The 57,671-nt window shown below is 30.3% G+C and carries 52 protein-coding genes and 1 pseudogene (1 of these 53 running past the window's edge); 20 read left to right on the forward strand and 33 right to left on the reverse strand.

The genetic code is table 11. From position 1 onward, the window contains the following. From L992_RS13825 to chvE, 7 genes are all read right to left on the reverse strand, one after another. On the reverse strand, positions 1-112 hold a 112-nt coding region (locus L992_RS13825), incomplete at its 3' end, for a transaldolase family protein (protein WP_304412949.1). 10 nt (positions 113-122) lie between these two features. Then, on the reverse strand, positions 123-1,583 hold the full coding sequence (araA, locus tag L992_RS08620) for an L-arabinose isomerase (protein ID WP_047395699.1): 1,461 nt from the start codon (positions 1,581-1,583) through the stop codon (positions 123-125). Positions 1,584-1,628: 45 nt separating this feature from the next. Next, positions 1,629-2,318 (reverse strand): L-ribulose-5-phosphate 4-epimerase AraD, encoded by a 690-nt coding sequence (gene araD / locus L992_RS08625; protein WP_047384127.1) that lies wholly within the window; start codon positions 2,316-2,318, stop codon positions 1,629-1,631. An 11-nt stretch (positions 2,319-2,329) separates the two neighbouring features. Beyond that, positions 2,330-3,982 (reverse strand): ribulokinase, encoded by a 1,653-nt coding sequence (locus L992_RS08630; protein ID WP_047384129.1) that lies wholly within the window; start codon positions 3,980-3,982, stop codon positions 2,330-2,332. A 12-nt stretch (positions 3,983-3,994) separates the two neighbouring features. Beyond that, positions 3,995-5,218, reverse strand: coding sequence for a multiple monosaccharide ABC transporter permease (mmsB, locus tag L992_RS08635; RefSeq protein WP_047384130.1), 1,224 nt, complete (start codon positions 5,216-5,218; stop codon positions 3,995-3,997). An 18-nt stretch (positions 5,219-5,236) separates the two neighbouring features. Further along, positions 5,237-6,760, reverse strand: coding sequence for a sugar ABC transporter ATP-binding protein (locus L992_RS08640; protein ID WP_047384132.1), 1,524 nt, complete (start codon positions 6,758-6,760; stop codon positions 5,237-5,239). Between the two features lie 33 nt (positions 6,761-6,793). Next, positions 6,794-7,879 (reverse strand): multiple monosaccharide ABC transporter substrate-binding protein, encoded by a 1,086-nt coding sequence (gene chvE / locus L992_RS08645; protein ID WP_081982805.1) that lies wholly within the window; start codon positions 7,877-7,879, stop codon positions 6,794-6,796. A 203-nt stretch (positions 7,880-8,082) separates the two neighbouring features. Between chvE and L992_RS08650 the strand changes: the two genes are divergently transcribed. Further along, positions 8,083-9,039, forward strand: coding sequence for a LacI family DNA-binding transcriptional regulator (locus L992_RS08650; RefSeq protein ID WP_047384134.1), 957 nt, complete (start codon positions 8,083-8,085; stop codon positions 9,037-9,039). 48 nt (positions 9,040-9,087) lie between these two features. Here L992_RS08650 and dhaM read toward each other — a convergent pair whose 3' ends face one another. The 7 genes from dhaM to L992_RS08685 all read right to left on the reverse strand — a co-directional run bounded on the left by dhaM (position 9,088) and on the right by L992_RS08685 (position 13,759). After that, complete coding sequence (gene dhaM, locus L992_RS08655; RefSeq protein WP_047384136.1) at positions 9,088-9,483, reverse strand: dihydroxyacetone kinase phosphoryl donor subunit DhaM; 396 nt, start codon at positions 9,481-9,483, stop codon at positions 9,088-9,090. Continuing rightward, positions 9,477-10,100: a dihydroxyacetone kinase subunit DhaL gene (dhaL, locus tag L992_RS08660; RefSeq protein ID WP_047395700.1), complete on the reverse strand. Its 624-nt coding sequence runs from the start codon at positions 10,098-10,100 to the stop codon at positions 9,477-9,479. Before dhaL ends, dhaM begins: the two co-directional genes overlap by 7 nt. 13 nt (positions 10,101-10,113) lie before the next feature. Then, the gene (gene dhaK / locus L992_RS08665; protein WP_047384139.1) at positions 10,114-11,106 is read right to left on the reverse strand and encodes a dihydroxyacetone kinase subunit DhaK; all 993 of its coding nucleotides are present in this window, start codon (positions 11,104-11,106) and stop codon (positions 10,114-10,116) included. Between the two features lie 122 nt (positions 11,107-11,228). Further along, positions 11,229-12,647 (reverse strand): carboxylesterase, encoded by a 1,419-nt coding sequence (locus tag L992_RS08670; RefSeq protein WP_047395703.1) that lies wholly within the window; start codon positions 12,645-12,647, stop codon positions 11,229-11,231. 111 nt (positions 12,648-12,758) lie between these two features. Then, positions 12,759-12,998 carry a TIGR03905 family TSCPD domain-containing protein gene (locus tag L992_RS08675; protein WP_047384682.1) on the reverse strand — a complete coding sequence of 80 codons (240 nt, stop codon included), beginning with the start codon at positions 12,996-12,998 and terminating at the stop codon, positions 12,759-12,761. Positions 12,999-13,041: 43 nt separating this feature from the next. Then, positions 13,042-13,458 carry an Rrf2 family transcriptional regulator gene (locus L992_RS08680; protein ID WP_047384684.1) on the reverse strand — a complete coding sequence of 139 codons (417 nt, stop codon included), beginning with the start codon at positions 13,456-13,458 and terminating at the stop codon, positions 13,042-13,044. Positions 13,459-13,552: 94 nt separating this feature from the next. Beyond that, complete coding sequence (locus L992_RS08685) at positions 13,553-13,759, reverse strand: hypothetical protein (RefSeq protein ID WP_047384687.1); 207 nt, start codon at positions 13,757-13,759, stop codon at positions 13,553-13,555. 177 nt (positions 13,760-13,936) lie between these two features. Here L992_RS08685 and L992_RS08690 point away from each other — a divergent pair, with 177 nt between their 5' ends. From L992_RS08690 to L992_RS08710, 5 genes are all read left to right on the forward strand, one after another. After that, the gene (locus tag L992_RS08690) at positions 13,937-14,629 is read left to right on the forward strand and encodes a hypothetical protein (protein ID WP_047384689.1); all 693 of its coding nucleotides are present in this window, start codon (positions 13,937-13,939) and stop codon (positions 14,627-14,629) included. Positions 14,630-14,681: 52 nt separating this feature from the next. After that, entirely contained in the window at positions 14,682-16,514 is a 1,833-nt protein-coding gene (locus tag L992_RS08695; protein ID WP_047384691.1) for a sigma factor-like helix-turn-helix DNA-binding protein, read from the forward strand. Between the two features lie 110 nt (positions 16,515-16,624). Continuing rightward, complete coding sequence (locus tag L992_RS08700) at positions 16,625-19,486, forward strand: UvrD-helicase domain-containing protein (RefSeq protein ID WP_047395706.1); 2,862 nt, start codon at positions 16,625-16,627, stop codon at positions 19,484-19,486. Beyond that, positions 19,483-21,414 (forward strand): [FeFe] hydrogenase, group A, encoded by a 1,932-nt coding sequence (locus L992_RS08705; protein ID WP_047384697.1) that lies wholly within the window; start codon positions 19,483-19,485, stop codon positions 21,412-21,414. The genes L992_RS08700 and L992_RS08705 overlap by 4 nt, the downstream gene beginning before the upstream one ends. A 76-nt stretch (positions 21,415-21,490) precedes the next feature. Then, entirely contained in the window at positions 21,491-22,936 is a 1,446-nt protein-coding gene (locus L992_RS08710) for a DUF4403 family protein (protein ID WP_047384699.1), read from the forward strand. A gap of 34 nt (positions 22,937-22,970) precedes the next feature. Here L992_RS08710 and L992_RS08715 read toward each other — a convergent pair whose 3' ends face one another. The 15 genes from L992_RS08715 to L992_RS13150 form a co-directional block, all read right to left on the reverse strand. Next, a complete protein-coding gene (locus tag L992_RS08715; protein WP_047384700.1) occupies positions 22,971-23,609 on the reverse strand; it encodes a cyclodeaminase/cyclohydrolase family protein in 639 nt (212 codons plus the stop codon). An 8-nt stretch (positions 23,610-23,617) separates the two neighbouring features. Continuing rightward, a complete protein-coding gene (hutI, locus tag L992_RS08720) occupies positions 23,618-24,865 on the reverse strand; it encodes an imidazolonepropionase (RefSeq protein WP_047384702.1) in 1,248 nt (415 codons plus the stop codon). 20 nt (positions 24,866-24,885) lie between these two features. Continuing rightward, positions 24,886-25,782, reverse strand: coding sequence for a glutamate formimidoyltransferase (gene ftcD, locus L992_RS08725; protein ID WP_047395709.1), 897 nt, complete (start codon positions 25,780-25,782; stop codon positions 24,886-24,888). A gap of 14 nt (positions 25,783-25,796) precedes the next feature. Beyond that, positions 25,797-27,317: a histidine ammonia-lyase gene (gene hutH / locus L992_RS08730; protein ID WP_369797077.1), complete on the reverse strand. Its 1,521-nt coding sequence runs from the start codon at positions 27,315-27,317 to the stop codon at positions 25,797-25,799. Positions 27,318-27,346: 29 nt separating this feature from the next. Continuing rightward, on the reverse strand, positions 27,347-28,645 hold the full coding sequence (locus L992_RS08735) for a Na+/H+ antiporter family protein (protein ID WP_047384708.1): 1,299 nt from the start codon (positions 28,643-28,645) through the stop codon (positions 27,347-27,349). A 137-nt stretch (positions 28,646-28,782) separates the two neighbouring features. Further along, the gene (gene hydF / locus L992_RS08740) at positions 28,783-29,970 is read right to left on the reverse strand and encodes a [FeFe] hydrogenase H-cluster maturation GTPase HydF (protein WP_047395713.1); all 1,188 of its coding nucleotides are present in this window, start codon (positions 29,968-29,970) and stop codon (positions 28,783-28,785) included. Positions 29,971-29,984: 14 nt separating this feature from the next. Next, a complete protein-coding gene (gene hydG, locus L992_RS08745) occupies positions 29,985-31,376 on the reverse strand; it encodes a [FeFe] hydrogenase H-cluster radical SAM maturase HydG (RefSeq protein ID WP_047384711.1) in 1,392 nt (463 codons plus the stop codon). Beyond that, entirely contained in the window at positions 31,361-32,407 is a 1,047-nt protein-coding gene (gene hydE, locus L992_RS08750) for a [FeFe] hydrogenase H-cluster radical SAM maturase HydE (protein ID WP_047395715.1), read from the reverse strand. Before hydE ends, hydG begins: the two co-directional genes overlap by 16 nt. Before the next feature lie 74 nt (positions 32,408-32,481). Further along, positions 32,482-33,465 carry an aspartate--ammonia ligase gene (gene asnA / locus L992_RS08755; protein WP_081982820.1) on the reverse strand — a complete coding sequence of 328 codons (984 nt, stop codon included), beginning with the start codon at positions 33,463-33,465 and terminating at the stop codon, positions 32,482-32,484. A gap of 348 nt (positions 33,466-33,813) precedes the next feature. Further along, positions 33,814-34,530, reverse strand: a complete 717-nt coding sequence (locus L992_RS08760) for an HAD family phosphatase (protein ID WP_047395722.1) — start codon at positions 34,528-34,530, stop codon at positions 33,814-33,816. 23 nt (positions 34,531-34,553) lie between these two features. Then, positions 34,554-35,366, reverse strand: coding sequence for a purine-nucleoside phosphorylase (locus L992_RS08765; RefSeq protein WP_047384717.1), 813 nt, complete (start codon positions 35,364-35,366; stop codon positions 34,554-34,556). A gap of 57 nt (positions 35,367-35,423) precedes the next feature. Then, positions 35,424-36,380 carry a nitronate monooxygenase gene (locus L992_RS08770; protein WP_047384718.1) on the reverse strand — a complete coding sequence of 319 codons (957 nt, stop codon included), beginning with the start codon at positions 36,378-36,380 and terminating at the stop codon, positions 35,424-35,426. A gap of 19 nt (positions 36,381-36,399) precedes the next feature. Then, positions 36,400-37,149 (reverse strand): phosphatase, encoded by a 750-nt coding sequence (locus tag L992_RS08775; RefSeq protein WP_047384719.1) that lies wholly within the window; start codon positions 37,147-37,149, stop codon positions 36,400-36,402. Positions 37,150-37,183: 34 nt separating this feature from the next. Next, positions 37,184-38,344, reverse strand: a complete 1,161-nt coding sequence (locus tag L992_RS08780) for a membrane protein (RefSeq protein ID WP_047395725.1) — start codon at positions 38,342-38,344, stop codon at positions 37,184-37,186. Between the two features lie 52 nt (positions 38,345-38,396). Then, a complete protein-coding gene (locus L992_RS13150; RefSeq protein WP_052193952.1) occupies positions 38,397-39,221 on the reverse strand; it encodes a MerR family transcriptional regulator in 825 nt (274 codons plus the stop codon). A 90-nt stretch (positions 39,222-39,311) separates the two neighbouring features. Between L992_RS13150 and L992_RS08790 the strand changes: the two genes are divergently transcribed. The 3 genes from L992_RS08790 (at position 39,312) to L992_RS08800 (ending at position 42,451) form a co-directional block, all read left to right on the forward strand. Continuing rightward, positions 39,312-40,628 carry an MATE family efflux transporter gene (locus L992_RS08790; protein ID WP_047384722.1) on the forward strand — a complete coding sequence of 439 codons (1,317 nt, stop codon included), beginning with the start codon at positions 39,312-39,314 and terminating at the stop codon, positions 40,626-40,628. A gap of 99 nt (positions 40,629-40,727) precedes the next feature. Further along, entirely contained in the window at positions 40,728-41,783 is a 1,056-nt protein-coding gene (alr, locus tag L992_RS08795; protein ID WP_047395728.1) for an alanine racemase, read from the forward strand. Positions 41,784-41,839: 56 nt separating this feature from the next. Further along, positions 41,840-42,451, forward strand: a complete 612-nt coding sequence (locus L992_RS08800; protein WP_047384725.1) for a nitroreductase family protein — start codon at positions 41,840-41,842, stop codon at positions 42,449-42,451. A 30-nt stretch (positions 42,452-42,481) separates the two neighbouring features. Here L992_RS08800 and L992_RS08805 read toward each other — a convergent pair whose 3' ends face one another. After that, the gene (locus L992_RS08805) at positions 42,482-43,057 is read right to left on the reverse strand and encodes a GNAT family N-acetyltransferase (RefSeq protein WP_081982810.1); all 576 of its coding nucleotides are present in this window, start codon (positions 43,055-43,057) and stop codon (positions 42,482-42,484) included. A 139-nt stretch (positions 43,058-43,196) separates the two neighbouring features. On the opposite strand from L992_RS08805, the gene pncA reads away from it, so the two are divergent. After that, entirely contained in the window at positions 43,197-43,814 is a 618-nt protein-coding gene (gene pncA / locus L992_RS08810) for a bifunctional nicotinamidase/pyrazinamidase (protein ID WP_047395730.1), read from the forward strand. A gap of 116 nt (positions 43,815-43,930) precedes the next feature. Continuing rightward, positions 43,931-45,043: an alanine racemase gene (locus tag L992_RS08815; RefSeq protein WP_047395733.1), complete on the forward strand. Its 1,113-nt coding sequence runs from the start codon at positions 43,931-43,933 to the stop codon at positions 45,041-45,043. Here L992_RS08815 and L992_RS08820 read toward each other — a convergent pair. The 3 genes from L992_RS08820 to lgt all read right to left on the reverse strand — a co-directional run bounded on the left by L992_RS08820 (position 45,040) and on the right by lgt (position 48,081). Further along, positions 45,040-46,653 carry a CTP synthase gene (locus L992_RS08820; RefSeq protein ID WP_047395736.1) on the reverse strand — a complete coding sequence of 538 codons (1,614 nt, stop codon included), beginning with the start codon at positions 46,651-46,653 and terminating at the stop codon, positions 45,040-45,042. The genes L992_RS08815 and L992_RS08820 overlap by 4 nt on opposite strands. Before the next feature lie 145 nt (positions 46,654-46,798). After that, positions 46,799-47,209, reverse strand: a complete 411-nt coding sequence (locus L992_RS08825) for an META domain-containing protein (RefSeq protein WP_052191850.1) — start codon at positions 47,207-47,209, stop codon at positions 46,799-46,801. Next, positions 47,206-48,081, reverse strand: coding sequence for a prolipoprotein diacylglyceryl transferase (gene lgt, locus L992_RS08830; protein ID WP_047384731.1), 876 nt, complete (start codon positions 48,079-48,081; stop codon positions 47,206-47,208). The genes L992_RS08825 and lgt overlap by 4 nt, the downstream gene beginning before the upstream one ends. A gap of 276 nt (positions 48,082-48,357) precedes the next feature. Between lgt and L992_RS08835 the strand changes: the two genes are divergently transcribed. From L992_RS08835 to L992_RS08870, 9 genes and pseudogenes are all read left to right on the forward strand, one after another. Next, positions 48,358-49,569: an FprA family A-type flavoprotein gene (locus L992_RS08835; RefSeq protein WP_047384733.1), complete on the forward strand. Its 1,212-nt coding sequence runs from the start codon at positions 48,358-48,360 to the stop codon at positions 49,567-49,569. A 67-nt stretch (positions 49,570-49,636) separates the two neighbouring features. Further along, positions 49,637-49,870 carry a YhdT family protein gene (locus tag L992_RS08840; RefSeq protein ID WP_047384734.1) on the forward strand — a complete coding sequence of 78 codons (234 nt, stop codon included), beginning with the start codon at positions 49,637-49,639 and terminating at the stop codon, positions 49,868-49,870. Positions 49,871-49,881: 11 nt separating this feature from the next. Then, complete coding sequence (gene panF / locus L992_RS08845) at positions 49,882-51,330, forward strand: sodium/pantothenate symporter (protein ID WP_047384735.1); 1,449 nt, start codon at positions 49,882-49,884, stop codon at positions 51,328-51,330. Between the two features lie 123 nt (positions 51,331-51,453). Further along, positions 51,454-52,416 carry an aromatic acid exporter family protein gene (locus L992_RS08850; RefSeq protein ID WP_047384736.1) on the forward strand — a complete coding sequence of 321 codons (963 nt, stop codon included), beginning with the start codon at positions 51,454-51,456 and terminating at the stop codon, positions 52,414-52,416. A 21-nt stretch (positions 52,417-52,437) separates the two neighbouring features. Next, positions 52,438-53,418, forward strand: a complete 981-nt coding sequence (gene moaA, locus L992_RS08855) for a GTP 3',8-cyclase MoaA (RefSeq protein ID WP_047384738.1) — start codon at positions 52,438-52,440, stop codon at positions 53,416-53,418. A gap of 1 nt (position 53,419) precedes the next feature. Beyond that, positions 53,420-53,827 (forward strand): annotated as a pseudogene (locus tag L992_RS13895) (MOSC domain-containing protein); the annotation flags it as partial. A 12-nt stretch (positions 53,828-53,839) separates the two neighbouring features. Further along, positions 53,840-54,460, forward strand: a complete 621-nt coding sequence (locus tag L992_RS13900) for a copper homeostasis protein CutC (RefSeq protein ID WP_047384750.1) — start codon at positions 53,840-53,842, stop codon at positions 54,458-54,460. Positions 54,461-54,596: 136 nt separating this feature from the next. Beyond that, on the forward strand, positions 54,597-56,294 hold the full coding sequence (locus L992_RS08865) for a flavocytochrome c (RefSeq protein WP_047395739.1): 1,698 nt from the start codon (positions 54,597-54,599) through the stop codon (positions 56,292-56,294). 234 nt (positions 56,295-56,528) lie between these two features. Further along, a protein-coding gene (locus L992_RS08870) for an AbgT family transporter (RefSeq protein ID WP_047395742.1) crosses the window boundary here: on the forward strand, positions 56,529-57,671 show its 5' portion. 465 nt of this gene lie beyond the right edge of the window; only the first 1,143 of its 1,608 coding nucleotides appear in the window; the start codon lies at positions 56,529-56,531; its stop codon lies off the right edge, out of view.

Consider the following 57,671-nt stretch of genomic DNA (forward strand, 5'->3'; position numbering starts at 1 on the left):
CTCTTCCTTCTTTTACTATTAAGCTCGGATTTGTAGTTACACCACAAATCACCCCCATATCATTAGCTTCTCTTATTTCATTTACATTCGCTGTATCTATAAATATCTTCATATTTTTTCTCCTATAAACTTTTTAATTTAAATAAAAGCTCATTTAACTCCAAATCTCTTTTAAAAGTATTTAAATTTAATGTTTTATCTATCAATACAAATTCAATGTCATAATAATCAGCAAAATCTCTAAGTGTTTCAACACTCACATCATAAGTCATGGCAGTATGGTGCGCTCCTCCAGCAATAATCCATGCTTCAGACGCAGCTTCTAAAGATGGTTCCGGTCGCCACATAACTCTCGCTACCGGTAAGTTTGGCATATCTCCTACAGGTTTTACCGCATTACAAACATTTGCTATAAGTCTATATCTTCCCTCTAATTCTATCAAACTTACTTGAATTGCTTTTCCTGTCTTCCCAGAAAATACAATTCTTGCAGGATCTTCTTTTCCACCAATCCCTAGATGATGAACTTCTATCGATGGTTTCCCTTCTGCAATAGATGGACATACCTCTAACATATGTGATCCTAAAACTAAACTTTCATTATTTATATGATATGTATAATCTTCCATAAAACTTGTTTTACTATTTTCCCCAACCATATTTTTTAGAATTGAAACCATTGCTGCCGTTTTCCAATCTCCCTCTCCTCCGAAACCATATCCATCCATCATTAAGTTTTGTGTTGCAAGCCCTGGAAGTTGATTCATTCCATGTAAGTCTTCAAATGTATCTGTGAACGCCATACACCCTCTATCTTTTAAGAATTTTTTCATGGCTATATTTAATTTTGCTTGATATTTAATTGACTCTAGTTTATCAGTATCTACCGTATATCTATTTTCATACTCTTTTAACTGCTCATCTAATTCTCTTTCTGTAACTGCTTCTATATATCTAACTAAATCTCCTACTGGCCATGTGTTGATCTCCCATCCAAATTTCATTTGTGCACTTACTTTATTACCCTCTGTTACTGCAACATTTCTCATATTATCTCCAAATCTACAAACTTTTAAGCTGTTTGAAAATCCAATTCCTTTACAAAGTGTCATCCAATTATCTACTCTTTCTAAAGTATGAGAATCCTTCCAATACCCATGTATAACTTTTCTTTTTGTTTTTAAATTAGCATGAATAAATCCGTGCTCTCTATCCCCGTGAGCAGCTTGATTTAAATTCATAAAATCCATATCTATTTCATTTAAAGGAATTTCACTGTGATATTGCGTATGAAAATGAAGTAGCGGTTTATTCAGTTGTTTCAATCCATTTATCCACATTTTAGACGGAGAAAATGTATGCATCCAAGTTATAACTCCTCCACATTTGTTATTGAAATTCACTTCTTTCAATAAATTTTCAATCTCTTCAGAGGTCGTAACAATCCCTTTATTTATTATTTCTAATCCCAATCTCTTTGAATTATTCATATAATCTATAATTTCTTCGACTTGCTTCGCCACCTGTTTCAGTGCCTCTTCTCCATAAAGATGTTGACTTCCTGTTACAAACCAAATTTTCATTGTAGCCTCCTAGTTATTTTTAATTTAATATTTTTCTGATATCCATTATTTTTGTCCATAGTAGGCATTTTTTCCATGCTTCCTATTAAAATGTTTATTTTGTAAAACTTTATTTATCGAATCTATTTTTGGATTTAAATCTTCCGTATATTTCGCCATATAAGCAATCTCTTCTAAAACTATAGCCGTGTCAACACTATCGCTAGCTGAAGTCCCCCAAGTAAATGGTCCATGACTTGAAACTAATACTGCTTTATTTTTTAAAAAATCCTTACCTTTTAAGGTTTCTACAATAACCTTTCCCGTATTCTCTTCATAATCTGACGTTATCTCTTCTTCACTCATATCTCTTGAACAAGGTATATATCCCTGAAAATAATCTGCATGAGTTGTTCCGTAATTTGGAATCTCTCTTTTACTTTGAGCCCAAATTGTTGCCCATTTCGAATGCGTGTGACAAACTCCGTCTACATTTGAAGCAGCCTTGTATATTTCTAAATGAGTTTTATAATCTGATGACGGTTTTAAATCTCCCTCTATAATATTTCCTTGCATATCACAAACTACCATCTTATCAGGAGTAAGCAAGTCATAATCAACACCACTTGGTTTTATAACCATATGCTTTCTATCTTGTGTAACTCCACTAACATTTCCCCATGTAAAAATTATAAGTTTTTCATCTTTTAATCTCATATTAGCTTCATATACCTGCTTTTTTAGCTCTTCTAACATTAAAATCCTCCTCAGTTAACTCTATTTTCTATGTGTTTTCCTAGTTGTTTGTACTCTTCATAGTATTTTTTATACACTTCTACATTTTCTTCAATAGGGAAGTACTCTCTTTGGAATTTACTTCCTATCACTTCTTGTGCATCCTGAATATTTTCATAAACTCCAGAAACTTTTGCTGCAAATATCGCCGCTCCTAAAGCTACTGTTTGAAGTGAGTCTGCAACTTTTATAGGTTTATTCAATACATCTGCCATAACTTGCATTATTAGAGGTGATTTTTTAGCAACCCCACCAATTCCTATAATCTCATCTATTCTTATATTTTTTTCTATAAACGTATCTACAATTGCCTTAGCTCCATAAGCCGTTCCCTCTATTAAAGAACGATATATTTTTGGTGCATCAGAATCTAAAGTTAAATTTGAAATTGCTCCCTTTAATTTTTGATTTGCATTAGGAGTTCTTCTTCCATTCATCCAATCTAAAGAAAATACTGTGCTTTCACTTGCGTTTATCTCAAGAGCCTTTTTTTCTAGCATTGGTAACATTTGATCTCTATACTCTTCAATCTGATCCTCTGTAAACATATCTAAGCTTTTAATTGGCCATAAAAGTAACTCTCTGAACCACGAGTATATATCACCAAATCCAGATTGTCCTGCTTCAAGTCCAATCATTCCCTCTACAACAGATCCATCTACTTGCCCACAAATTCCTGGAACAAGAACTCCCACCATCTCATTTTTAGGAATCATCAATATGTCACAAGTTGAAGTCCCCATAACTTTCACAAAAGAATATGGTTTTATCTGTCCTCCAACAGCACCCATATGAGCATCAAAAGCACCAATTCCGATTACTACATCCTCTGGAAGTCCTAACCTGTTTGCCCACTCCTTCGAAATAACTCCTGCTTTTTCCTCTGAAGTATATGTCTTCGTATACATATTTTTTCTTAAATCTGCTAATCTTGAATCTAAGAGTCTTAGAAACTCTTCAGATGGAAGTCCTCCAAATTCTTCGTTCCACATAGCTTTATGACCTGCTGAACATCTACTTCTTTTTATCTCCTCAGCTCTATCTACTCCTGTCAATAAAGCCGGTATCCAATCGCAATGTTCAACCCAACTATAAATTTTTTCAGCAACTTTCGCATCAACTTTTATAATATGAAGCAATTTTGCCCAAAACCATTCTGATGAATAAACTCCACCAGAATATTTAGTGTAATCCACACCACCCCAGCTTTTAGCTGTTTTATTTATTAAATCCGCTTCCTCTGTTGATGAATGATCTTTCCATAATACAAACATTGCATTTGGATTTTTTTCAAACTCTTTTAATAATGCTAAAGGAGTTCCTTTTTCGTCAACTGCCACCGGTGTCGAACCTGTCGTATCAACAGATATTCCTCTTATATTTTCTCTAACCTCCTTTGGTAAATTTTCCAAAGGCTTCTTTATTACAAACTCCAATCCTTCAATATAATCTAATGGATGCTGTCTATATATATTTTGCTCTGGAGTACAAAACTCTTTATTCTTCCATCTCGGATAAGCGAATACCTCTCCACCTATCTGCTCTCCCGTATTTGCATCTACAATTATTGATCTACATGAGTCAGAACCATAATCTATTCCAATAACATAATTTTTTCTTTTCATAACTACTTCCCCCTATTTAGTTTCATTATTTCCTGATTTTGTGTAAATATCAAAAATTACTGCAAGAACAAGAACAATCCCTTTAATAGCTTGTTGCCAATCTATTCCTACACCTAAAATTGACATTCCGTTGTTCATTACTCCCATAACAAGTCCACCGATTATTGCACCGATTATTGTTCCTACTCCTCCACTTGCTGAAGCTCCTCCGATATAACAAGCTGCAATCGCATCTAATTCAAATCCGTTCCCTGCTTTTGGAGTTGCAGCATTTAATCTTGCTGCAAAAGCTATTCCAGATATTGCAGCTAAAATTCCCATATTTACATAAACCATCAGCAATACTTTTTTTGTTTTTATTCCCGATAGTTTTGCCGCTTTTTCATTTCCACCTATAGCATATATATGACGACCAAAAATTGTTTTTCTAGTTATGTAGCTGTATAGAATTGTCAAAATACTTAAAACAACCAATATTGTTGGAACTCCTTTATAAGCTGCTAATGTGTATGTGAATAAATTTATCATCAATGCAACCATTAACATTTTTATAGCAAATACGTTTATATTTTCTACGCTTAAATTGTACCTTACTTTGTCTCCTCTCTTTTTAAACTCTACTATTATATATAGTATTGAAAAAACTACACCTATCAATATTGTTGTCATATGTAATGATACCCCTGAAAAAATATCAACTATAAAGTTAGAACTCAATGCTCTCAATCCATCTGGAAATGGTGCCAAAGATCTCCCTTGAAGTGTTACCATTGTTAAGCCTCTAAAAACTAACATTCCACCCAAGGTTACTATGAATGCAGGAACTTTTATATATGCTATTATTGCTCCTTGTAATGCTCCAATTAAAGCTCCAACTCCTATAGAAATTATTATAGCTACTATATAATTCATATTTAAAGTGATCATCATATATCCCGCTATAGCTCCTATAAATGCTGCCACTGATCCAACAGAAAGATCTATATTTCCTGTTATAATAACCAATAACATTCCTATTGCTAAAATTAAGATATAACTATTTTGAAGTATCAGATTTGTTATATTTAATGGTCTTAAAGATATTCCATCGGTTAATATTGCAAATAAAACCATTATTACAGCTAATGCTATTAACATTCCATATTTTCTAATTCCATTTTTTAAATTAAACTCTTTCTTTATATTTACCTCTTCTGAATTTTCCATTTTTTTATTTTTCTTAACTAAAGCTTCCATATAAAACCTCCATTATATTTAAATAGCTAACTCCATTATTTTCTCTTGAGAAAACTCACTTTTATGTATCTCACCGTTTATTCTCCCTTCGCTCATTACATATATTCTGTCGCTCATTCCTATAAGTTCAGGCATTTCAGAGGAAATTATTATTACCGATTTTTTATTTTCTACAAGTTCATTTATAATACTATATATCTCATATTTAGCTCCAACATCTATTCCTCTTGTTGGTTCATCTAATATAAAAACATCTGGATCTGTATATAACCATTTTGCTAAAAGAACTTTTTGTTGATTTCCTCCACTTAAATTAGTCACATTTTGCTCTATATCATTTGACTTTATCCTCAATTTTTTTCTAAACTCCTCAGCTACTACTATCTCTTCCTCATTATTCAATATTCCTTTTTTAGAGATTCCACGCCAATTTGATAAAGTCGTATTAAACTTTATAGATTCATCTAGTATCAAACCATCACCTTTTCGATCTTCGGTTATATATGCTATTTTATTATCTATAGCCTTTCCAATTGTACTAATGTCTATTTTTTCTCCATCTTTTAATGCTATTCCCCGAACTTTATTTCCAAATGATTCTCCAAAAATACTCAATGCAAGTTCTGTTCTTCCAGAACCCATAAGTCCTGCTATCCCGATTACCTCTCCTTTTTTTACATGGAAGTTTATATTTGTTAAAATTTCTTTATTTTTATCCGATCTACTATTTACCTGCCATTCTTTTAATTCAAAGAAAACTTCTGAAGGATTTGATTCTCTAGATGGATATCTATCAGTTATATCTCTTCCTACCATCCCTCTAATTATTCGATCTTGAGATAGATTCTGATTTTCTACCACTATAGTTTCAATCGTTTTTCCATCTCTTATTATCGTCACCGAATCTGCTACTTCTGCAATCTCATTTAATTTATGAGATATCATTATTGAAGTAACCCCCTCCTCTTTTTGTAAATGCTTTAATAATTTTAATAAATTTTCACTATCATTTTCATTCAATGCTGCTGTTGGTTCATCTAATATTAAAATTTTTACGTCTTTAGCTAATGCTTTGGCTATTTCAACTAATTGTTGTTTTCCTACGCCAATCTCTTGAATTAATTTTCCTGGATCCTCTTTTAATCCAACTTTTTTAAGGAGAGATATAGCTTCATTCATAGTTGTGTTCCAATCTATTCCTAATTTATTCTTCTTCTCATTTCCTAAGAATATGTTTTCAGCAATAGTCATATTCGGCATTAAAGCTAATTCTTGATGAATTATAACAATCCCCTCTTTTTCACTCTCTTTAATATTATTAAATTTGCAAAGTTTTTCATTAAAGTATATCTCACCTGTAAATGTTCCTGATGGATAAACTCCACTTAAAACTTTCATTAAAGTTGATTTTCCAGCCCCATTCTCTCCACAAATTGAGTGAATCTCCCCTTTTTTTACTTTTATATTTACATTATCTAAAGCTTTAATATTATTAAATTTTTTTGTAATATTTTTCATTTCTAGGATAAAATTACTTTTCATCAATCTCTCCTTAACTAATTTTATTATTTTTATCTAGTTCTTTATCTGATCTTCTGTGTAATATCCAGAATCTATTATTGCTTCTTTCCAGTTATTTTTATCTACACTTATCGGTTCTAATAAATATGATGGAACTATTTTCACGCCATTATTATAAGTTGTTCTATCATTTATTTCAGGCTCTTTTCCTTTCATTATCGAATCAACCATATTTCCTGCTACCTTAGCTAATTTACTAGTATCTTTTAATACTGTTTGTGTTTGTTCTCCTGCAATTATAGATTTTATTGCAGCTATTTGTGCATCTTGACCTGTTATAATAGGCATCTTTTTATCACCACTTCCAAATCCCATACTTTTTAAAGATGAGACTACTCCTAAAGAGATCCCGTCATATGGTGATAACACTGCATCTAATTTTCCATCTGTATAAAAAGTTCCTAATAGGTTATCCATTCTAGATTGTGCTAAAGATCCATCCCATCTTAATGTCGCAACCTTATCCATACCCATTTGGTTACTTCTCACAATTAATTTTCCTGATTTTATATATGGTTCAAGTATTGACATTGCTCCATCGTAAAAGAAATACGCATTATTATCATCTGGTGATCCTCCGAATAATTCAATTGTAAATGGTCCTGGATTCGTTTTTAATCCTAAAGCATTTTCTATATATTGTCCTTCTAATACACCAACTTTAAAGTTATCAAATGTTGCATAATATTCTATATATGGTGTGTTCGTTATTAATCTGTCATAAGATATGATTTTTATTCCTTGATCTGCTGCTTTTTTAGTCACATCTGTCAATGCATTTCCATCTATTGAAGCTATTATAAGAACCTTAACTCCTCTAGTCATCATATTTTCTATTTGTGAGATTTGATTTTCAACTACATCCTCTGCATATTGTAAGTTTGATGTATAACCTAATTCTGTCAAGGTTTTTACAACATTATTACCATCATCAATCCAACGTTGTGATGATTTTGTCGGCATAGCAACTCCTACATCAACTCCACTACTATTTGATGATTGTCCTTCTTTTTTCCCACATCCTAAAAATACTGATGCTACAACTGTTACAAGTAAAGCTATTTTTTTAATTTTAATCATAACTTTTCCTCCTAATATAGTTTTTTTTGTTTCGTTTTTAACCTCTTAATAGATATATACCACATTATTTCAAAAAATCAATAGCATTTAAGAAAAATTTTTCTTAATAAAGAAAAATTTTTCGTTTTGAAATAAATAAATTTGCTTTTTTGTTACTTATGAGCTATTATAATTAATAATCGATATTTTAGTGGAGGAATTTTATGAATTTACAAGAACTTTCTGATAAATTAAACGTCTCAAAAGCTACTCTTTCTAGAGTAATTAATAATAAACCTGGTGTTAGTGAAAAAAAAAGAGAAGAAATCAAAGCTTTTTTAGCTAAAAATAATCTTATTAAAATTTCTGATGAAAATAATATCGTTATCATAATTCCTGATTTTGAAAACCCGTTTTTCGGAGAAATAATTAAAGAGATTTCTAAAGTTTTAAGAGAACAAGGCTATCAAATAACTATTTATGACACTGATGAAAATATTGAAAATGAAAAAATTATTGTCAGAAGTATTATTAAAAATGGAGCTGCCGGTGTTATTTTTTGTGTAAGCAACGGAATGGAATCCGCAAAAAATGTAAAACTACTACAAGACTCAAAAATTCCTGTTGTTCTTTTTGATAGAGAGCTTGATTTTCCTTTAGAAGGTGTGTTTTTAAATGATTTTCATGCTGGATTTCTAGCTACAGAACTCCTTATTTCTAAAGGATGTAAAAACATCGCTGTCATTCCAGGATCATTGGAATTAAAAAATATAAAAAATAGATTTGAAGGGTATCAATACGCCCTTAATCAAAATGCTATTCCCTTTAATTTCGAGCTTATATTTCAAGGGGATATGAAAATAGAAAGTGGAACTATTGCTATGAAAAATATTGTTAATTCTGAAATCGATATCGATGGAATTTTAATTTTAAATAATTTTATGACCATCGGTGTATTAAATTTTATAAACAATACTGACTCTTCATTGTATGATACATATAAAATTTTAGGATTTGATATTCCTGATTACCTTTTCAAGATGACACCAAAAATAAATATAATAACTCGTTCAAGAAAAGAGATGGGAAATCTTACTGCAAATATGATTTTAGATAAAATTCAAGAAAATAAAAAGGAAAATTATACAAAAAAAATTATAATTGATCCTATTTTATATTAAAAAAATATAAAAAAGTGTGGTTCTTTTAAAAACCACACTTTTCCATATCTAAATTTTACTCATAACTTTAAAATCCTTCAACTCTTCGATCAATTCATGAACTGTCAACTTTTCATCATTAATAGCCATCGCCATTATAACCCCTTCTACCAAAGGAGCATCCATAATCTTTATTTTACTTTTATCATAATCTCCATCTAAAAATTCTATTGCTAATTCTGAGTTCAGTATTGAGCTTCCTAAATCTCCGAAAATCACAACACCATTTTTTGTATATGCTTTTTTTATAGCTTCAACTATTATCAATGGATCTGATCCTAAATGTTCTCCGTTTGTACCACTTCCATTAACAACAGGAAACTCATATTTTTTCATTTCATTACACAACTCTATAACTTCATGAGCTAATTTTTTACTATGTGAAACTATTACAAATCCTAACATTTAAACTCCTCCCTTAAGTTCTCACATATTGTTTTTACTATTATATACGATGACATTGCCCCTGGATCTATGTGTCCTATACTTCTCTCTCCTAAGTAGCTAGCTCTTCCCTTTGTGGCAAGCATATCTTTTGTTGACTCCATACCCTCTTGAGCCACTTCCTCTATTTTATCTAAAAATTCACATATAGATAACTCTTTAGATTCTTGAAAAATTTTTTCTACAGGTTCTAAAGTGTCCAACATCGTTTTTTCTCCTGCTATAGCCTTTCCTCTAAATTTTATCCCCTCAACCATTGCCCCTAAAGCCACTCCAACTTTATCTCTATCTAATTCTTCTACTCCTTTTAAACTTTGAGCAACCCTCATCAATCCTGTTCCGTAAATTGCACCAGAAGCCCCACCAACATTAGATATTAATATCATAGCCATCTTATTTGCTATTTCAGAATAATTCAACTTTGAAAAGCTAGAACTCTCCTCCTTAATTTTTTGAAATCCTCTCGATAGATTCACGCCATGATCACTATCACCAATAGCTCTATCTAACTCACTCAATTCATCCCTTTTCTCAAATATTTTATCAGCAATACTATCTATTATTTTTATTATATCCATCCTCATAAACTCCTTAAAAAGTTTTTAGTGCAATCGTATCTGATTTTGATTTCAATAACCTTTCACTCTCTTCATCCAATTTTAAAATACTTATCGAAAATCCACCCATATCAAGAGAAGTCATATAATTTCCAACTAATGTTTTTTCTACATGAATATTCTTTTCTTTCAGCACATTTGAAACTCTGTTGCTCACTATAAATAACTCTATCAATGTTGTCTCACCTAATCCGTTTATTAATACAGCAACTTTTTCATTTTGAATATTTGATTCCTCTAAAATTTTATCTAAAATATGATCTACATGTACATCTGCATTTTGAAATTTTTCTCTATGCGTTCCTGGTTCACCATGAATCCCCAATCCTACTTCAATTTCATCATCAGCTAAGTCAAAGCTACTCTTTCCAGTAGTAAACACAGTACATGACTTTAAGGATATTCCCATTGTTTTTATATTTCTTATAACCCTATCTCCTAACTCTTTTATCTTATCCAGTGAATATCCTTCTTCTGCTGCTGCACCTAATATTTTATGAACAAAAATAGTTCCTGCTATCCCTCTTCGACCTATCGTATATGTACTATTCTCTACTGCTATATCATCATCGACAATAACTTTATTCACTTTTATTCCATCTAATTCAGCCATTTCTGCAGCCATTTCAAAATTCATTACATCTCCACTATAGTTCTTTATTATAAGTAAAACTCCCTCTCCATTATCAACAGCCTTAATAGCTTCATAAACTTTATCTGCACTCGGAGATGTGAAAACTTCCCCCGCTATAGCTCCATCTAACATTCCAAACCCAACAAATCCAGCATGTGAAGGCTCATGCCCACTTCCTCCTCCACTTACTAAAGCTACTTTTCCTTGTTTTTTATTTTTTCTTATAATAATAGGCAGTTCATTAACACTTTCAATCTCATTTGGAAAAGCTTTTACCATTCCTTCAACCATTTCTTTTACAATGTCTTCTTTATTGTTGATAAGTTTTTTCATATCTCCCTCCTAATTTTAAAAACATATTATAGCTACCTACTATGTGTATATACTTTACTTTTTTTTCTTTGTCAAATAATTGTTATTCAAAAAAAAGAACTCAAAAATTTGAGTTCTAAATTTCAATTATTTTTTTTTAATGTATTTTTTATATCCTCTTCTATATATTCAAAAAATTCGTTATATCTAATTCTGTAAAGAAGATTTGGTGATAAATAAAGAGCATTATTTTCTCCTTTTAATTTTAAATCTCCTAAAATAGAATGCTTCCCATAAATTGAATTTTCTGGTGAAATTGGAATAGATACATGTGACAGTGAAAAATTAGATTCATTCCATTTTAATCCTGTATCCTTCTCTTCGTAAAACTTTCCTTGATAATAATTTAGTATCCCAACCATATCATCTTTTTTTGTATTATAATTTGAAATAAAAGAGACATTAAATTTAAAATCTAAATCAAGTGCTTCATCTCTTAAATTAAGATTAATTAAATTAGGTTTGAAAAACTCTTCAAACTTTCTATTTATATCAAATATAACCAATTTATTTTCTGAATTTTCCATTTTAAAGAAAATATCATATAAATCTTTATCTAAAACAGTTGAATCAACAAGAGATGTGTAACTATATATTGGAGGTAACTCCGCTTTCTCTTTTTTACTCAATTTCATAAAATTAATTTTAGCTTTCTTTATCAGATAATAAACTTGAATTCCAGAATTTTTAGGAAAAGAGTTATATTTTGCTGGATCGTATTCTGGATTTATATCCAACCATTGAAACTTTTTAAAATAAGGTATCAAGCTTACCCATGAATCCAAAAATCCAAATTTTGCTGCTGGTGAAACTCCCATTGCAGGAGATAACCAAAATACTTTTTCGGGTTTAGGCAATTCCTTATCCTCTCGAATACTACTCGTTATATACTGAAGAGTTGCCGCTGCTCCAGTTGAAAACCCCACCATATAAAATTCAGAATTTTTTATATCTTTCAATTTTTCTTTTATCATTTTTGAACCAAAAATAGCTGCATCCTCAAAATCTTTTTGAGAAACTTTTACAAGTTCTCCTGGGTATGTTCCGTGATACTTATATCTCAGACCCAATACATAATATCCGTTCTCATAAAATATTTTGGCAATATCTCTCATCATAAATGGAGAATCTGTTAATCCATGAAGAAGTAAAACACCACCCTTTATATTTTCAGGAATCATTTCAAATGAAGAGTTGATATTGTTTCCATCCTTATCTAAAGAGGATAATATTCCATTTTTTGAAAATCTTGTCAAATTATCTTTTGAATTCACTTCAACTTCTGAAAATACATCTTTCAAAAATCTATTCTCTGCTAATAAATACTCTTCTATAGTTTTAAACTCTTTATAATCAGGTTCCTTATAACTACTCTTTTCGTGCCATTTTTTTAATTCAGGAGCAACCCTATTATAAATATATGCTCTTAAAAATTGAATAAAAATTATTATGATTATCAAAAAGATTATTATCTTTTTTAAAATTTGCATTACTTTCCTCATTAAATCCTCCCTTTTTCATATTTTTTATTCTTTAATTAAAAATAAAAGCCACTCCAAACTTTTAATCTGGTAGTAGCTTTTCTATTTTTACTTCAATTTTTATATTAATTACTAAACTAGCTCTCTCAATAATTTAGCTAACTGATCTGGGCAAGATGTTCCTCTAGATGAACAATCGATTCCCTCTAATCTTTTTATAACTTCTTCTATAGACATTCCTTCAACTAATTTTTCGATAGCAACAGTGTTTCCGTCACATCCTCCAAAAAATTCTATCTTCTCAATAATATCCCCATTTAATTCTATTCCAATCTCTTTTGCACAAACACCTTTAGTTTTTAAAATTTTCATTCCCAAAATCTCCCTTTTACTTCTTATTCGTATTTTATAAAATTTACGCCGTGTATCCAGAGCAATTCTCTAACTTATCCATAGTTATTTTTTCTAATTCCTCTTTAATTTTTAAATTTACTTCTTCTAATTTACATCTTAATCCACATAAAGCCATTTTAGAACCCGTGCAACTTGTTTTATCTTCAAAGCATCCATTGACCTTTACTCCACCTTCTAAAACTTTCACAACATCATATACACTTATCTCTTCAGGCTTCTTTGCTGCTACATAACCACCTTTGGCACCACGAAATGATTCTACTAAATCAGATGAAGTTAATTTTCCAAGAATTTTTAGTGTAAATCTTATAGAAACACCTGAAATTTCAGAAATCTCCTTTGCATCCATTTTTCTATTTGCTTCACACAGTAAAAGTACAATTCTTACTCCGTAATCAACTTCTCTACTAATTAACATTTTTCCTCCAAATTTTAAAATTTCAATATTAATATTGTAGACCATTTTTCATCATAAATCAATACATATTTTATATAAATTCAATAAAATCCATCTAATTAAATAATATAAAAAAAAGTATCACTATAAAATCTACAATAAAAATTTTTGTTAACAAACTTTTTCTATACATCGGATTACTAAATAATTTAATATAATCATTTATTCCTAAATAACCTCTATATTTTTCATTCATAAAAAAATATGTAAATGCATCAAAAGTTAGTACGATTAAGTTATATATCATCAACCTCTGTACCATATGCCCCTCCTAATTTTTTATTATTATAATAATATATTACTTTATGTATTATATAATGTCAAATATTTGAAGAATCCTATATTTTAAATTGAATTTTTGATTAAAATGAATTATAATGTTAGCAGTTAGTATAATATCTATATATAAATAATGTATTAATCTATAAGGGGGAGAGAAATGAGTTTTTTATCTAAACTTTTCAACAATAAGAATATCAAGGAACTCGAGAAAATTAATCTAACTTTAAGTGAGCAGTTATTAAATCTTCAGAAAGAGTTACAAGAAAAAGAGATTCTTATTAATAACTACTCTTCTTTGCAATCTAAGCCAAATACTGACTATTCTAAACAATGGCAACTTATGGAAAAAAACCTTAGAAATTTACAAGAAGAAAACAAAGTTTTAAAAGAACATCTTATAAAACTAAATAAAATTATTCCTAAACAACAGTGGCAATACTCTTTTTTAGTTGATTTACACCACTTCTATTCTACTAATAAATTTATTGGAATTAGAGAAAAATTAAATGAATCTGGTATCAAATATCTACAAGAGATTACAGAGGAAACATTTAATACAACTTTAAAAGATGATCGTTATGTACAAGAGGGGCTTCAAAAATTTTTGGATTATAAACGTGGAATTATTGATTGGGATGTGAAAACTTTCTTATTGAAAGGTGATAAAGTAACAAAAATATATCAAAAATCTAGAAAGTTTTTAAATATATTAGCTGAAAAAAATATCGAATTCATGATCGACTTAGAGTCATTTAATTTTCACTCTTTAAAAGACTATGGATTTTCTGATGAAGATATAAGCAGTTTCAAAGAAAAATACGAATCGTACAATGCCGAAAGAAAAATATAATAGCTTTTACCTAGTTTAATATTAGGCATAGAGTTTTGGGGAGGGAATTTTGATGAGTACATACAAATTATGGTGCAACTACCTTAGAATTGATAGATTTATATATCCTGATGAAAAGAAATTAAAATTTTTGAATTTCTGTGAGGAAAATAATGCTATCTATCTTTCTGAAATAGATGAGGAGCTTTTATCCAAATACTCCAAAGTACCTGGTGTTGGCCCTGGAAGAATTGCAGACATCAAAAATGATCTGTCTGAAATTATTGAAAGATTTTCAAAACAAAAAACCTACAAAAAAATTGTTGACTGTTATTTAGATAAAATAATATTTAATATAAAACATATAGAGGGAATAAGCATCGGAGAATTCTTAAGTTATACTCAAGATGATATAGATAGATTAAATCTTTCAAATCAAGATTTAGAAAGAATCTATGAAATATGTACAACAACCCTTCCTTTAGAAGAAACTTTAAAAAAAATTAAGCATACTCTATCAACTGATGACATTCAGCTTTTAGTTGATAGACTTGAAAATAATAAAACTCTAGAAGAGATTGGTAGCCAAAGAAATATCAGTCGTGAGAGAACTAGGCAAATAGAGATTAAATTAAAGCAAATTATTGCAAATATCTTCAAAAATACAAATTTGAATATTGCATTAAAAATCGAAGCTGATTTTAAAGATGAAATCTCTCTTGATGAAATGTATATACTTTTTGGAAACGACTATCGTTTCTTAGTTAGTTTTTTAAAAAGAAATGAGATTTTCTCAAGACCTTTTTATATAGATTTCTTAGACTTATTCCTTTTTGACAGAAGAGAAAGATTCTTTAAAATATTTTACTCATTAGAGTTTACAAATATCTTAACCACTGAAAATGTTAAAACTATTAGAAGCAGTTTCAAAAGTTTTAAGTGGATTACACAAGATGAAATTGAAAAGATTATAACTAAGCTAGGATATGAAAAACATGGGAAATACTATGTTCAAAACAGCGGATATAAAGATATCTTAGAACTTTATTTTGTTAAATTGGTTTCACATCCTCTAAGAGTTGATGAAAACACAATTAAATTGATCATCGAAGATATTAATTCAAAATTAGATTATAATCTTTATGCTGAAGAGATAAAAAATATAAACGATAATACTGCTATCTATTTAGCTCGTAGATTAGAAGGATTACTTTCTAGAATTGATGGAATCATTATGACTGATTCTAGAACTTATATCCATATTAATAAGATAAAATACAATGTAGAAGAGTTTTTAAATCTAAAAGACTCAATACTTTCTTTTAACGAAAACTATATTGATAGTATTGCTGTCTATAAGAATTTAGAAAATAATTTAAACGATATCGGAATTTATTCTGATCATGTATTCTACTCTTTATTCAAATATCATTTTGCACAGGAATTAAATCTAAGTACAAACGGTAACAGTAGAGTATTAACTATTGGAGAACAAGGCTTCAATAGAGTTGAAGAGCTTGAGAAGTTCATTGAAGGAGAAGGAAAAATTCTTGAAAAAAGTTACATTCAAGAAAAACTTAACTACTCAAACGTATCTTTAAATAATGCTATAGATAATTCAAATAAAATTATTAGTTTTGACAGATCTTTCATCGGATTAATTAACTTTGTTAATATGAGTAAGGTTGAGATTGAACTATTCAAAACTATGGTGCTTGCAAATGATGACGACGGAAATATATCTATTCCAGAACTTATAAGTAGAATTAATCTAAATAAAGGTTTTAAAACTTTTATTAAGAGAAATGAAATAAATAAATACTTTATTGCGTCTTTAGTTAGATACTATTTCCCTGAATATAAAGGTGGATGTAACCTGCTGAGCAAAAAAAATATTACTAAATAGTCAGAACCTGGTTAAATCCAGGTTCTTTTTTGTTAATTATAACTAAATAACTTGAAAATTTAACTAAAATAATATAATATCTAATTAAGTCTTATTTTGGGAGTATACCTATGAAATTTTTGATTACAGATTATTTTTTTAAAAGTATCCCCTTAGAAAAAAATGATAAAATTCTTGATAGATTACACTTTTTTTATAATCTAATAAAAAGTAATAATAGCTTATCTGGAAAACTACCAAATGGATTCTGGATAAAAAAAATAAATGGCGCTAACTCTCTATACGAATTTCGAGTTGATAGTGGCGATAGAATATTTTTCCTATTCAATACTATTTCTAGAGAAAGCTCTGAGGGTGTTATTATATTTCTTATATACTCTTCTCACGATATGGCTATAAAAAAAGCTAAAAGAAAAGAGGTTTTCGAAAGTAATCTAAAAGATTTTATCATCTTTGATCAAGAGGATAATATCGAAACAATTGATGAAACTTTCTTTAACTATAATAACCTAATCACTTATGAAATTCTTGATGATTCTGATTTCATTAGTAATTTTCATAATAAAAAATATAAATACTACTATTTAAATGATGAACAATACTCTTGCTTAGTAGATGCACCACCACATTTTATTGCTGGAAGTGCTGGGAGTGGAAAAAGTACAATCACTCTTAGAAAACTTTTAAATTTAGAGGAGCATGCTGATTTTTATAACTTCTCTAATATATTGTATCTTACATCTAATAGATATTTAAAAGATAACTCATTTGAACAATATAAAGAGTTTAGAAAAGATGGAGAAAAAATTGCTGATTTTTTCACGCTAAAAGAATTTTTATCCAAGTCTCTAAATATTCCTACTAGAAATATCGTTGATTTTAACCGTTTTAAAGAGTTTTTTAGATTTTCTTATCCCAATAGAAAAAAATTTACTCTTTCTATTGAAGAAATATATTCTGAAATCAATGGAATAATCAAAGGTTTAATGATTAAAGACAATGCCGATAACTGGAACAGAGATTTATCTCAAAACATAATGCCTTTATCTGATTATTTAAAATTAAGTTCTAAATACTCAACACTCGAAAGTGAAATACGAAAATCTCTTTATGAAGTTTGTTTGAAGTATAACTCTTGGCTTAAAGAAAATAATTTATATGATTTAAATGATCTTTCGATAGCTCTTACTGAAAAAAAACTTTCTTTTGATTATATTATTATTGATGAAGTTCAAGATTTAACTGAAATTGAAATCTTCGCTCTTACATCTCTGGTAAAAAGTAAAGAAAATCTTTTTTTAGCTGGTGATATCCACCAAATGATAAATGCTACATTCTTTAATTTTGAAAGAATGAAAAATCTTTTCTATACAAAATATAATCAAAGAGTAAACCTTAAAATTTTATCAAAAAATTATAGAAGTTGTAAAAAAATTGTCGATTTAGCAAACTATTTCGCAGATCTTAGAAGTACCTATATAGGAAACCTTGGAAGTGACGACTATAAAGAGATAGCTATTCAAAAAGATGGTGAGGTCAACCTGACTCCAGTAAATCTCTCTCTTTTACAAAAAGCACAGGAAAGTGCTAACTCAGCTATCGTTGTTCCTGATGATTCTGTAAAATTAGAACTTTTAGATAAACTTGAAAATAAGCATCGTGTCTTTACAATTCAAGAGATTAAAGGACTTGAATATAGTAATATTATTTGCTATAACTTATCATCAAACTACCAAGAGAAATGGGAAAAAATTTTTGCTAAAGAAACAAAATATGATCAACGTTATAGAAAGTATTTTAATATTTTTTATGTCGGAATAACTAGAGCCCAAGAAAATCTAATTATTATGGAAAGTAACATCGAAAATAATAACGTTCTAAAAGAACTGAGATCATTCTTGACTCCAAATAACAACATTATTATTAATAAAAAAAATGAAAATTTAGCTCTCGAAAAAGAAGATTGGTTAAAAGAGGGTATAAAACTATATAAACTAGAGCAAATAGAGGAAGCTCAATATGCTTTTGAAAAAGCTGGCGAGCCCACTTGGATTCTAGAAAAAGAATTAGAACAAAATATTCTATCTCTTGATTTCAAAAATGCTATTTTAAAAGTATCTTTAAAAGCTCTAAAAAGTAAAGAGGTATTCTATAGAAAACTTATTATCGATACCGCTATAGACAACAATCTCTATTTTATAGCTGCAGAATGTAATCGTACATTTGGAATATCTTATAAAGATAAAGAAATCAAAGAAGGTATCAAAAATGGGATTTCAGAAAACATCTTCACTCAAAAAGAATTGCAAAAAATTATTCAATTTTATAAAGAAAAAAAAGACTCCAACTTTGTCGGAGATCTACTCTTAAAAATGAAGAGATTTAACGAAGCACTTATTTTTTACCAAAATTTAAATAATCCTGTTGGAATTAAATTGGCACGTTGTGGAATTTTAGAACCTTATTTTAAATCTGTTTCGAATTTTAAAGAGAAAGTAGATCAACTTGATGAATTGATCACAAATAAAAATATCAATACATTTGATAAAAAAGAAAAGTTAACTCCTTTGCACAGAGCACTTCTTATAAAAAAAGATCCAATTCTTTTTGAAATGATTCTGTACTTAGGAGGAAATATCAATACATATGTGGAAGGAAAGGAGTTTGTTCCATTCTACATTATGCTCAGAATGAATGAACCTAAAGAAATCATCTATAATTTCCTAGACATATGTATAAAGCATAATTTTAATTTTAACAACAATAACAATTTATATATTTATGTAGCTAAAGTTAAGTACTTTAAATATCTCTTGTATAAAGAGGTTATAAATCTTGAAATCTTCGAAGATTATGTAAATAAGCTTCTCGAAGCTTTATTAGAAACTCCAGATAGTAAAATCGAAATAAGAAAATCAACTTTATGTAAGAATATAATTAAAAACTACAAAAAGAAAAAGGAGAATTTATGAACAAGAAACAAAATTTACTTAGAACATCTTTAGGTTCTGTCTTTAGTGAAAGTGACCTTATGGGAGGACTTATTGGAGAAAACAGACTTATCACTATCTCAGGAAAAGTAAACAACCCTGGAATATATGAAATTCCTGAAAATGCGACTCTAAAAGATATCTTAGATATTGCTGGTGGAATGAAAAACGGAAAAGATTTCAAAGCTGCACAATTTGGATTACCATTTGGTGGCTTCGCTACAAAAGAGTCATTAAATGAAGTTGTTGATTTTGAACATTTCTTTGATTCTAATCACCCAAAAGCTTTAATTATCTTATCAGGTGAAAGTTGTATTGTTCAATTTGCTAAGTACTATATCGAATTCATTTTAGGAAAACTTTCTAAAGGAGAGTATAGAGAATATTTAATCGCAAAATTTGAAATTGAAAGATCTTGGAGAGTTTTAGATAGAATTTCTAAAGGAAAGGGAAATATGAGAGATCTTTATCTTTTAAGACAACTTTCTCAAAACATAAAAGAGAGCACTGGTCAAAAACACAATCTTATTGATGAAGCTATTGAAGCATTCTATCATGAATTTGAAGAACACATCGAAGAACATAGATGTTATACAGGTGAGTGTCCTCAACTTGTTAAATTTAGAATAACAAGCAAGTGTATTGGATGTACTGCTTGTGCTAGAGTTTGTCCTGTTCATTGTATCGAAGGAAAAATTAAAGAAAGACATCGTATCGATATAGAAAGATGTACTCACTGTGGTCAATGTGTTGCTGCCTGCCCAGTTAATGCAATCAACGAAGGAGATAACAGCTTAAAATTCTTAAGAGATTTAGGAACTCCTGGTAAAATTGTTATAACTCAAATGGCACCTGCTGTTAGAGTTGCTCTTGGTGAAGCTTTCGGATTTGAAGCTGGAACTAATATCGAAAAGAAAATAAATGGTGCTCTTAGAATGCTTGGTGTAGATTATGTTTTCGATACAGCTTGGGCTGCAGACTTAACTATCATGGAAGAAGCAACTGAATTCCAACAAAGATTAGAAGCATTCTTTAAAGGTGATGACAATGTTAGATTACCTATTCTAACATCTTGTTGCCCAGCGTGGGTTAAGTTCATCGAACAAAGTTATCCTGATATGCTAGATGTTCCATCAACAGTTAAATCTCCAATGCAAATCTTCTCTACAATAGCTAAAGATATTTGGGCTAAAGAAAAGGGATATAAAAGAGACCAAGTTACTGCTGTTGCAATCATGCCATGCTTAGCGAAAAAATATGAAGCGGCAAGAGAGGAGTTCTCAAGAGGAGATAACTATGATACAGACTATGTTATAACAACTAGAGAACTTATTAAAATCTTAAAAGAAACTGAAATTGATTTAAATAAAGTAGAAGAGGAAGAGTTCGACAATCCATTAGGAGAATACTCTGGAGCAGGTATTATATTTGGTAGAACTGGAGGAGTTATTGAAGCTGCAACAAGATCTACTATTGAAATGATTACAGGTGAAAGAATTGAAAATATTGAGTTTGAAGCTTTAAGAGGATGGGACGGTTTCAGAAGTTGTGATTTAACTATAGGACATATTGAACTTAGAATTGGAATCGCACACGGACTTGAAGAAGCTAAAAAGATGCTAGATAAAATAAGAAGTGGTGAAGAGTTCTATCACGCTATCGAAATTATGGCTTGTAAAGGTGGATGTATCGGTGGTGGTGGTCAACCGAAAGCGATAAAAAAACAAGAAACTCTTGAAAAAAGAGCCGAAGGATTAAATAATATCGATAAAATATCTGAGCTTAGAAGATCTCATGAAAATCCTCAAGTTCAAGCTATCTATGATAAATATTTAGACTACCCTTTAAGTAGAAAAGCTCATGAGCTTCTTCATACTAAATATTTCCCTAAAATTAAAACACACAGATAATTCTACTAAATATAGAAGCCTTTAAAAGGCTTCTATATTTTTATTCTATTTTAAACTCTATCTTATGGAGGTTTTTATGAAATTTAATAAATTCATTATATTTATCACTGCTTTAAATATAGTCACTAATAACATAATATATTCAGAAGAAAACTTATCAAAATTAGATATAAATATCTCTTTGAAAAAATCGATTGTTGAAAATATAATCAATTCTCAACTTCCATATACAATAGAAGATACTGGTTCTGGCAGTGAAATTTTCAACGGAAATAAAAATAATATTCTTGAAACAGGTTTAAATCTTCTAGGAGCTATCGATAAAAAATTTGCTCAATCTTCAGAATCATTTATATGGGCATATAAAATTGAACGTTCTCCTATCGTCTTTAATGCCAATGGGCAAGAGATAGGAGCTACAACAAACATAGATGGACAATTCAAAGCTAGTTGGAATAGAGATAAACAAGGAACTGAAATGAAGTTAAATGGAACTGCCGGAATTAAAAGTATAATAAGTATTTCTCCTGATTGGAAACTTGTTGCCAACAGTTCTCCATTTTTGAATATTTCTAATAAAAATATTCCTTTAGATTTAAATCTTTATGGATTAAAATTTAAAACAGATATAAATATTGGAGATAGTTTAGAAAAAAGTATATCATCCAAACTTAGAAAAGCTACTAAAGAGATTGACTCTAAAATCGAATCTTTCAATCTTAGAGAATTAATTGAAAAATATTGGAGCAATTTAAAAGAACCTATATTAGTTAACAAAGATTATAATCTATGGTTAACAATAAACCCAAAATCAGCTCGTTATTCTGATTTAATCAGTTTTGATGATGATTTAGGAATTAAGGTTGGAGCTGATGCAAATCTTCATCTATACATTGGAGATAAACCTGCTAATCAAAACTTGAACTCTCTTCCTGAAATGAATTTTGGTTTTGTTAATGATTCATTTAATATAAATTTGCCCATCTCTACAACTTACGGAAACTTAAATGAAATTATTAATAAAAATATAGAAAATAAAGAGTTTGATATATATACTGGAATTAAATCAACATTACAAAAAGTTATTTTGAGCTCTGAAAATTCAAATTTAAACTTTGAAACTGGGTTTAATCTATCTATATTTGGTTTTTTAAATCCTACTGGAACTATAAAAGGAAGTTTTAAACCATCATTTGATCAAAATACTGGAATTTTCATCGGTGAAAATTTTGATTACTCCTTAGAAAGTGATAGCTTTATCTTAAATATATTCAATAAAATTTTTAAAAATAGTATCAAAAATAATATTATAAAAAATTATCTCTCTTTTGATCCTAACAAAGAGATTGATTTAGCTAAAAACTTTATTCAATCTAAAGTTGAAAACGTTGAACTTGATAAAAATATACATCTTGTTTCTACAGTTGATATATTTAAAGTCGCTGATTTTAAAATAGATAATAATACAATATCTTTAACAGTCAATACAATTGGGAAATCTACAATTGAAATAAAAGAATAAAAAATGAGGGTCTAATTGACCCTCATTTTAAATTTTATAACGACTTGTTTACAACTTCCATAATTTCGTCTCTTTCAATTCTCGATTTTTTTATTACTCTATCTAGCTCCTCTAAAGTCTCTTTTTTAAATATCTCATCACTCAATCCACCTAAATTCACTTTCACATTTAAAACTCCACCTTCAATTCCAGAATACAGTAAAATAGCAGCTACTCCTAAATCTGTAATAGCATTTTTATTTCCATTTTTCAATATACTCTTTAATAGTATCAATGCTTTTTCTGAAATTTGACAAATACTCATAGGTGTATCTATTGCTAACTTTAAATTCTTTTCGATAGTTTCTTTTCTTAATAATTTTTCCTCTTCAGTTTCTTTCGGTAGTTTATATGCTGCCATAACTAAATTATACGCTTCAGTGTCCTTATCAATTAACTCCTCTAAAAGATATCTATACTTCTCTAACTCTTCAAAACTTTTTGTAAAATTCTCTTGTTCATCCAAAGGAAGTTCTTTATATTTTTTTTTATCAAAAGTTAAATGAGCTACCATTCTTCCTAAAGTACACCCTAAAGTTGAAACTAAAGCAGAAACAGACCCACCACCGGGTGCTGGACTTTTCGAATCAACTATATTTAAAAAATCTTCAACTGATAAATCTACTAATTTCATTATACCTCCTACTTTTTATAAACCAAACATCCATTTTTAAAAACTTTACTTGTATGATTTACTCCAAAATGATATAAGATATACTCAATATTTTTTGAATCAAAAATTACGAAATCTGCTTTTTTTCCCTCTTCTATTGACCCAACTCTTTTCTCTCTTCCTAAAGATTTAGCAGCATTAATTGTGACAGCTTTAAAAATTTCCTTTGGTTTCATCTTTAATTTTAAAGCAGCAATTTGCATTATCAATTGTAAATTTTCTGTTGGACAAGACCCAGGGTTATAATCCGTAGAAAGTGCTACTTGTACACCATTATCTATCATCTTACGAGCAGGAGCATACTCTTTTCCTAAGCTAAACGATGTTCCTGGAAGAAGATTCGCAATCACATTACTATTTTTTAATGCTTCAATCCCTTCATCACTTATAGCCATTAGATGGTCTGCAGAATACATTTGAAACTCTTTTGCTAATTCAGCTCCTTTAGTATTTTTAATCTCATCTGCATGAATTCTCAATTTAAACCCATATTTTTGAGCTTCACTATACATTTTTCTACTCTCTTCGTTTGAAAATACACCCTCTTCACAAAATACATCAAAAAATTCTGCTAACTCTCTCTCTTTTATAACTGGTAAAAGATCTATAACTTTTTGTATAAAGCCATCTCTATCATTTTTATACTCTTCTGGTAGTGCATGAGCTCCCATAAATGTAGAAACTATATCAATCTCTTGCTCTAATTTCAATCTTTCATTAACTCTCAGCTGTTTTAATTCTGTTTCATTATCTAATCCATAACCACTTTTGGATTCTACAGTTGTCACTCCATATGATAGCATTCTTCTCAGACTTTTTTTTGCTTTATCTAAAAGTTCCTCCTCTGTTGCTTCTACAGTAGCTTTAACGCTACTTAAAATTCCACCACCTCTTTTTAAAATATCTAAGTAGGGAACACCCTGTATCTTATCTAAAAACTCATTCTCTCTAGAGCCACCATGAACAAGGTGAGTATGAGAATCAATCATTCCAGGAGTCACCACAAGCCCCTCTGCATCTATCAACTTTGTTGTAAACTTTATTAACTTAGATGGCACCTCTCCAGATCCTACTGCCATTATCTCGTTTCCTGAGACTGCAACATATCCATTTATCAATACCTCAATATTTTCCATCTGAGTTTCTCCATCTTTCACTGGCAACTCTCTTCCTGTAACTAACTGCCCTATGTTGTAAATTATCAAATCTGCATTCATATACTCACCTCATAAAAAATCTACTTTAGTAATTCATTTTCAATTATTTTTTCAACACTAAACCCTTCTAAGCCTAAATAGTATTCAATCGAATCTGAAAGTGCTTCCATAGGAACTGCTCCTATGATTTCACTTCCTATTACATTGACACCATATCTTTTAGCTTCCATTTTTACAGTTTCAAAAACTCTATAGATTGGATTCTTTTTAAAATCTTTTATATTCATAGTAACTTGAACAAAGCCTTTTTCTTTTATCTCTGCTGGTCCAGCTTGAATAAATTTGAATCCACCACTTGAAAATCTGATAGCTTTTGAAATCTCTTTAGCTATATTCATATTAGTTGTGTCTAGATTAATATTATACGCAATAAGTGGCATTCTTCCTCCTACTGCTGTAACTCCTGCTGTAGGATGTGGTGCTCTTTCCCCAAAATCTGGTGCCCACTCTTCTAATTTTAATTTTTCTGCCATTCCTTCAAACTCACCTTTTCTTATACTAGGCAACGATACTCTATTTGGAGCTGTTGCCGATTCTTCATACAAGAAAATAGGTATATTAAACTTTGAAGATATTTTTTCTGCTACAATTTTTGAAATCTCAACACACTCTGCCATCGTAATTCCTTTAATTGGAATAAATGGAACCACATCAGTGGCTCCCATTCTCAAATGCTCTCCTCTTTGTACATTCATATCAATTAACTCTGCAGCTATTCCAACTGATTCTACAACAGCTTCTATTATATCCTCTGGTTCCCCTATAACAGTTATAACAGTTCTGTTATAATCTGCATCAGGTTCACATCCCATAAATTTTATATTTTTATTTTTTTTAAATGGTGCAGCTATTTTTTCTATTTTCTCTAAATCTTTTCCTTCACTATAATTTGGAACACACTGAACTAACTTTTTCATTTCTATCCCCCCAATTATATCTTCAATTTACCTACATTTTCCTCTACTTTTTCTACAATCTTATTCGTTTTAATCAATTCCTCTACTTTTTCTATGTCAACATACATAACTCTATCTTTGTCATAATATTCCACAACTTCACGTACTAAAGTATGTGCTTCATTTGTTCCTTTTCCTAATTTTTGAACATCTCTTAAATCTATTCCTTGACATGCTGCTAATATCTCCATCGCAACAACCTTTCTTACATTCCCTAGTATCTCTGCAGCTTTTCTTGCAGCTATTGTTCCCATCGATACATGATCCTCTTGATTTGCTGACGATGGTATAGAATCTACAGATGCCGGATGAGCTAAAACTTTATTCTCTGAAACTAATGATGCGGCACTATACTGAACTATCATAAATCCAGAATTTACTCCTCCATTCTCTACTAAAAATGCTGGTAATCCATTATTTAATGATGGATTAACCAATCTTTCGAGTCTTCTTTCAGAGATATTTGCCATCTCTGCTAGAGCTATTCCTAAAAAATCGAAAGGTAATGCCATCGGTTGCCCATGGAAATTTCCACCTGATAAAACTTCATTTTCTGTAGGGAAAATAATTGGATTATCTGTAACCGCATTCATTTCTATCTCAACCTTTTCTCTTATATAATTCAATGCATCTTTGCTCGCACCGTGAACTTGGGGCGTACATCTAAGAGCATAAGGATCTTGAACTCTTAATTCTCCCTGCTTAGTTATTGAACTACTATTTTTTAAAATTTTATTTATATTTTTAGCTGTATTAATCTGTCCTAAATGACCTCTTACATCTTGAATTTTTGGATCAAACGCACAAATTATTCCTCTAAGAGCTTCCATTGATAAACTTGCTGCAATGTCTAGATGTTTCATCAAATTTATTCCATCATAAATTGCATGAGCTCCTACAGATGTCATAACTTGCGTTCCATTAATTAAAGCTAATCCCTCTTTTGATGATAACTCCTTTATTGGTTTTAATTTAGCTTTTTTTAAAGCTACATCTCCCTCATAAAGAGTATCTTTATAATATGCTTTTCCAAGACCTAACATAACTAAAACCATATGAGATAATGGTGCTAAATCTCCAGATGCCCCTAAAGAACCTTTTTCAGGTATATAGGGAGTTACTCCTTTATTTATCATATCCACCAATAAATCAATAACCTTTTGACGTATTCCCGAGTGTCCTTGAATCAAGTTATTTACTCTTAAGACCATAATCCCTTTAGCTATATCTATCGGCAGTGGATTACCAACTCCACAAGCATGACTGATTATTAAATTTCTTTGTAATATTGCTGTTTCTTCTTTAGATATAACCTCATCTGAAAATTTTCCAAATCCTGTGGTTATTCCATAAGATACTTTTCCCTCTTCAACATAGTTATCCACTAATTTTCTAGCTATAGCAACCTTCTCTTTAGCTTCATCTGAGATCTTTACTTCATATCCCTTTCTTGTTACATTGATTAAATCCTCTAAAGTTAGTTTTCTGTTCCCCATTAGTAGTTCCAAATTAATCCTGCCTCCTTTTAGAATAGTACTCCTCCGATAACCCCTGCGATTATCAACGGTATATTGTAGTGTATGAATGTAGGAATACATGTATCCCTTATATGATCATGCTGTCCGTCAGCATTTAATCCAGCTGTTGGTCCTAAAGTTGAGTCTGATGCTGGTGACCCTGCATCCCCTAGAGCTCCTGCACATGCTATCAAAACGATAGTTCCTAAAGGAGATATCCCTAATTCTATACATAGTGGCACATAAATAGCTGCTAATATAGGTACTGTTCCGAATGATGTCCCTATTCCCATTGTTACAAAGAGTCCAACTAAAAGCATAACAAACGATCCTAAAAATTTGCTTCCACCTACTACTCCTACTACTCCTTGAACCAATGGCGCTATCGCTCCGGTTTGTCTAATTACACTTCCATATCCTGCTGCTACAAGCATAATAAAAGCTATAAGCCCCATTATTCCAATTCCACCGCTAACTAATCCATCTATCTCATCCCATTTAATAACTTTTGTCGCTACCATAAACGCAATCGCTACGATTGCTCCTAACGGTAAAGAACCTGTATATAACTGAATTCCAAATGCTATAATTGCTGAAACCAATGTGTACCAATGCTTTAATTCCATTTTTTCAGGAATATCCTCTGTCATTCCTCCAACTGTTAAATTTTTATATTCTCTAGGTTTACTATATGATACAAAAACAGCTATCAAAAGTCCTACAAACATAGCTATCCCTAAAATCCAAGTTGATTGCCACACTTGGCTTAATTCTACATTCATTCCATTACTTACAATCTGGTCTCTTATTATTCCATGGAAGATTAATCCAAATCCAACTGGAAGAACAATATATGGCATTTTTAATCCAAATGTTAACGAACAAGCCATCGCTCTTCTATCCATTTTCAACTCATCCATTAACTTTAATAATGGAGGAATTAAAATTGGAATAAATGCTATATGAACTGGGATTAAATTTTGAGAAAATGATGCTATTACAGCTACAATAAGTGCTAAAATCCATTTTTTCCCACTAACTATCTTAGATATCTTTTTAGATAAAAGTGCTGCAACTCCTGTGCTATTTATAGCCACCGCTAAAGTTCCTAAAAGAATGTAACTCAAAGCTGTCTCTGAATTTCCTCCCATTCCACCAATCAATGTTTGCATGGTTTCTCCTATACCTATTCCCGAAGTTACACCTGCCACCAAAGCTGCCACTAATATTGCTAGAATTACATTCAACTTTAATAAACTAAGTACAATCATAGTAGTAACTGAAAGTATTACTGGATTAAAAATCATATTGGCCCTCCCATTTTAATTTTTTAACTTCAATATTCTAAGTGGTACTAATATTACCTCACAGATATAATGAAGTCAATAGCAATATAAAAAAAATCCCTCACCAATATAGAAAATATTAGTAAGGGTGTATAAAACTATTTGAATATTTCTAAGGATTTATCTAAAATCCCTGTAACTTCTGCTATAACTAAACCATAATTTGTAATTGGTACATTTGAACCCATCGATTCATCTATTCTACTTTGCATAAGTTTTTTATTTATCATGCAAGCACCACAGTGAATAACTAAAGAGTATTTCGATAAATCCTCTGGGAAGTCTTTTCCACCCATAAAATCAAACTCAATCTCTTTGCCACAATAGTTTCTTACTAACTTTGGAATCTTTACTCTTCCAATGTCCTCATGAGATGTATTGTGTGTACAAGTTTCCGCTATCAGTATTTTATCTCCATGATTTAAAGCTTTTAACTTCTTAACGCCTCTAACCAAATCTTCTAAATCTCCCTTTTGTCTTGCAAAAAGTATTGAGAAACTTGTCAACTTAGCTCGATTATTTAAAATTTTATCTACATTTTTAAAAGCTTGAGAATCAGTTACTACTAAGTCTATATCCTTTATATCTTCTAATGCACTTTCAAGTTCTGTGTCTCTAACCACATAACTTTTTATCCCATGATCAAGACACTCTCTTATCACTTGAACTTGAGGAAGAATTAGTCTCCCTTTCGGCGCTTCAGAATCCACTGGAACTACCATTACAACTTTTCCATTATAAGGAACTAAGTCTCCTAAAAGTTTCGGTTCTTCTTGCTCTTTTTGAATCTCTTTCAAAATTTCATTTTTTAAATTCAAAATACTACTTCTATCTTTTGTTGAAACAAAAATAGATTTAGGAAAAATCTTTTTTATTGTAGATTTTACTTCATCTGTTAATAGTTCTGATTTATTTAGTATCAATCGAAATGGAATATTATATTTTTTAAATTGAATCTCTTGATCTTTATAAAATGCCATATCAATTTTTGTTGCATCCATAACTAATAACGCAAAATCTGTTCTTTTTAACTCTTCTAAACTTTTCTTTACTCTTAATCTACCTAAAGGAGTATTATCCTCTAATCCAGCTGTATCTATAAATAAAACTGGACCAAATGGCAAAAATTCCATAGCTTTTGTCACAGAATCAGTGGTTGTTCCCTCTATATCTGAAACGATAGATATCTCTTGCTCTGTTATAGCATTCAGTAATGAAGATTTTCCAGAGTTTGTTTTACCAAAAATTCCTATATGTAACCTATTTGAATTGGGTGTATTTTTCATAATAAACTCCTTCTTTAAAGATATAAATCTCTCTCTCCATTTTTTATTTTTTCTAATTTTTCTACTGTCAGTTTTTTTATATCCTCTCTAACAATTGTTTGAATCTCTCTTTCTATAACCTCTTCAACTTTTTCTGTCAGTTCTTTATCGCCATAGTCCATTGCATACTCCATTAAAGTTAAAAGTGCATTTGGTGAACATACATTCTGAATATTTCCACTTTTAGCAAGTTGCATAAATCTATCTCCAGTTCTTCCCATTCTATAGCAAGCTGTACAATAACTCGGAACACAATCTTGATCTAATAGTTCTTTTAAAACCTCTAAAGGGGTTCTGTGATCAGCTAATTCAAACTGAGTTCTAGTTTTTCCTTCTTCTCTATCTGTGTATCCTCCAACATCAGCTGATGATCCTGCACTTATTTGTGATATTCCATATTTTATAAGCTCTCTTCTAAGCTCTGCAGTTTCTCTAGTTGATAAAATCATTCCTGTAAAAGGGACTGCCAATCTTATAATAGCAACTATATTTCTAAAAGTATCGTCATCTATTTGATGTGGATATTCTTCTAAACTCATTCCCTCTGCTTTCTTTATTCTCGGAACCGAAATCGTGTGGAATCCTACCCCATACTCTTTTTCCAAATACTCATTATGTAACATAAGTGCTATTATTTCATATCTATAATCCGCCAATCCAAATAACACACCAGCACCTACATCATCAATACCAGCTTTCATGGCTCGAGAAAAAGCATTTAAATGATATTCATAATCACCTTTTAAAGATTTCGGATGAACTCTTTCATATGTTGGCTTATGATAAGTTTCTTGGAAAAGAATATATGTACCTATCTCTGCATCTTTTAATTTTTTATAATTTTCTACAGTTGTTGCAGCTATATTAACATTTATTCTTCTAATAGATCCATTTTCAAATTTTGTACTGTAAACAGCATCAATAGCCTCTAAGGTATATTCAATTGGGACATTTACAGGATCTTCACCTAGCTCTAATGCAAGTCTTTTATGACCCATCTTTTCTAAAAGCCTAACCTCATTTTGAATTTGTTCTCTTGAAAGCTTTTTTCTTTCAAACTTATTATCTCTTTTATAACCACAATAAGTGCAGTTGTTTACACAATAATCACTCACATATAACGGTGCAAAAACAACTATTCTATTTCCATATATAGACTTTTTTAACTCACCTGCAATTTCATAAAGTCTTTTTTTCTGCTTCTCATCTTTTATTTCTAAAAGTGAAGCAACCTCACTGTGAGTTAATCCCTCTTTATTTTTTGCTTTATTTAGAACTCTTTCAATCTCTTCATAACTAGTATTTTTAGAATTTTTCAATAGGTTTTCAATATAATTTTGATCAATAAAATTTATTTCCTTTTCCATCTGATATTATCTCCTCTTGTTAGTATTGGTTCAAATCCTGCTTCTATAACTCCACTTTCTATTTTTAGCTTTTCCTCTGCTGATTCCTTTCCAGAAAAAACTTTTCCATTATAAAGAGCATATTTTTTTCTATATTCCATAGGAGACAAGTTTGGCATTATAACATTTGCACCAGCCTTGAATCCTTTTTCTCTTCCTTTTGGATCAATTGTTCCTAAAGCTGTTGTTGCCGGCAATAATACATCTGGCAGTAATAATCTTATTATTGCTAACAGTGTAATTGTATCATATGCAGTTCCACCTTTTTCAGATTTTAAAGGTGTGTCTTCGTGTGGTATAAAAGGTCCAATTCCTACCATGTGAGGTTTTAACTTCTTTAAGAAAATTAAATCTTTAGCATAATCCTTCATTTGCAAACCAGGCAAACCTATCAAAAATCCACTTCCTACTTGATAGCCAATCTCTTTAAGGGCCTCTAAGCATTTCTTCCTATTTTCCAAAGACATTTTTGGATGTAACCTATTATAAAGATTTTCATCCACAGTCTCGTGTCTTAAAAGATATCTATCAGCACCAGCTTCATAAAGTCTTCTAAATGATTTCTCACCTCTCTCTCCTAAAGAAAGAGTAATAGCTATATCAGAGTATTCTCTTTTTAAAGTTTTTATTATATCCTCTAAAAGCTCATCTGTAAAATAACTATCCTCTCCTCCTTGGAAAACAAAGGTTCTGTATCCTAACGAATATCCTCTGTGACAAGAATCCAATATCTCATCTTTAGATAATCTATATCTACTAGCCTTGCAGTTAGATGCCCTAATTCCACAGTAAAAACAATCACATTTACAGATATTAGATATCTCTATCAATCCTCTAAAAAAAACTGTTTTACCATAACTTCTCTGTCTAACTTCATAGGCTTTATCTATTAGATAATCTCTATCCTCTTCACTTAAATTGCAGAGTAACTCCTCTAACTCAAATTGAGTTAATTCATTATTTTCATACAATTTATCTATTAAATACCTCATCTCCCACCTCCAAAAGTATATAACATCTCAATTATATACCTTTTTGCTCCAGAAATGAAGTTATATTTTGTTTTTTATAGTAATGGAATATCCTTTGCTTTACACTCTTCTAAAACTTCCTCTGGCCATAAAGATGCTTGAACTTCACCTATATGAAGTTTATCTAAGAAGAATAAACATATTCTAGATTGTCCTATTCCTCCACCTATTGTATATGGCAATTCTCCTGCTAAAAGTCTTTTATGGAAATCTAAAGTTTTTCTATCTTCCGCTCCCGCAATCTCTAACTGTTTGGCTAAAGATTCCTCTGATACACGAATTCCCATCGAAGAAAGTTCTAATCCTATTTTTAACGGTTCATAATATACAGTTATATCTCCATTTAAATCCCAATCATCGTAATCTGGGGCTCTTCCATCATGCTTCTCTCCTGAAGCTAAAGCCTTTCCGATTTGGCTTATAAATATTGCACCATGTTTCTCTGCATGTTTATGCTCTCTTTCCTTTGGAGTCAGTTCAGGATAAAGTGTTTCTAACTCTTGAGAAGTTACAAACGAAATCTCCTCTGGTAATTTTTTTGATAACTGTGGATAACTTTCTCTTATATGTTCCTCAGTATCTTTTAGCGAAGTGTATATCTTTTTTACAGTTTCATGTAATTTATCTGTTGTTCTTTCTGATTTATCTAAAACCTTTTCCCAATCCCATTGATCTACATAATATGAATGTATTGGGCTCAAGTCCTCATCTCTTCTTATAGCGTTCATATCTGTATAAAGCCCTTTACCTGTATGGAATCCATATTTATGAAGTGCCATTCTTTTCCATTTTGCTAACGAATGAACAATTACGGCATCCTGTTTACATTTCGTATCAAATGCAACGGCTCTTTCAATTCCATTTAAATCATCGTTTAATCCACTTTCTGGTGTTACAAACAGTGGTGCTGAAACTCTTGTTAAATCCAATTTTTTAGCTAAATCTCTTTCGAAAAAGTCTTTTACCTTCTTAATTGCTACCTCTGTTTCCATAATATCTAGTTTTGCCTTATACATAATTCCTACCTCCATATTTTTTTATAAAATAAAAAAGCTCTCAACATCTCCATCAATGGAAATAGTTAAGAGCTTTAATTTAACAAAATATAATATACCTATTTTTAGATATACTTATACCAAATTATTTACAGTCAAATTTAAATTCTTTATTATTTTCAAAGTAATGGAAATTACACAATACAAATTTCAATAGATTATTATTATTGTTGTTATTATTATTATTCATATTATTAACACAATTATAATTATTATTATTGAAATTTATAAACATAACTTCCTCCTTTTTAAAAATTTATTTTTACTATGGGGTAATAATAAAACTTTTTTGTATAAATGTCAAGATTTTTTTTATAAAATTTCTACATCAGATGAAATTTTATAAATTACATCTTTTCTTTCAACAAAGATTTCTGTTTTATTTCTCAGATGTTCCTCTGATTTTATTTTTAAAAGTAACTCTCTTGAAGGATTGATAGCTCTAGGGTTTCCAACTAAAGTCAGCATACTATAATCTCCATTTGTGTCTCCATACGCATAGCTTTCACTTAAATCTATATCATATTTCTCACAGAAATTATTTATCGCTTTCATTTTATTTTTTGAGTCCCACATTGGAGAAATATCTCCAGATAATTTTCCATCCTCATAGTGATAGATAGAACCACAATAATCATCAGCACCCCATTTTTTAGCCATTCTAGAAACTAGAAAATCTGGACTTCCAGAAATAAATATAACTTTATGACCTTGCTCTTTGTGCCATTTTATCATATCTCTTGTAAATTTATAAACTCTATTTCCTTTAAGTTCTAAAACTTGGTCTGAAATAAAATCGTTATATTGTAGTGATAACCCTTTTATAGCTTCAACATATGTTGTCGTTATATCTTCTAGATATTTATCGTAATCTCCTACTCTTTCATCCCATTCTTTAAAAGCATCCTTTACCTTTAGCTCGTACTCTCTAATATCTAAAAGTTCGTATTTTATAAGCTTTTTAAAATGCTCTGTCAATAATGAATTTCTATAAATTGTTCCATCAATATCAAAAAATGCTGCTTTCATAAATCATTACCTCCTATGAGTTATTATAACTCTTTTACTGTTTCAGCAATCCACTTACAGAATCTCTCTCCTGTCTGATTTGCTATCTCTACAACCTCTTCATGTGAATGTGGCTTCGTTGCAATTCCAGTAGCCATATTTGTGATACAAGATATTCCTAATATTTTCATTCCAAGGTAGTTTGCTACAATTGATTCTGGAACTGTTGACATCCCTACTGCTGATGCACCCATTCCCATCATCATGCTCACTTCTGCTGCCGTTTCATAAGTTGGTCCAGATGATCCTAAGTATATTCCTTCTTCAAACTCTATATTTAATCTATTTGCAACAGATTTTGCTTTTTCTATTAAAGCCTTACTGTAAGTTTCTGACATATCTGGGAATCTTGGTCCAAATCTCTCATCATTTTTTCCGATTAAAGGATTTGTTCCAAAGAAGTTGATATGATCATTTATAATCATAAGTGTTCCTGGTTTAAAACTTCTATTAGCTCCACCAGCAGCGTTACTTACAATCATAGTTTCTATTCCAAATTTCTTAAATACATATTGAGGATAAGTAACCTCTTTCATATTATACCCTTCGTAATAGTGGAATCTTCCTTTCATAACTAAAACTTCAACACCATTTATTGTTCCAAATACAAGTTCTCCTGCATGACCAGCTACTGTTGAAACTGGGAAGTTTGGTATCTCTTCATATGGTATAATTATTTTATTCTCCACATACTCTACTAAACCACCAAGTCCAGAACCCAATATTATAGCTATTTTAGGTCTATTTGTAACTTTTGAATTTAAAAACTCTACAGTTTCCATTACTTTATTATACATAACACTTCTCCCTTATTTTTTTAGATAAAAAGGGCAGATTACTCTACCCTTCCATTGTTAAAAAGTTATTGTTGAAAATCTTTGATCTAGTTTTACTTTTTCCTCTTTTAACTCGTTCATTAACTTATCTACAATCTCTTGGCAGCTTAAAGCTTCTTTAACTAATCCTGCAACTTGTCCTGACATTACACTTCCGTTTTGAACGTCTCCATCTACAACTGCTAGTCTTAATTTTCCTTTTCCTAACTCTTCAATCTCCTCTTTTGGAGCTCCTTTTTCCTCTAGCTCTAAAATAGTTTTTGAGAATTTGTTATTTAAAACTCTAACTGGATGTCCTGTATAGTTCCCAGTTGTTACTGTTGATCTATCTTTTGCTTTTAATACTAAGTTTTTATAGTTCTCATGAACATCACACTCGTGAGCAACTATGAATATAGTTCCTACTTGAATTGCTTCTCCACCTAATGCTAATGCCGCTAAAAATTGCTCTCCTGAAGCAATTCCTCCAGCAACGATAACAGGAATTGAAACCTCTCTTGCAACTTGAGTAGCAAGTGCCATTGTTGTTATTTCACCAATGTGTCCTCCTGCTTCTAGTCCTTCAGCTACTACTGCATCGGCTCCTATTTTTTCCATTCTTTTTGCTAATGCAACTGATGCAACTACTGGTATAACTTTAATTCCTGCAGCTTTTAATTTTTCCATGTATATTCCTGGATTTCCTGCTCCAGTTGTAACAACTTTTACTCCCTCTTCTATACATACATCTATTTGCTCAGCAACACTTTCCATCATTAACATTAAGTTAACTCCAAATGGATTTTCAGTAATTGACTTTGCTTTTCTAATCTCTTGTCTTAAAATTTCAGGCGGCATTCCTCCACCAGCAATTATTCCTAATCCACCAGCTTTAGACACATGTCCTGCTAAGTTTCCATTTGATATCCACGCCATTGCACCTTGGATAATTGGGTATTTAATCCCTAATAATTCACAAATTCTATTTTTTTGCATTCTTCTTTTCCTCCCAAAATTAAGAGTCTACTTTTTTACTTCTTAACTCTTGTCTCAGTTTTAAAAATTCTTCAAAAGTTTCTTTTGAACTATTTATAATTAGCTCTTTTGGATAATCAACCTCATCTAAAAGCTCAATCGCTCTTTGAAACTCTCCAATATGACCAGAATAGTGCGCATCTGTACCTAAAGCTATATAACATCTCTCCTCTTTAGCTAACTCTAACATTGCTTTACAATTCTTTTTAGAACCAACTCTTGTTATTGTTCCTAGAGATGTATTATTTACCTCTAAGGCCACTTTATTTTCTTTTGCTGCTTTAACTATTCTTTTATAATCTACTGGGAAAATTGGATTACCCAGATGAACTATTATATCAGCTTTTTGCTTTTTTATCAAACTCAATATAGCTGTTGTATTTTTCTCCATATCATCAATAACACCATACTCATCAACTACATGGAATCCTGCTAAAACTAACTCCATATGATCGTACACTCTTTGATTGATATCTAACTTCCCATCTGTATCTAGTATATTAGCTTCTACACCTTTAATTACTCTAACTCCGTCAATAACTTCTGGTAAAATTGCTATATTTACCAAATGCCACCAATGTGGAGTATCTTGTAAAGCTGGTCCATGATTTGTAATAGCTATAACTTCCATTCCTTTTTTTGCTGCTGCAGCTATATTCTCCTCTAAAGTACTAAATGCGTGAGGATTTACATTTGTATGAATATGTAAATCAATCTTATACTCTTTCATTTTTACCCCCATAAATTTATATAATTTTATTTAATTACATGAAAAGTGTATATAATATATTTGTTACTACTCCTGCTACGATTCCACCAATTGTATGACTAAATATAGCTTTTCCTGTCAACTTTCTATATCCTAAACTATCCATCATTGCAACGTGTGTGCTTAAATATCCACTCCAAGTCATACCCATAGCTGTAAATACAGCAATCTCTCTAGATGTAATAGCCTTATCAGCTATAAATTGTGGAACAAGTCCTAAAGCCGCTCCTACTGCTCCTAATGATGTGATTGGAAACGCCAATGCTTTTGCACTTGTAAATCCAAACAGTGGTTTTAGAATAAATTGTAGCTTCTCTCCCACATATGGTAAAAGAGCAATCCCTTCGTAAGCTGCTCCAGTATATCCATTTTCTCCAGCACCATTTGTCAATAATAAAACTGTTGTACAAATTATTAGAACTCCAGGAATAATTTCCATTCCCATTTGAACTCCGTTTTTTCCACCTTCTAGAAGCGCTTCTAATAATCTTTCTAAAACATTTCCATCTCTTATATCTCTATACTCAAAAAAACTTAATGTTGAATCATCTTTTTCTACTAAATCTCCCTTTTCATGGAAAATTTTCTTAGTAAAATTAATCATCAAATTTACACTCACAACACTTCCTATAAATGCCCCTAAATTCCCTAAAACAACTGGAAATACAAGATTTTCATTCATACTTCCACTTTGAGCAATCATAAATGTAGACACTATGAATCCCATTCCAAACGACGTCCCTAAATTTGTTAATGCTGGCAATTGATATTTTTTAAAATATTTTGTGAATCCTTTATCTGCTGATAAACTTAAAATTGCTGGATTATCCGAAATATATGTTGTTAAAACTCCTATTGCTGCTGCTCCAGGTAATCTATATAACGGCTTCATAAGTGGTGATAACAACTTATTCAAAATAGCTATAACTCCAAACTCAGATAAAATTCCTGCAAATGCCCCTGCTATAACTGAAACTCCCATTATAAAAAACACTGTATTTAATAGTAAATCATGTGCTGTTTTTATAATTGTATTTATCATATTTATTCCACCCATCTTACTAGATAAAAGATAGATTAATGTTGATAATATTACTATGCAAACTATTCCTTCTAGCCCCATAGCTTTTTTTCTTCTCGAGTGATTCGTATCCATATTTTTTATTTCTCCTTTTTCTATAATACTACACTATAGAGTATCCTAATTTTTAAAATTTTTCAATTTTTTTTACAGGAATATATATATCAATAATTCCTCCAAACCCATTTTCAAGAGGAACAACAACTTCATTTCCAATCTCTATCGAATCTCCAACAACTTCAAAATTATTCTCTTTAATAAATCTATGAAGATTTTCATAGGTTAACTTTATCATATCAAAAGTCGTTTTATGTCTTAGCATAACACAATATTTATTTTCTATAAACTCCTCTCCTAAAATACTATACTCTTCTGGAACCAAGAGTCCTATCTCACTTATAGGAATTTCTGAATTTTCATATATATCCTTTTGCTTAACTTTCGTAATATATAGAATCTCCTTTATTCCATTTTTATTTCCTAACCTCTGTAATTTATCATATGTTTCTGCTATCTCTTTCTCATCAACAGGATCTTTTATCTTTATAAAATAAACCTTCATAGCTTTTAACTCTACTAACTGAACTTTTTCTTCTAAATTTGAAGACATCTCTTTTATACATAAAATTTTCTCTTGAATTGTATCTCTACTTTTTTTTAATTCTTCTATTTTTTTATCAATATCATCTACCTTTTCCTCTAAAAATTCTAAACTTTTTAAGGGCGTTTTTACCTTTGTATATTCTTTTATCTCTTCTAATGAAAATCCAGCTTCTTTTAAAGTTATAATAAAAAACAAATCCCAAATTTGAGAATTAGAATAAAATCTATACCCATTATTCTCATCAATATATTCTGGTATCAAGATACCTTTTTTATGATAAAAAATCAATGTTTGCTTTGAAATATCTGCTATTTTTGCTAACTCTGAAATCTTATATCTATTTTTCATAATTCCTCCTTGACATTATAGTTAAGTATATAGTTTATAATATCATATATCGTGAAGTTAATAAAATTTTAATTTATAGAGGAGAGGAAAATGTCACAAAATATTACCCTTGAAAATGGGTGTGTAAAAAAACTATTTTTTAAATTTGCAATACCTAGTATCTTAGGAATGCTTATTGTATCACTACAAATTATGGTAGATGGATTATTTTTGAGTAAAGGTGTTGGACCATTGGGACTAGCTGCTGTAAACCTATCTATGCCTCTTATCAATCTTTTACTAAGTATCGCTTTAATGATTTGTATTGGTGGAGGAGTTTTAGTAGGAATCGCTTCTGGAAATGGAGAAAAAGAAAGAGCAAAAAGTCTTACAAGCTTGACTTTAATTTTACTTTTAGGAGTTCTTCTTTTTATCTCAATATTTTTACTTCTTAATTTTGATGCTGTTATGAAGCTTTTAGGTACAAACTTAGAAACATATGAGCTTGTTAAGAAATATTTAGCTATTCTGATTCCAGGTTCTATATTCTTCAGTATGCCTATTTTTACTGAAACATTCGTTAGAATTATTGGTAAACCTAATCAGGTTTTCGTGAGTGGCGCTATTTGTTTTTTAACAAATGTATTTCTAGATTATATCTTTGTTATTAAGCTAGGAATGGGAATGGAAGGGGCTGCTGTTGCATCATGTTTTGCTAATATGTTTGGTGCTCTTAGCTTATTTTATCACGTACAATTTGGTAAAATATCTGGAACATTAAAAGATATTAAAGAAATTTTCTATAATGGTAGTTCAGAGATGCTAACTGTTATTTCTAGTGCTGTTACAACTTATATTTTCAATATCATTATTATGAAAAACATTGGTGTTTTAGGAGTGTCAGCATTAACAATAGTATTTTATATTAATTCTATCGTAAATATCTCTCTATATGGTTTATCTCAAGCACTACAACCTATTATCTCTTATAATTTAGGAGCTAAAAGAGGTGATAAAATCAAAGATGTTTTAAAAGTAGCTTTAAAATCTGGAGCTGCAATTGGGATTATTACTTTTATATCTATGCATCTTTTTGGAGATAAAATTATTGGACTTTTCTCAAATGGAAACAAAGAACTCCAAGATTTAACTAATAGAGCAATATTTTTCTTTACTTTTGCATACTTATTATCGTTTATCAATATTATCTCAAGCAGTTTCCATACATCTATTGAAAAACCTTTTGAGTCTGCTTTTATATCTTGTGGAAGAGCTATAATATTTGTATTAATTCCACTATTTACATTACCAATAATAATTGGAGAAACTGGAATTTGGTTAGCTATACCTATTGCAGAGCTTATCTGTCTTACAGTTAGTATTCCACTTATGAAAAACTCTTTAAAAAAACTTCCTCTTAAATGTTAAGAGGAGGTTTTTTATTTAGAAAAAATATTTCTTTTGTAATTTAAAAGAATATATGGTAATAATAGTAACAATACTATTAATAAAAAAGGGGTGTTTAAAATGAGCAGAGACGGTTTTCGTGTAACACTTGATAAAAATAATATTATACATAATTTCAACTATATTAAAAACTCTACAAAGAAAGAGGTTATCTCAGTTGTAAAAGCTAATGCTTATGGTCATGGTTTAAAAGAAGTAGTCCCTATTCTAGATGAAGCTGGTTGCACATATTTTGCTGTTGCCAGAGAATCTGAAGCTATTGAAATCTTATCTTTAAATCTATCTAATATAAGAATTCTTGTTTTTGAAACAATTGAAAATCTTTCTCTTTTGAAAACTCATGATAATCTAGAGATGTGTATAAATAGTCTTTCAGAACTTAAAGAATTGATTGAAAAAGATATAGATTTCTCTCAACTTCATCTGAAATTCGACTTCGGGTTTGCTCGAAATGGATTTACAAAAGATGAGTTAAATGAAATTAAAAATATTATCATAAAAAATGATCTTCATTTCAAAGGTGCTATGACTCATTTTTTTAGTTCAAATCCTGAGGAGATAATTTTAATTCAAAAAGAATTTATTAATTGGATTAATTTTTTAGGTAAGGAACGTTTTGAAATTATTCACTCTCAAAATAGTGCAGCTACAATTCTTGGATTGGGAGAAGGATCGACTCATGTAAGATGTGGAATTAGTCTCTTAGGTATGCTCGATCCTGGAATCGAAGACGAAAATATCAAGCGATCTTGGACTTTGTCAGGACCAATCTACAATATCAAAGATTTTTCCTCTTTAGATTTCATCGGCTATACAAGAAAAGATAACATTGATACTCAAACCTTTAATAAAGTCGGAAAAATTAAAATTGGTTATGGAGATGGATTTGCTAAAAATAATACAAATATTATGTGTCACATAAATAACAAAGAGTTCCCTATCGTTCACATTAGTATGGACACATCTTTTGTTCTTATTGACGACTCTGTACAACAGGGAGATTCTGTTGAAATTTATCGTGATTTTAATAGATGTAACTCTTTCCTTAATATGGATCACTATGAATATACCACTTTACTAAATTCAAGAATTCCTAGAATTATTGTTGAAGAATAAAAGGTTTTTTACAGCTTTTAAGTATAATACATATAGTATCTTTTGGAGGTGTTTATATGAATTTTAAAGATGTTGTATCTAACAGAAGAAGCGTGAATTTTTTTGATCAAAATAAAGATTTAGATTTAAAACTTTTTAAAGAGATTATCAACGAAGCTGTTTTAGCTCCGTCAGCGTTCAATTTGCAACCTTGGCAAATTATAGCTGTTCACTCTGCTGAAGCTAAAGAAAAACTGTTTTCAGCATGTACTCAACCTAAAATAAAAGAAGCTGCAATGACTCTTATAATGGTTGGAGACACTTTTGGATATGGACGTGATAACCCTATGTGGAATGCTAAAATTGATTTAGGAATGAGCGAAGAAAAAGTTAATCAACTTATTAATATGTGTGAAACTGTTTTATATCCAACAGAGGTTAAAAGAAATGCCATGGCTGTTAGAGACGTTTCTCTTTTCGCTATGAATATAATGCTTTGTGCTAAAAATGTTGGAGTTGATACTCATCCAATGATTGGTTTTAATGAAGATAAGGTTAAAGAACTCTTCGAAATTGATGAGGATAAAACTGTTGTAATGTTGCTTTCGATAGGATATTTTGACGAAACTAAAACACTTAATCCTCGTGAGAGAAGACTTCAATTTGATGAAATCTGTGAAATAGTTTAAATAAAAAAACGCAAGGAATCTTGCGTTTTTTTATTTAATCCCAAATTCTGGGGCATATTCAACTATTCCATTTATATTTTTTAATGAATCTGGATATAACTCAATAGCCATAAAGTTTTCATCCGGAACTTCTAATGGACATTTTATATTCCACTTTGAAGCTGGTTCATAACCAAATTTTTTATAGTACTCAGCATGTCCTAAAACAACAATTCCTTTGTAGCCTAAATCTTTAGCTATTTTATGTCCTTTTTCAATTAAGCTTTTTCCAATTCCTTTCTTCTGGAATCTTGGTAGTACTGCTAGTGATGCAAGTGTTAAAAGAGTTTCATCTCCAACTTTAACTTTAGTAAATAGAATATATCCCACTATCATCCCTTTAAATTTTGCAGTTAATGATAAATCTTTTATAAAGGCATCACTTTTCAATAAAGCTCTAACTAAGTTATGTTCATTATGATCTGATAGCTTCTCTTTCAAAAATGCTTTTTGAACAACCTCACAAACAAAATCTTCCTCTGTCATTTTTTTAAATCTTTTCTTTTGGAATATATAAACAGCTAAACTTCCTAATATAAAAAATGATATCCCTAATATTACGTTCATATTCCCCTCCTCATATATTTGTTTCATATCTCTATATACAATAATAACAAATAGAATTCCTTTTTCCAAGTTGTTTTTAATTTACATTTCATTTTTTTACTGTTATACTATTCAAAATAAATTTATAGTGGAGGAACTAATGAAAGCACTTATTGTTGTTGATATTCAAAATGATTTTTGTGAAGGTGGTAGTCTTGAAGTTAAAAATTCAAATGAAATTATTCCTGTAACAAATAAACTTATTGATTATTTTTATAGAAATAATCTTCTAGTTATTGGAACAAAAGATTGGCATCCAAGTAATCACAAAAGCTTTGCTATAAACTCTGGTGGTAATATTGGAGAAATTGGAATTTTAAATAATCTTCCTCAAATTTGGTGGCCTCAGCATTGTGTTCAAAATAGTTTTGGTTCTGAATTTCATTCTGACCTTATAGAAATAAAAAATATTATTTATAAAGGAACTGATCCTGAAATTGATTCTTACAGTGGATTTTTCGACAATGGAAAATTAAAAAAAACTGACCTCTTTCATCTTCTAAAAACACACAATATAACCGAACTATTTATATTGGGATTAGCTACAGATTATTGTGTTAAATATACTGTTTTAGATGCCCTTGATCTAAAATTTAAGGTTAATGTTATTGAAGATGCTTGTAGAGGAGTTAATTTATCTTCTGACGATTCAAAACTTGCATTTGATGAGATGAAACAAAAAGGAGCTCATATAATTAAAAGTGAAGATCTTATATGATCTTCTTTATTTTATCATTTTAATAAATTTTAAATTTATTAAAATGATAAAATAAAGTTTGACTTTAATAAATATTTGTTGTATATTTCTATTAGAAATTTAATTGGAGGTTCAAAATGAAAAAAATATCATCTTTAACTACACCTAGTTTTCTAGTTAATCTAGATACTTTAGAAAAAAATATAGCCAAATATCAAACTTTAGCAGATAAAAATTGTGTTGAATTATTTCCTATGCTAAAAACACATAAAAGTAGTGAAATCACTAAAATGCAAATTGAAGCTGGAGCTAAGGGAGTTCTTGTGGGAACACTAGATGAAGCTGAGGCAGTTGTAAAAAAAAGTGGCGTTAAAAAAGTTATGCTAGCTTATCCTGTGATAGGAGATAGCAACTTAGAAAGAGTCATCGAACTAAATAAATGTTGTGAATTATTTGTTGCTTTTGACAATGAAATTCCTGCTGCTGAGTTAGCAAAAAAATTAAATAATACTAAAATCAACTATCAAATTATAATAAATAGTGGTTTAAATAGATTTGGAGTTACTCCTGAAAATGCAGTTTCTCTTCTTAATTCATTAAATAAATATCCGAATCTTGTTTTTAAAGGTATTTCAACTCATACTGGACAAGTTTACGGTTTTTCGAAAGAACACGTTAAAGAGATTACAGAAAAAGAGATTACAACTATGACTTTAGCAAAAAATCTTTTAATTGAAGCTGGAGCTAATGTAGAATTTGTAGCTACTGGAACTACTCCAACTTTTGAAAAAGCTATCGAATCAGATGAGATAACTGTTTCTAGACCTGGAAACTATGTTTTCTTTGATGCTATTCAAGTAGCTCTAGGGGCCGCTAAAGAGGAGGAGTGTTCTTTAACTGTTCTTGCTACAGTTATTTCTAATCCCTCTGAAGATTTGTATATTTTAGATTGTGGTAGTAAATGTCTAGGACTTGATCAAGGTGCTCATGGAAACTCTCTTACAAAAGGATTTGGAATCATTAAAAATCATCCTGAATTAACGATTATTGGATTATCTGAAGAAGTGGCGAAAGTAAAAAAAGAGGGCCCTTCGGCCCTAAAAATTGGTGATAAAATAGAAATCATTCCTAATCACTCTTGTTCTGCTGCTAATATGACAAACTACTTAATCGGTCATAGAAATGATTCTATTGAAAAAATCATCGAAGTTGATATAAGAGGAAACTCTAGAAAATTAACTCTAGATTAATCTTTTAAAGATTTTTCAAGCTTATACACAGCTTCTACAAACCCTAAAAATAGTGGGTGCGGTTTCCCAGGTCTACTTTTAAACTCTGGATGGAACTGCCCTGCTATAAAGAATGGGTGTAAATCTTTTGACAGTTCTACTATCTCTGCTAATGTTCCATCTGGTGATGACCCAGATATCTTTAATCCTTTTTCTTGAATGATCTCTTTAAATTCATTATTAAATTCAAATCTATGTCTATGTCTCTCATAAATAAGCTCCTCTTTATAAAGCTCATATGCTAAACTATTCTTCTCTATTTTACACGGATATACTCCTAATCTCATTGTTCCTCCAAGATTTTTTATATCTTTTTGATCCGGTAAAATATCTATAACTGGATGTTTACTAGTTTTATCAAACTCTGTTGAATTTGCATCTTTCATTCCTAATACATTTCTCGAAAACTCTATAACTGCAGTTTGCATTCCTAAACATATTCCTAAAAACGGAATCTTATTTTCTCTAGCAAAGTTTATTGCGTCAATTTTACCTTGAACTCCTCTATCTCCAAATCCACCAGGTATTAAAATTCCATTAAATTCTCTTAACGATTCTGCATCTAAATCCTCAGCTTGAACATAATGAATATCTGCTTTTAATCCTAAATTATAAGCTGCATGTTCTATCGATTCATTTATACTTATATATGCATCTTTCAATTCAATATACTTACCTACAACGGCTAATTTCACCTTATCTTTTGGATGCTTTATACTTTTTACAATCTCTTTCCAATTTCCAAGATCTGGTTCTCTATTTTCAATTCCTAATTTTTTACAAGCTACATCTGCTAGTCCGTTCTCCTCCATTATTAGAGGAACTTCATAAATTGTCTTAGCATCTGGAGCTTCTATTACTGCCTCTGGATCTATATCACAAAACATCGATAACTTTCTCTTTAAATCAGAGTTTATTGGATGCTCTGTTCTACAAACTAAAATATCTGGCCTTATTCCTAAACTCATCAGCTCTTTCACAGAATGTTGAGAAGGTTTTGTTTTTAACTCTCCAGCAGCTTTTAAATATGGAACTAAAGTCACATGAATATATAAAACATTTTCTCTTCCAACATCATATTTAAATTGTCTAATTGCTTCTAAAAATGGTGTTGATTCTATATCCCCTACTGTTCCACCTATCTCTGTTATAACAATATCTGATCCACTCTCTTTTCCAACTAACTCTATCTTAGATTTTATTTCATTAGTTATATGAGGAATTACTTGAACAGTTTTACCTAAATATTCACCTTTTCTCTCTTTATTTATAACAGATTGGTAAATTCTTCCTGTTGTTATATTATTATATCTTGTTAGATTTTCATCTAAAAATCTTTCATAGTGCCCTAAGTCTAAATCTGTTTCAGCTCCATCTACAGTTACAAATACTTCCCCATGCTCATATGGATTCATTGTTCCTGGATCTACATTTATATATGGATCAAACTTTTGAATAGTTACACTATATCCTCTTTCCTTCAATAATCTTCCTAAAGATGCTGCAGTTATTCCCTTTCCTAAAGATGAAACAACCCCACCAGTTACAAATACATACTTAGTTCTTTTCATTAAATATCCTCCATTCAAATTATAAAATCGAAAAAAAAAAGGCGAAAAAAAAAATTTCGCCTTAACTAAATCCAATCTTTTATAGGAAAAAAATTATTTTTTCTCCTTGGATATATTTATTTTATTTTGATATTTGATTATATTATTATTTTAATTTTTTGTCAACCATTTTATTTTCTTTAAATTTTAAACTAGTTCCATCTTTCAGGTTTAATGTTAAAATATCATTTTCTACAGTAAATGATTGTACTAAATCTAATTTTTCTAAGTACTCACTTTCCATTTTCATAACTTTATCTGAACCTGCCATCAATGTTGCTCCAAGTTTTTCAAACTTTATTCTATTCCCTTTTTTCTCATATCTTCCAAAATAGTTATTCAATCCTGAGAAGCCGTAGAAGTTATGTTCATCAAAACCTATTAAAACATTAGGAATAGAATTCTCTTGAATAAGTATATATTCTCTTCCTACTAATCTTTTATTTTTAGTTGTTAAACTTGAACATCCTCCAAATAAAACTGTAAACATCAATAGTATTCCTAAAATTTTTTTCATTTTTTATCACTCCTTGACTTTTTATTAATAACTATTATAATTACTGCCGCAATCATCAACATCACAAAACTCACTATATGTGGTGCTCTAACTCCTAGCAACATTAAATCTTCAGCTCTAAAAAAGCTTACTACTATTCTATTTATACTATAAATTATTATATATGTCCACCAGATTGTTCCCGTTGCATAATTTTTATTTCTCATATAAAAATATAAAAATATAAATCCTGCAAAATTTAATCCTGCTTCATACAGCATTGCGGGATGTAATGGCAAATTCGGAAATTCAGAACCTGCTGGTGAGCTTGTTGGAAATACCAGTCCCCAGGGAACTAACTCCTTGTATCCTGCTTTATCTGATAAACTTAGAGTATTATAGTAACTATACCATTCATTAAAACTAGGTTTTAGCTTAAAAATTATATTTAGCGGAGTAAACGTTGGAACTCCATGAACTTCTCCATTTGCTAAATTTCCAAACCGTCCTATACCTTGTCCCAATAAAAGCAATGGTGCTACCATATCACCTAATAAAAAGGCATTTAGCTTCTTTCTATGTGCGTATATCAGTGTTCCTATAAATCCACCTAAGATTCCTCCATGAATAGCCATTCCACCCTTCCAAACAGCTAAAATATCCATAGGATAATCTAAATAGTAAGAGAAGTTAAATAAAACATAATATAATCTTCCACCTAAAAGTCCTGAAATCATAGCAACAAAAGCATAATCTTCTACTAATGCCTTAGATAAACCTTTTTTTTCAGCCTCTTTTTTTAAAAGCTCTATTCCTACAAAAAAAGCTATTGCATAACACAATCCATAGTAGCTCAATTTGAAACTTCCTATCTGTAAAAATATTGGATTCATTTAGTCCTCCTTGATAATAAATATTTATAATAAATTATAAATACATATCACTTCTAACTTTTACTTGATTATATCACCACTTCTTATTTTCGTAAAACTTTTTTTACTTTTTCTAAATTTTTAATATCTTTCTATGTACTTTTTATATTTTTTTTGTATAGTTTTTGTTAACCTATATTTAATTATTGTTTATTTTTACAAATATAGTTGAATTTTTAGCAGTTTTAGATTAGAATATAATCACTTAATATAGACTAAAATATCAAGGAGGAAAATATGCATTATCATGCGCCTATTACAGAAAAAGTTTTCTGGATTGGAACTAACGATAGAAAAACTGAAAGATTTGAAAATTATTTGCCATTACCGCAAGGTGTTGCTTATAACTCATATCTAATAAACGACGAGAAAACTTGTATTATAGATACAGTTGATTTCTCTACTGCTGGATTATTTATCGAAAAAATAAATGGAATTTTAAAAGGAAAATCACTTGATTACATTATTGTTAATCACATGGAACCTGATCACTCTGGATCTCTTGGTGAAGTTATGGCATACTTCCCAGAAGCAAAAGTTATCGGTAACGTAATCACTTTAAAAATGATTAAAGCTTTTATACCTGATTTTGATGAAACAAAATTCATATGCATAAAAGAAGGAGATACACTGAGCTTAGGACATCATACTTTAACATTCGCTATGGTACCTATGGTTCACTGGCCTGAATCAATGGTTACATATGATATCACAGATAAAATTTTATTCTCAAATGATGCCTTTGGAAGTTTCGGAACTTTAGATGGTGGAATCTTTGACGATGAAATCAACTTCTCTTTCTATGAGGATGAAATGAGAAGATACTATGCTAACATCGTTGGTAAATACGGTCCTCAAGTTTTAAATGCAATCAAAAAATTGGGTGGACTTGAAATAAAATATATATGTCCTTCTCATGGTATTCTATGGAGAAAAGATATCTCTGTAGTTATAAACCACTTTGCTAACTGGGCTAGCTTTACTCCTGAAGAAGAGGGAGTTGTTATTGTTTATGGAACACTTTATGGTACAACAGCTAAAATGGCAAACGTTATTGCAAGAGAACTTTCTTGGAACGGAATCAAAAATATAAAAATCTATGATGCTTCAAAAACTGATCACTCTTACATTATTAGCGATATTTGGAAGTACAAAGGGCTTATTATTGGATCTGCAGCACATAACAATGATGTTTATCCTGTTTTACAAGGACTTTTACATAAATTAAAAAACTACGGTTTAAAAAATAGATATCTTGGAATTTTTGGAAATATGTTATGGAGCGGTGGTGGAGTAAGAGGTATCCAATCTTTTGCTGACGCTCTTCCAGGACTAGAAATTATTGCTGAATCTGTAGAAGCTAAAGGAGAGCCTACTCCAGAGGATCAAAAAAGATTAGAAAATATTGCAAAAGCTATGGCTGAAAAGTTAAAAAGCGAAAGACAATAGTTATCTAAGAGAGCATTATGTGCTCTCTTTTTTTATATTATTTATTTTTTATAGGGAGGTTTTTATAATGAGAAAAAATATTAGTCAAATCAACAAAGAAGCTCTTATTACTGTTCTTCTTTATGTCTTTTATTTTTGCTGGTGGTATTATTTTGCTTATATTTACAAAGCAGAAAATAACAAATTTATTTTAGGATTACCTAGTTGGTTTTTCTATTCATGTGTTTTAGGATTGGTTGTAATTAACATTCTAGTTTTTATAGCCGTAAAGTGCTTTTTCAAAGACGTTGATTTAGATTAGGAGGGTTTTTAATGCTTATACTTTTACCGATTATTTTGTATCTTTGTTTAATGTTGGGGGTTGCTTGGAAAGTTAATAAAATAAAAAATAGTGGTAGTGTTGATTTTATGGAAGAATATTTCATCGGAAGTAGAAATATGGGTGGTTTTGTCTTAGCAATGACAATCATAGCTACTTATATCGGAGCTAGTTCGTTTATCGGTGGACCTGGAGTTGCCTACAAAATGGGATTAGGATGGGTTCTTTTAGCTTGTATCCAAACTCCTACAGCTTTTCTTACTTTAGGTATTTTAGGAAAGCGTCTAGCTATAATCTCAAGAAAAATTGGTGGTCTAACTATTACTGATTTATTAAGAGCTAGATACAAAAATGATATCGTCGTTATTTTAGGTTCAGTTATTATGCTTATATTTTTCATAGGAACAATTGTAGCTAACTTTGTTGGAGGAGCAAGATTGTTTGAAAGTGTTACTGGTCTACCATATATGGTCGGATTAATTATATTCTCTGTGGTTATAATCACATACACTACTATTGGTGGTTTTAGAGCTGTTGCTTTAACCGATGCCATACAAGGCGGGGTTATGCTTATTGCTTCAGCTATATTGTTCTTTACTATGCTTAAAGTTGGGGGTGGGATGGAAAATATTATGAGAACTATCGAACAAACTAATCCAGCTCTTTTAACTCCTGATGCTGGTGGGGCAATTGCTAAGCCGTTCATCCTATCTTTCTGGATGCTTGTTGGAGTAGCTATTCTTGGTCTCCCTGCTACATCAGTTAGATGTATGGGATTTAAAGATAGTAAATCTATGCATAATGCTATGATTATTGGAACATCTGTTGTTGGAATTCTTATGTTGATTATGCATCTTATAGGAGTTATGGGAGCCGCTATTCTTCCTGGAGTACAAATTGGAGATAAAATTATTCCAACTTTGGCTATTTCTAATTTACATCCTATCTTAGCCGGTGTATTTATAGGTGGACCTCTTGCTGCTATTATGTCAACTGTTGATTCATTCTTAATTCTTTCATCAGCTACTATTGTAAAAGATTTATATATTAACTACATCAATCCAAATCCTAGTGATATTAAAGTGAAAAAACTTTCACTGTTCACATCACTATTTGTTGGAATTATTGTTTTCCTATTAGCACTTGATCCACCTGAGTTACTTGTTTGGATAAATCTATTTGCTCTTGCTGGCCAAGAAGCCGCCTTCTTCTGTCCTATTATTATGGGATTATATTGGAAAAGAGCCAATGCGATTGGTGCTATTTCATCTATGATATTCGGAGTTGCTTCATTTATATACTTCTCTGTTTTCAAAATATCTTTCTCTGGCTTACATCAAATTGTTCCTGTTATTTTTATGAGCTTAATTATTTTTATAATAGGTTCTTATTTGGGAGAAAAACCAGATGATGAAACAATAGATATATTCTTCAATATTTAATATTTATTTTTTAAAATACCTCATCAATTTGCTTGAGGTATTTTTTTTTATGGATTTTACTTTGATATTTTTCATTTTTTTATATATAATTTATATATGAACAACAAACTGCGGGAGGATTTAATGTTTAAATATTTTGATCATAAAGTTTTAAAAACAGCTTTGGCTTCTTTCTTATCCTATTATCTTGCTGATTATTTCGGAATAAAATATGGATTGACTGCAAGTATAATTGCTATTATTTCTATTCAAGCAACTAAAAATGATAGTATCAAAATCACTATCGAAAGATTTTTAGCAGTAATATTAGGAATGTCTCTATTTATTTTACTTTCATCTTTTTTAGGATATCAGTATATCACACTGGGGGTATTCATTCTCCTTTTCATGCCTCTTTGTATGAAATTTAGAATAGTTCAAGGTTTTCTAGTGACTACTGTTTTAGCCACTCATATTTTAAGTGAAAAATCGATTTCGATTGATTTTTTATTAAATGAATTTTATGTATTAATACTTGGTTTATCTGTTGGAAATTTACTTAACCTTTATATGCCTACAAATTCTAAAGCTATCGACTCTATAAAATTAAAAGTTGATAATATTATTAAAACAATTTTAATTGATATTGCAGAAAGCTTAAGATGTAGTTGTGTTTCTGTTAATGAAGATAAAAATTTCCGTACTTTAAAAGCTACAATAGAAGAGGGAAGAAAATTTTCTTTATTGGATTATGACAACTCTCTTTTTGATAAATGTAATGAAAATCTAAATTTTTTCTCTATGAGAAGAAGACAATATAGAATACTAACAAGAATGAGAACGTGCTTTAAAAGATTATATATCACTCATGAATACAGTCTTATTATTGCAGAGTTTGTTTCAAAGGTTGCTGAGAATATTGAGATTGATAAAAACACAACTCCTCTTATCAAAGAACATAAAGAGTTGAAAGAACTTTTTTCAAATTTTCCACTACCAAAAACTAGAGCTGAATTTGAAAATAGAGCTACTTTATTCCAACTTTTACAAGAAATGGAAGAGTTTCTAAATGCTAAAATTGAGTTCAAAAAATCTTACGAAAATTAATATTTTAAGGAGTAGAGAGCCATGTTAGATAGAAGTAACAGACGAATCAATTATTTAAGACTTTCTATTACAGATAACTGTAATTTAAGATGTCAATACTGCCTTCCTGAAAACCCTAATAGTTTTTCAAAGTCTTCAACTCTGCTTAGTAGTGATGACATTCAAAAAATTGTTGAGGCATTTTCTTTAATTGGAATTAAAAAAATTAGAATCACAGGTGGAGAACCTTTAGTCAGAAAAGATTTTCCTGAAATTTTAAAAAAAATTAATAAAATCCAAGGAATAGAAAAAATAGCTATCACTACAAACGGATTCAACCTTTTAGAAAATCTAAACGAGTTTGAAGAGAACGGACTCAATAGAATCAATATAAGTCTAGATAGTTTGAATAAAAAAAAATATAGTGAAATAACTCGTGGAGGAGATTTCGATAAAGTTTTTGAAACCATAAAAAAAATTTCCGAAATGAATTTTGAAAGAGTTCGATTGAATGTTGTTATTATGAAGGGAATTAATGACGATGAAATTTTAGATTTTGTCAATTTAACTAGAAATTTAAATATTGGAGTTAGATTTATTGAACTAATGCCTATAGGTGAAGGTAAAAAATTCACCTCTATGAAGAACTCTGAAATTATATCATTTATAAAACAGACCTATGAACTTCTAGTAAACTCAAACGAATCTACAGATGGACCTGCAACATACTATAAAATTCCTAATTTTTTAGGAGAAATCGGCTTTATAAGTCCTCTATCAAATAGATTCTGTGATAAATGCAATCGTATCAGAGTCACATCTAGTGGATTTTTAAAACTTTGTTTACATTATAACGAGGGCATTGATTTGCTTCAATACCTTAGAAAAAATATATCTATCAAAGAATTGGCCGAAATTATAGAAGCAGCTATTTATAGTAAAAAACCTAAGGAACATAAAATGAACTCTCTAGAAACTGTTGAAAATATTGAAACAAAAGGGATGAACGAAATAGGAGGATAAAATGGGAAAGCTTATTGCTATTTGTATTAGCGAAAACAAGGGAACTGAAAAAAAAATCGTTGAGAAAGGAGTTCTAATTGAAAATTTTGGACTAGAAAAAGATGCTCATGCTGGAAATTGGCATAGACAAATTAGTTTATTAGAAATCGAAAAAATTGAAGATTTTAATAAAAAAGGGGGAAATGTTGATTTTGGAGCTTTTGGAGAAAATTTAATTATTCAAGATATTGATTTAAAAAATCTAGCCGTTGGATCTATTTTAAAAATTGGAGAATCTTTATTAGAAATAACTCAAAAAGGTAAACAATGTCATCATCACTGTAAAATCTATTATAGAGTTGGTGATTGTATTATGCCTCGTGAAGGTGTCTTTGCAAAAGTAATAAAAGGAGGAGAAATTTCTCCTAATGATAAAATAGAGATTTTAAAGTCTCCTGTTATTTTAGAGGCCTGTGTAGGATCTTATTCAGAAGCTGTCATTGCAATAAAGAATGGTGCTAATAGAATCGAACTTTGTGAAAATCTTTATGAAGGTGGAACAACTCCATCTTATGGAACCATTAAAAAAATTAGAGAGTTAGCAATTCCTAGCTTTGTTATGATTAGACCTAGAGGTGGTAATTTTGTGTATTCTTGTGATGAAATTGAAATCATGAAAGAAGATATCAAAATATGCAAAGAACTTGGAGTTCTTGGAGTAGTTTTTGGAGTTCTTACCGAGGATAATAAAATCGATTACAAACTTTTAGAAGAACTTGTGACTTTAGCGAAACCTATGAGTGTAACTTTTCATAAAGCTATCGATGAAATAGAAAATCCTGAAAATGAAATTCTAAATTTAGCTAAATTAGGGGTTGATAGAATTTTAACATCTGGTAAAAAAGCGACAGCACATGAAGGTGCTTTGCTTTTGAATTCACTTATTAAAATCGCTGAAGACAAAATTAAAATTATCGTTTGCGGTGGTGTTACAAAAGATAATTTTAATTATATAAATAACTTAATACCAAATACTGAATACCATGGAAAAAAAATAGTTTAAACAAAAAAAATGACGAAATATGTACTTTTCGTCATTTTTTATTATATATAACTTGATTTTTAATCACTTATACTTTACAATATAACTACTGTATATTAGTATTATTACACAAATGAATAATTAGGAGGGGTGTTTTATGAAATTTTTTAACAAAAAATATATTAGTCTTTTAACTTCTTTATTTCTAACAACAACATTAACTTACGGAAAAGAATTTATTTCTACAGCAAAAGGTTATAATGGAGATATTAAAGTCAAAGTAAATATTATTGACAATGAAATTAAAAATATTGAAGTTTTAGAGGAGAAAGAAAGTAGCTTTACAAAAGATGGAATGAACTCAATTATTGCAGATATTATTGAAACTCAATCTATCAAAGTAGATAATGTAGCAGGAGCTACTTCTACTAGTGTTGGTTTAAAAAGAGCCATTGACAGAGCTGTCAAAGAATCGGGAGCAAAGCTTACTAGTAGAGAAAAGAAAGTTATTACATATAATGATGTTACAACTGATGTTGTAGTAATTGGTGGTGGAGGTGCTGGTCTTACTGCTGCTATCGCTGCTAAAGATAATGGAGCAGAAGTTATTTTAGTAGAAAAAGCCGCTATTTTAGGTGGAAATACTAATTATGCAACTGGAGGACTTAATGCTGCTGAGACTTCTATCCAAAAAAATAAAGGTATCAAAGATTCTGTTAATATCTTTATAGAAGATACTATGAAAGGTGGAAAAAATACTAACAATAAAAATTTAGTTACAAAAATGGCTAACTCTTCTGCTGAAATTGTAGATTGGCTAATTTCTAAAGGTGCTGATTTAACAGATCTTGGTAGAATGGGTGGACAGAGTGTTGATAGAACTCATAGACCAACTGGAGGCGCACCTGTAGGACCTGATATGATTGCTGCACTTTCTAAAACTGCTAAAAATTCTGGTGTAGATATCAGACTTTCAACTTTTGCAGAATCTCTGGTATATGACGGTGAAGCTATTAGAGGAATTATCGTTAAAGCTACAAATGGAGAAAAGTATACTATTAATTCAAAATCTGTTGTAATTGCTACTGGAGGTTTTGGTGCAAACTCTGATATGATTGTTGAATATGTTCAATCTCTAGAAGGATTTGGAACAACAAATCATAAGGGAGCTACTGGTGACGGTATTACTATGGCTAAAGAATTAAATGTTGACTTTGTTGATATGGATCAAATTCAAACTCACCCAACTGTTATTCCTACTAACAGTGTTATGATAACAGAAGCTGTTAGAGGTAATGGTGCTATTCTTGTCAATAGAGATGGTAAAAGATTTGTTAATGAATTAGATACTAGAGATGTTGTTTCTAAAGCTGAACTTGATCAAAAGGGTGGAAGTGCTTTCCTTATGTTTGATGAAACTGTTAAAAATAGTTTAAAAGCTATTGATAGTTATGATAAAAAAGGTTACTTAGTTAAAGGAGATTCTCTGAAAGAACTTGCTGAAAAGTTGGATATTTCAGCCAAAGAATTAGAGAAAACATTCACTAAATATAACGAAAGTGTAAAAAAAGCAAACGATTCTGAATTCAATAGACAAAGTTTACCAACTGTATTAAATCAAGGTCCTTTCTATAGTGTTGAGGTGGCTCCTGCTGTTCATCATACTATGGGTGGAATCAAAATAAATGATAAAGCTGAAGTTCTATCTAATAACGAGCCAATTCCTGGACTTTTTGCTGCAGGTGAAGTTACTGGTGGAGTACACGGAAGCAATAGATTAGGTGGAAATGCTGTGGTTGACATTACTGTTTTTGGTAAGATTGCAGGTGAAAACGCTAGCCTTTTTTCTAAATAATTGTTTTATTTATAAACTTATAGTTTTTAAAACGCATCTATTTTTTAAAATAAATGCGTTTTTTTAATTTTTTTTGAAAAAATTGTATTGATTTATAATACAATCTATGTTAAAATCAGTTGAGCCTATACCACATCAATAGACTCAATATATTTCATAAATGGAAATTGTGAAAAAAAATTTTCAATTTATACAATTATTCCATTATGACACTTTATTATTAGGGAGGAAAAAATGTCTACAAATTCTACAAAAAAAATGAGCTTTTTTGAAAAATTCCTAAACTTTGTTGAAGTTACAGGAAACAAGTTACCTCATCCAGTTGCGATGTTCTTCGGTTTCTTTGTGGTAACAATTATCTTTTCTATGATTCTTTCGTCAATGGGGGTTTCTGTTAACTATAAAGAAATCTCAAGAGCAACAGGTCAAGTTATTGAAAAAACGACTTATGTTCAAAACCTTCTAACTAGAAGCGGTATTAGAGCAATTTTTGGTACAACAGTTACTAACTTTACAGGTCATGCTGCACTTGGTTCAATCGTTGTTGCTATGCTTGGAGTTGGATTAGCCGAAGGAACAGGTTTACTAAACTCTATTATTAAAAAGATTGTTATTTCGACTCCTAGACAACTAGTTTCTGCTATTGTTGTTTTTGCTGGAGTTATGTCAAATATTGCATCAGATGCAGGATACGTTGTTCTTATTCCACTTGGTGCTGTTATCTTCTTATCATTCGGAAGACATCCACTTGCTGGAATAGCCGCTGCATTTGCCGGAGTTTCTGGTGGATTCTCAGCTAATCTTTTGATAGGAACTACTGATCCACTACTTGGAGGAATTACTACTACGGCTGCGCAGATCGTTTTACCAGGATATTCAGTTACTCCTACAGCTAACTTCTTCTTCATGTTTGCTTCTACATTCTTAATTACATTTGTTGGAGCATGGATTACTGATAAAATTGTTGAACCTAGATTAGGTGAATACAAAGGACCAAAAGATGATGTTAATTTAAATGATCAAATTACCCCTGAAGAGAAAAAAGGGTTAAGAGCTGCTGGTTTTGCTACAATTGCTTTTATAGCTTTAATACTTGCAATGGTACTACCTGAAAATGCAGTATTCAGATTAACTTCAGAAGAGGTTACAAAGTTTATAGCTGCTAACAACAGAGAACCTGGTACAATGGAAATTTTAAAACCATTCTTCAGTGATTCTATCGTATATATCTTAATGCTTGCATTCTTTATTCCAGGATTAGCTTACGGTATTGCTGCTAAAACAGTTAAATCACACAAAGATGTTATCAAAGCTATGACTAAAGCTATGGCTTCTTGTGGACAAGTTTTAGTTATCATATTCGTTTCTGCACAATTC

The organism is Cetobacterium sp. ZOR0034, assembly GCF_000799075.1.
Classification (GTDB): domain Bacteria; phylum Fusobacteriota; class Fusobacteriia; order Fusobacteriales; family Fusobacteriaceae; genus Cetobacterium_A.

Excerpts from the sequence above, each read along its gene's own strand:
- hydG (WP_047384711.1), bottom strand. The coding sequence starts at position 31,376 with ATGGAAAAGGAAATAAATTTTATTGATCAAAATTATATTGAAAACCTA.
- L992_RS08865 (WP_047395739.1), top strand. The coding sequence starts at position 54,597 with ATGAAATTTTTTAACAAAAAATATATTAGTCTTTTAACTTCTTTATTT.
- L992_RS08650 (WP_047384134.1), top strand. The coding sequence starts at position 8,083 with ATGAATTTACAAGAACTTTCTGATAAATTAAACGTCTCAAAAGCTACT.
- L992_RS08670 (WP_047395703.1), bottom strand. The coding sequence starts at position 12,647 with ATGAGGAAAGTAATGCAAATTTTAAAAAAGATAATAATCTTTTTGATA.
- L992_RS13150 (WP_052193952.1), bottom strand. The coding sequence starts at position 39,221 with ATGAAAAATAGATATAAGATTTCAGAGTTAGCAAAAATAGCAGATATT.
- L992_RS08850 (WP_047384736.1), top strand. The coding sequence starts at position 51,454 with ATGTTTAAATATTTTGATCATAAAGTTTTAAAAACAGCTTTGGCTTCT.
- L992_RS08640 (WP_047384132.1), bottom strand. The coding sequence starts at position 6,760 with ATGAAAAGTAATTTTATCCTAGAAATGAAAAATATTACAAAAAAATTT.
- L992_RS08825 (WP_052191850.1), bottom strand. The coding sequence starts at position 47,209 with ATGAAAAAAATTTTAGGAATACTATTGATGTTTACAGTTTTATTTGGA.
- L992_RS08775 (WP_047384719.1), bottom strand. The coding sequence starts at position 37,149 with ATGAAAGAGTATAAGATTGATTTACATATTCATACAAATGTAAATCCT.
- L992_RS08690 (WP_047384689.1), top strand. The coding sequence starts at position 13,937 with ATGAGTTTTTTATCTAAACTTTTCAACAATAAGAATATCAAGGAACTC.
- dhaK (WP_047384139.1), bottom strand. The coding sequence starts at position 11,106 with ATGAAAAAACTTATCAACAATAAAGAAGACATTGTAAAAGAAATGGTT.
- panF (WP_047384735.1), top strand. The coding sequence starts at position 49,882 with ATGCTTATACTTTTACCGATTATTTTGTATCTTTGTTTAATGTTGGGG.
- L992_RS08780 (WP_047395725.1), bottom strand. The coding sequence starts at position 38,344 with ATGGATACGAATCACTCGAGAAGAAAAAAAGCTATGGGGCTAGAAGGA.
- L992_RS08695 (WP_047384691.1), top strand. The coding sequence starts at position 14,682 with ATGAGTACATACAAATTATGGTGCAACTACCTTAGAATTGATAGATTT.
- alr (WP_047395728.1), top strand. The coding sequence starts at position 40,728 with ATGAGCAGAGACGGTTTTCGTGTAACACTTGATAAAAATAATATTATA.
- L992_RS08685 (WP_047384687.1), bottom strand. The coding sequence starts at position 13,759 with ATGGTACAGAGGTTGATGATATATAACTTAATCGTACTAACTTTTGAT.
- araA (WP_047395699.1), bottom strand. The coding sequence starts at position 1,583 with ATGAAAATTTGGTTTGTAACAGGAAGTCAACATCTTTATGGAGAAGAG.
- moaA (WP_047384738.1), top strand. The coding sequence starts at position 52,438 with ATGTTAGATAGAAGTAACAGACGAATCAATTATTTAAGACTTTCTATT.
- L992_RS08790 (WP_047384722.1), top strand. The coding sequence starts at position 39,312 with ATGTCACAAAATATTACCCTTGAAAATGGGTGTGTAAAAAAACTATTT.
- L992_RS08735 (WP_047384708.1), bottom strand. The coding sequence starts at position 28,645 with ATGATTTTTAATCCAGTAATACTTTCAGTTACTACTATGATTGTACTT.
- dhaM (WP_047384136.1), bottom strand. The coding sequence starts at position 9,483 with ATGTTAGGATTTGTAATAGTTTCACATAGTAAAAAATTAGCTCATGAA.
- ftcD (WP_047395709.1), bottom strand. The coding sequence starts at position 25,782 with ATGAAAAAGTTAGTTCAGTGTGTTCCAAATTATAGTGAAGGAAAAGAT.
- L992_RS08760 (WP_047395722.1), bottom strand. The coding sequence starts at position 34,530 with ATGAAAGCAGCATTTTTTGATATTGATGGAACAATTTATAGAAATTCA.
- hydF (WP_047395713.1), bottom strand. The coding sequence starts at position 29,970 with ATGAAAAATACACCCAATTCAAATAGGTTACATATAGGAATTTTTGGT.
- L992_RS08715 (WP_047384700.1), bottom strand. The coding sequence starts at position 23,609 with ATGAAATTAGTAGATTTATCAGTTGAAGATTTTTTAAATATAGTTGAT.
- L992_RS08765 (WP_047384717.1), bottom strand. The coding sequence starts at position 35,366 with ATGTATAATAAAGTAATGGAAACTGTAGAGTTTTTAAATTCAAAAGTT.
- L992_RS08840 (WP_047384734.1), top strand. The coding sequence starts at position 49,637 with ATGAGAAAAAATATTAGTCAAATCAACAAAGAAGCTCTTATTACTGTT.
- L992_RS08710 (WP_047384699.1), top strand. The coding sequence starts at position 21,491 with ATGAAATTTAATAAATTCATTATATTTATCACTGCTTTAAATATAGTC.
- hydE (WP_047395715.1), bottom strand. The coding sequence starts at position 32,407 with ATGAGGTATTTAATAGATAAATTGTATGAAAATAATGAATTAACTCAA.
- L992_RS08680 (WP_047384684.1), bottom strand. The coding sequence starts at position 13,458 with ATGTTAATTAGTAGAGAAGTTGATTACGGAGTAAGAATTGTACTTTTA.
- L992_RS08675 (WP_047384682.1), bottom strand. The coding sequence starts at position 12,998 with ATGAAAATTTTAAAAACTAAAGGTGTTTGTGCAAAAGAGATTGGAATA.
- hutI (WP_047384702.1), bottom strand. The coding sequence starts at position 24,865 with ATGAATGCAGATTTGATAATTTACAACATAGGGCAGTTAGTTACAGGA.
- chvE (WP_081982805.1), bottom strand. The coding sequence starts at position 7,879 with ATGATTAAAATTAAAAAAATAGCTTTACTTGTAACAGTTGTAGCATCA.
- L992_RS08705 (WP_047384697.1), top strand. The coding sequence starts at position 19,483 with ATGAACAAGAAACAAAATTTACTTAGAACATCTTTAGGTTCTGTCTTT.
- L992_RS08835 (WP_047384733.1), top strand. The coding sequence starts at position 48,358 with ATGCATTATCATGCGCCTATTACAGAAAAAGTTTTCTGGATTGGAACT.
- pncA (WP_047395730.1), top strand. The coding sequence starts at position 43,197 with ATGAAAGCACTTATTGTTGTTGATATTCAAAATGATTTTTGTGAAGGT.
- mmsB (WP_047384130.1), bottom strand. The coding sequence starts at position 5,218 with ATGGAAGCTTTAGTTAAGAAAAATAAAAAAATGGAAAATTCAGAAGAG.
- L992_RS08805 (WP_081982810.1), bottom strand. The coding sequence starts at position 43,057 with ATGAACGTAATATTAGGGATATCATTTTTTATATTAGGAAGTTTAGCT.
- dhaL (WP_047395700.1), bottom strand. The coding sequence starts at position 10,100 with ATGGATATAATAAAAATAATAGATAGTATTGCTGATAAAATATTTGAG.
- L992_RS08630 (WP_047384129.1), bottom strand. The coding sequence starts at position 3,982 with ATGAAAAGAAAAAATTATGTTATTGGAATAGATTATGGTTCTGACTCA.
- L992_RS08820 (WP_047395736.1), bottom strand. The coding sequence starts at position 46,653 with ATGAAAAGAACTAAGTATGTATTTGTAACTGGTGGGGTTGTTTCATCT.
- L992_RS08800 (WP_047384725.1), top strand. The coding sequence starts at position 41,840 with ATGAATTTTAAAGATGTTGTATCTAACAGAAGAAGCGTGAATTTTTTT.
- araD (WP_047384127.1), bottom strand. The coding sequence starts at position 2,318 with ATGTTAGAAGAGCTAAAAAAGCAGGTATATGAAGCTAATATGAGATTA.
- lgt (WP_047384731.1), bottom strand. The coding sequence starts at position 48,081 with ATGAATCCAATATTTTTACAGATAGGAAGTTTCAAATTGAGCTACTAT.
- hutH (WP_369797077.1), bottom strand. The coding sequence starts at position 27,317 with ATGGGGAACAGAAAACTAACTTTAGAGGATTTAATCAATGTAACAAGA.
- L992_RS08770 (WP_047384718.1), bottom strand. The coding sequence starts at position 36,380 with ATGCAAAAAAATAGAATTTGTGAATTATTAGGGATTAAATACCCAATT.
- L992_RS08815 (WP_047395733.1), top strand. The coding sequence starts at position 43,931 with ATGAAAAAAATATCATCTTTAACTACACCTAGTTTTCTAGTTAATCTA.
- L992_RS08700 (WP_047395706.1), top strand. The coding sequence starts at position 16,625 with ATGAAATTTTTGATTACAGATTATTTTTTTAAAAGTATCCCCTTAGAA.